The following is a 52556-nucleotide window of genomic DNA, read 5'->3' on the forward strand; positions in this document are numbered from 1 at the left end:
TTCGACGCCTGCCAACACGCGCAGCGGCACCGTCACATTCCTGTGATCGATGGCAGGCATCGAATAACCCTTAACGAAATCTGCCACTTTTCGGGCAGACCGCAAATTGAACATGACCCACTCTGGAGAGCGAATGAAATCGCACGCAGCAGTCTTCGCCGTCGACGTCGGCTACGGTAATACGAAGGTCGCGTTCCGAAACGGCTCGGAGGTCGCAAGCCTCATCTTCCCGTCGCTTACCCCGACTTATCAGGAACAAACGATCGCTATCGAGAGCCAGGGGCTGCTGAACGTCCCGAAGACCGTGGCGATCGAATGGAATGGCAAGACCTACGAGGTCGGACCCGGTGTGCCGTTGAGTTCGCGCAACGGCGACGCAGGCGGCACGCTGGCCGATAACTACTGCACCACCGATAGCTACGCAGCGCTGCTGGGCGGAGCCTTCCACTTTGCGAATATCGACTCCGTTGACCGCCTGGTGCTGGGCCTGCCTGTCAAGAACTTCCACAAATACGCGGAACACCTGCGCCAAACCTTCACTGGCAAATTGGATTTCGGCAACACTCAAGTCACCGTCGGCCGGGTGATGGTTCTGCCGCAGCCAATCGGCGCGCTCGTGAACTTCACGAAATATCACGAGTTCGACCAAGAGAACCCTCATCTGATCATCGACGTCGGATATTTCACGACCGACTGGGTCGTTGCGACCGGCCTCACGATGGACGAGCGCCGCAGCGGTGGGCATCAGAGCGGCGCCTCGCATTATTTCCAGAAAATCGCAGAGCGCATCAAGGCGAAGCTCAAGGCGTCGCCCGATGGAATAGAACGCATCGACAAGGCAGTACGCGAGGGCAAGAAATACCTGCTCGCCGGACAGGATATCGACCTCGCGCCCTATCGCGCCGAGTCGCAGCCTGTCATCGACGGCACCGTGAAGATCATTCACAACCACATCGGACACACCGAAGATCTCCGCTCGATCGTTCTGACTGGGGGCGGTGCCGCCCTCTACGCATCGACCATTCGCGCGGAATTTCCTAGTACCCGGATCGACATGATGTCGAATCCAAGCTTCTCGAACGTCAAGGGCTTTTTCGCGGCCGGAGAAGTGGCGATGATGCGCGAGAAACAGCGTAAGGAGGGCGTTGCTGCATGATGGGATCATTGGAGATCAAGATCACGATCAGCGAGGCCGTCACGCCCACGTTGTTTAAGGCACTGACCGCCGTCTCCAACCCGAGGCAGCGCGCCGCTCTGCTCAAGCGCCTTGCCGAGGACGCTTTGCGCGCAAGCGTCGCGCCGGCCCATGCCTCACCTTCGGCGGGTTCCGTCAACAATGACGGCGGCAACACGGAACGAGACACTCCGGCATCTAGCGCGGCTGACTCAATCGCGGTCTCCGATCATCCAAGCGCCCGAGCCGATCACGCCCCCCTGAAACCGGCGACTCCCAACGAAGAGGAAAGACAGTTCGACTACGCGTTCCTCGCAGACAAGCTCGGGGATTTCTGAAGCTTGATCACGGCGACACGTGTCTCGCATATCTTGCTTATCGAGCGCGGTCGCCGTTCCAATTCGCAGAGCGGCTTGACTTTAGAGCGTGCGTGGCACGATGAATTCATGGGTCGAACGACACGACCTACAACGCTACGGAGATCTGTACATGACCCTTCTCGACACTATCGTGCAACTGGACTGGAACCGCGCTGCTCGCATGTGGGTGTTCATTGCTGGCGCACTTGCCGCGTGTGAGGCAGCCTACCTGTTCCACCGCGCATTCATTGCCTACAGGAAAGGAGCTGACGATGTACGCTAAGTTCATGGCCCTGCCCTTCGTCACGCGTCGCGTGCTGATCGCGATCGCTCTCTTCTTTCTCACCTTCATTTCGGTGCACCTGCCGAAGAACGGTTTCAGCGAGACGCTGTGCATCGGATCGTTGTTCGCCTTGCTCTGGGCCGTCGGCATTCTCGTCCCGGTTCTCAAGATCACGTTTTTTGTGCTGCGGTGGGTGTTGAGATACCACGTCTTGTTCAAGTACTGACAAATGCGAGCGACCAAAAAAAAACCCGGCCAAGCCGGGTTTTGTCGAAATGATGTGCTCAGTGCAGCAGAGACACACCTTGTGCGCTCGCCTGTCGGCGAATGCAATAGAACCATGCAGTCTCGAGCGTGACGCCCTGCTTCTCGAGTCGTGCGCTGCCGCCTTGTCCTCGATCGATCACGTCGTACGCCTCTGCTTCCGATTTTCCGACTCTGACCGAGCCGTTCCCCACTCCGGACGTTGCGACGATCTGATAGCGGCCGACAATCATGCTGAAGCTCATTTCCTCTTCTCCATTGGAATAGCTCGGGCGGATTGCGGCCCCAGCGGGGACGAATCCCCACCGGGCGAAAGTTACAGTTAGCGGCGTAAGCGCCGGGGAAAATTAAACGTGCGCGGCTTCCCGCTCCGCTCGGCGCATGGGTACCGCGGGCGCGGCATGCTGATTTCCGTGAGCTGCGAACCACTCGTCCGCGAAGTCGGTCTCCCGTTTCTTCGGACGATGAATCAACACTGTGTACCCTTCGGCACGCAGGCGTTTTGCGAGCTTCAACGCGGCGTCAACCCCAGGCGACTTGCCTGTGCGAGGATCGACAGCGTCGAAGTCGGCGAAGATATGAACGACGCGGATGCCGAGGCCCTCCGGTACAACGAAGTCGGCAAGAAGGATTCGATTCAGGCAATACCAGACCGGCACACCAAACAGCATGTGCGCGGCGTAAGCCGTTTCAAGACCCTCCGCGACGCCGATTTCCCCGTCGACCGGATCCATCAGCCGGACTGCGCCGCCGTTGAGCTTGTGAAGCGTCACGTCGTTCAATTTAGCCGGCAGGATCTCGCCATCGTTAGTGACGATCGTCGCCTTCGCCACCGTCGAGCGTTCGAGGAACGTCCGGTGCAGTGTGCCAAGGCGGCCGTCCGGCAGCGTAAAGCGAGCGATGATGCCCGGCCACTGGCCGATCACCTTCTTCTCGTGCCGATAGTCGAGCATCGCCTGGCGCAGAGCCTGCGACGGCGGCGCCGTCAAACCCGGAACCCGCGCGCGCAAATAGCGCGGCACCAATCCGTCGGATCCGATGAGCGTCGCGCGATCCCACATCGAATCGAGCCGCTTGCGCGCCCATTCGGGGTCGACTTTTCGGCCGGGAGCCGGGCCCGCCGCCTGCTGCGCTCGACACTGTCGAGCCTCAGCAAGCGATCCACCTTCGAGCTCGAGCATCAATTCACGGAAGCTCATGCCCGCTACCTTGCAAATGAGCTCAAACCCGTCGCCGGCTTTGGGGTCACCGTTGTTGCATTTGCGGCATACCCAATCGCCGCGGCCGCGTTTGTTGTCGTAAGTGAAGCGGTCGTTACCGCCGCAGACGGGACACGATCCGCTCTTCCCGGTCAGTGAGCTTTCCGGCACTCCATACTTATGGAGTAACGTAACCCACTGTTCCGGGGACAGCTTGAGTCTCTTTACATTCATTGTCACTCCGTAGTGGCGTGGTTGAGGGTCGATGCCTGAACAGGCGGTGAAACAGTGCTCAAAAAGGCTGTCTGCTCGCGCGCACAACGTTCGCGGCGAACAGCTTTTTTCAGCACAGGTGTTGCGCAAAAATGATTGATACGCGGGCCGCGCGAGGAGAAACGGACGCTTCGCGGTTCCGCCGGCCCAAGGGGGCCGGACAGAACAACTAAGGTGAGGTGTTACGGGAAAGAAGGTGAGGAACTACGGGATCAGATCGCAGCCCATTCACGACCCTTTAAATATGGGCGAAAAGGAATGTCATCCATGTCTGCGAAGCCACCGCCCCCGCCAAACGAGCCAGACGATTGGGACGCACGCGAGGTCGAAGCAGCAGGAGCCGGACCACCAGAAGCCGGTCGACCATTCTCCTGGCGACCCTGACGCTGCGATCGCGGCGACTCAAAGTCGTCTGCGCTCGATGAGCCACGCTCGCCAGTTGCTCGACCACCGAGCATCTGCATCTGGTCCGCGACGATCTCGGTCGAATACCGCTCCTGTCCAGCTTGGTCCGTCCACTTTCGTGTGCGGATCCTGCCTTCGACGTACACCGATGAGCCTTTCTTCAGATACTCGTTGACGATCTCGGCCAGCCGGCCGAAGAACGACACGCGATGCCACTCGGTCAACTCCTTCATCTCGCCGGATGACTTGTCCTTGTAACGGTCGGTCGTTGCCAGTCTGATATTGGCCACCGCGTCGCCGCTGGGCAGGTAGCGCGTTTCGGGATCAGCCCCGAGGTTGCCCACGAGAATGACTTTGTTAACTGATGCCATGAGAGGCTCCTTAAGATTTTTTGATGGACCATAGCCACTTATCCCACAGCACTTGCGCGCCGCGGGCATCGAGCTTCGGTCTTCCACGTTTATCAACAGCGGGCACCTTGGTTTTGCCAACGCGCCTGACTTCTACACGATCACCGACTCTGCAATTTGCTTCCGCGATCGCGTCGCGAAGGCCCTCGCCTTGCACGACGTCTGTTCCGCCGCGGTGCTGAAGCGTGATGCAGAACGACTCGTAGGTTTTCCCAGGGCGCTTGCCATCGGGAAACTCCTTTTCGCCCCACTCTTTCAACACGCCGTATCGGGGGCGCTCGGTCCGCTCGGGCCGCTCGGGCCGTTTAGGTGCTTCGCTCGGCGCTTCGCTCGCCTGAGGTGCCGGAACCGATACGACAGCGTCCACGATCGCATCGTCACGCTCGCGGAACTTTCGCGGCTCCAGCTCGGACCGCTTGCGCGATGGCGCGGGGGAACCCCCATCGGACTCGGCTGGCTGAGCTTCCCTGATCGCTGTGGCGATCGCATCCGTCAGCGTGCCGGTGTGCTCACGCAGCACTTCCCAGTGCGGCGCAAGTGATGGCATCAACTTCATGCCGACGGCGGTTTGCTTGAGTTCGAAGTCGAATGCCGGGAGGAACTGGACAACCACGCCTCCCTCATCGCGAAAGAGCATCGCTTGGCCGGCAACGTTGACGTGACGCTCATTGCGCGCACCTTGCCCAACGACAACGGGAGCCGGTCGCGCACTCGAGCGTGCATCCGGTCGTGGTTGCGCCGGGGACGCGGTGCCGAAGAGACTGCCGAGCATCCGCCCGAAGGTAAATGTGCTCATGCTGGCCTTCTACAACAGGGTGCCGAAACTGTCGCGACGCACCTCTTCCATGTCGCGCTTGAGTAGCGGGTTGCTCAGTATGACGTCTTGCAGGATTTCAGGATCGGCGCCGTTGATCTGGCAGACGAACCGGTACGGCAATGCGCCGTTCCAGAACTCCATGACCCACCCGAGCGTCGCCCGGTAGTCGTCGAGATCGAGTTTCTTCCTATTTTTGAGTCGCTCGCTGAACAATGCGGCGCAGTCCATCAGCGACTCGGGCATGTTGTCGCCGCGCCGGCTCTCTGTTGCTAGACTGATCAGCGCGTCGACCATCTTGTTTGTCACCGCCTCGCTCCAGAACTGCGGATCGGGCAAGGGATCTGGCTTGGCTTGAACACGGGTGACCGGCGCCGGGGGCGCGTCGAACATGTCCAGTTGCCATGCTGCGACTTCCGTAAGCATGGGAATCTCCGGATGAACGGGAAACCCATGCCCGCAACGGGAGGATTTCCCGTTGGGGGTGACGATCAAGACCGCCCATGAGGGGCGGTCTTGACGTTCAGGCGTAGCGACTAGTCGTCGGTGCCTGTCTTGAGCGGGATGACCACTGCGGATTTCGCGTACTGACGCTTGATCGGCGTGACCTTCGCTTCTGCCGGGGCCGGCGAAGCAACAGCAGCCGTCGGCGCTTTCGTTTCTTCCATTTTGTCCTCCTTCAACGAGGCCTTGATGGATCGCTTGATCCAGGTGGCAACGGCGAAGGAAACGAACAGAAACGCGAAGAAGGAGTGCGCCGCGAACCACAACGCAAAACACACTGCGACCAACCAAGCGGGCGATTTGATCGCCTTGAAGACCAACTGCTTCGGCATTTTTCTCTCCAGAAAAACTGACGCACAAGGGGGATGTCCAGCCGGTACAGCGCTGGATGGTTTTCGATGCTCGATTGAGCAGGGAAAAACGGCGCGCGGAGAGACGCTTTCGTCACGGCTCGACAAGGCGTGGCGAAAGCATCAGTGCGGAGGAAGGAAGATCGAGCAGTCGCGATACCTATCGCGATGCTTTTCGTCGATGCGTCCAGGACGCGGGGATGAAATCGAATTTACGCGAACTGGGCAAGCCCGTGCAGGCGAAAGCTCGCAAAAACAGACCGCCTTTCGAAGACGGCATTCTGTTTTATCGCCATTTTGCGCGCCTTGACAATGCGACGCGGGTGTCATGCTGGTCACAGATTAACTCACCCGAACAACCATGCTTGTCGAAATCATCCTCGCCGTCGGCGCCTACTGTATCTACCGAGGCCGCAAGAAACGCCGTAAGCAAGACGCTGGCTCGCCCCTCCCCCTCCCAAATCGACGTTCCGACGCAATCGGTGCAGCCGGTGAGGCTGCGGCGCAGGCTGAGCTTCGAAAAACGCTGTACTGGCTTTGCGGCAACGATTTCTATCTTCATGACGGGCCGCTCGTGATCGAGCATGCGCCAGGCACGGACTTTCCGACCGCCGAGATCGACCACCTCGCCGTGACGCCCTTTGGCATCTTCATCTTCGAGACGAAACACTGGTCGGGCCACATCGCCCCGTCCACTCGCGCGGGAAAGCTGACGCGTTCAGCGCCGAGCGGGCAGAAGGACGAGCGGCGCTCGCCCATCGATCAAAACCGAACCAAGCTGCGATTTCTCCGCGACCAATTGCCCCCGATCTGGCCGGTGCGCGGCGCTGGGCTATTGACATCGCCCGAGGCCGTGCTCGATCCCGATCTATCAACCGACCTGCTGGCTCCGGCCGACTTGCGACAGTGGCTCCGCATGCAACGAGACGCCTTCGCAGGTGCCAAGCCCATCTGCGTCGAAGTGGCGAAAAAAGCAGTGCTCCTGCTGGCGGACGACTCTCAGATGGCACTGCAAAAGCACAAAGCGATCGTAATTAGGGCCGGCTTGGGGATGTTGTATTAGTCATACGATTTCATTAGACGCAAGCTTCAAATTACATTTCTTGTGTCTAAATGTTACTAAAGTGTTTCATGAATAGACCGTTAAACGTTTGCGAACATGCAGCAGCGACGCCCCTCTTCCATATCTGGATTGAAAGAGGGGGTGAAAAGAGCGTCTTTCGGCGAAAAACGCCAGAAGGCGGTCGTTACGATTGGTTACTTGCACGGAATAAGAGGTTGAGATGCATGAATCGGAAAGCAAAAAGTTCTCAGATGTGGCGCAAGAGGTGATGTGTGAAGCGCACACCCCCGAGACAATCAAGGCACTGGCTAAGCACGCTGCTGAATTGGTTGCGCTCAGGCGTTCGTCCGCAGGTTCGCCTGACGTGGTCTCGATCGGGACGCGCGTTTCAGAATGCCTCTACCTGATTAAAGACGCGGTGGTGGCGACCGCTGGCGACACGCTGGAATCACGCAAGGAAGCGGCCGCCAAGTGCTTCACTTTCATTGCGAAAGCAGCTGATATGCCTCGTTCCGTCGCGCGGCAGTACATGCGCATCGCAGAACGATTCAAGGACACCGACCTCGACCTGAGCGCCATGACCGTCCGTGACCTGTTGTCCCGCCCCTAACTAAATAGCTTAACTGCGAGCGCGTCGAAAGAGCCCTTGCGGTGTGATGAGCAGCGCCGGCTGGTGCTGCTGCAAAATCTGGAGAGAAGAAATGCCGAACGGCGAGACGTCCAAGAACACCCAACTGAGCAAAGTCCAGCACCCGCTCGTCAATCCCCCGGGGGAATTCAATGATGCGCTGGACGACATCTTCACGAAGCACGATCCCAAGTGGTCCTATCGGGACACCATCGTACATGCCGTCAAGAAGGCATTAGGGGACGATCCAGCAACCGAAGAATTGGCGGTTCAGATTATTGAAAGCCTGATGGCCGTTGCGGAAGCGCGGGCTCGCATCAAGGCCGATCTGGAAGTGATCGGTGCCCAGCTCCTCAACGTGATGTACACGTTGAAGAACGTGATGATTGCGAAGGCCGGCGATACTATTGCGATTAAACGCAAGACGGCAACGCTAGGATATGTGATTTTCGACAACGCACTTGGGCTTAAGCGCTCCGTGGCGCGTCAATACATGCGTTGTTACGAAGCGTTCGCAGATAACGCCGAGGCCATCCGCACGTTCAATGTCGGCGAATTGGACATCCTTGCAGCAGAGCACGTCACGGACGAGCAGGTTGCGGAGATTCTCGCTAAGAAGAAAGAGGATCCAGACATGACCCGCATGGACGTGAAGCGAATGCTCGCCGAACTGCAGAAGAAGGACGCTTCGCTCGAGGACGGACGCATCCAACTCTTGAACGTTCACTCGCAACTTCAGGACGCGAAAACGGCGCTCTCAGTGTCCGAAAGTGAGGCCAAGCACCTACGCACTGAACTGGCTACGAGCGCTCGCAAGATCGCCGACCGCGAGGCAGACCTTGCGCGAATGGACGATCACTACAAGCGCAAGCAGGCGGGCCTGAGCAACATGGAAAAGGACCTTGCCGACAAGGACAAGGAAATCGGGCGGCTCACACGCGAAGCTAGCGAGCTGCGCAATCGTAAGCCCGAGGTGCAGTACGTCGACAAGCCGACAGCCCCTGCTGGTTACATAAGCATCGCCGAATCCATTCAGAAGAGCAACGACGAACTCGCTGAGATCGAGAAAAGGATCGCTGCGGAGCAAGCCGCCCTCGAGGCGCTCGAGACGGAGCGCAAAAAGCAAGCGACGGCCATCGAAGCGGCGAACAAGGTTCAGGCCTCCCTGCAGGACGTCTCGTCCTCCTTCGAAGTATTCGCCGCGAAGCTCATGGGCGCGCAACTCGCGGTGCAAGCATGTGAGACGCCCGCGCAGCACGAGCCGCTTCTGGAAGCACTGGCCGCGATGCTGCGCAAGACCGTATCTGAGCTGGACGCTGCGCTCGGCCGGTAAGGTAAGAATCAACGAGAAAAGCTACGGGGCGGGCGCGCTCTATCGCGTCCGACAAAGCTAAAAAGACCACAAACAAGAACTATGTCAACGAACACCCTAGATGCTGTCGAGACCACGATCTCGCTTCCGAAATTCATCGCCGAAAAGATTCAGCGAGCCAACTACGCACTGACGGATGTGATTCACAACGTGCTCGTCCGTTACCGGGAGGCTGAAAACTTTTTCGGCGTCTCTCGCGACAACATGGACACATTCAAAGCCCACGCGCTCCCGAAAGCGATGCTCATGAACATGCCGTTTCTCGCACTTGCTCCCGCTTTGCAAGATCCTCGCGACTGGGAAACGTTCGTCGATGATGTTCTCCTCTCCCCCACGGTCGAAGAGCTGATCAAAGCAATGCCCGCTGTCGACGCGCTGACCGCGCGCGATATCTTTCACTACAACTGTACCTACGTCTCCCTCCTCAAAGACGTACTCCACATGAGCGTCCTGGCCGCGCCCTTGCTTGGCATCTCGTTCAAGCTCGCCGAGTACCTCATGGAATTGCCGATTGGTCGACTCGAAGCAGCGATCGGCGCAATCACGTTCCCGCTTTTCAGATGGCGGTTCGACGAGCAACTTTTCTGGACCGAATACAGTGCCGGTTGGCTCACACACGAATCCGTCGCGCACTACCTGATGAGCACGTCGAACCTTAAGTCGACCGCTCTGCCCTACACGCACCTTTGGTCGGATCTTCGTTTGGACCGCGCTCAGCGAGACGTCTACGCTCGCATGCTGATGACACAAGGCGTCCGCGCATCGACCGCAACCAATCTGTTTGGCCTGAACCAGACGAGAGCGCGTAACACTTACAAACAGATCCACGGCGTGAGCTCGCCTTGCGGCTGCAACCCTAGTTCGCTCACGTGGTACGTCGATTATCCCGCTCATCGCTTGCAAGGCACGCTGTTGGTCTGGCTGTATCGATGCGCGCTCGAAAATAAGGCGAGCAATCCTGAGGCACTGATCGCAGCCAACGACATCGTCGCGAAAATGTTCGGTGAAAAGCTAGTCATCACGGCCGATCGTGCAAATCACCTGACGCGCTCGATGGCGATGGACTCGCGCTTGACGATGGCGCCGTGCCGAAGCTGCGGCACAGACTACATCCTCTCCAATGGTGAAGGAAAGATCGAGTTGGCCAAGGACTTCGTTTGTCCCGGCTGCAGCTACGCCTTTAAACCCCGCTTCGATCTGAGGAAGAAAAAGGGTCGAACGAAAGCCTAATCTAATGGATCTGGAGGTTCAATCGATGTCGTATGAATTTACCGTTGACGCCGGACTGGTCATCTTCTCGCGTGACGGACGCGCTCAGTTCGGTTGGCACAATCGGGAGACCGGTGCGTTCCATGCTGAAGCCGACGGTCGTTGCATTCCCGACGCGGTAGGTGCAGTCGAGTTTCATTCGGACGTGATGCACTAGATCATGCAGGACTTCGCCTACCTCTTTTCCGATAGCGTCTCCGCGTGGCTTCGCGGCCACGGCGACGGGCGGTTTAAACGATACGAACGGCACTATCGCAGCGATCGCGCGAGTGCCCCCTCTCCCGACGCCTTTGATCTCGAAAAGAGCAACGTGCTCTTCTCTCAACGGTCTCGTTGCGCCAGGGGGCGAATCGATTCGGTTCTGAACAGGAAGCCATTCGCCGCCCTTGTCACATTCCTGATTTTCCTGTGGGGCGGCTCGTTGCTGCTATCAACGATCGGCACATCACAGCCCGTGACCGCCGGCGTCGCGCTTTGCGTCGCGTTCGTTGTCTTGCGCGCGAGCAAGCTCAGGAAGCGCGCGCAGCGTTGATGGCAAACGGTTGCGAGGCCGCAACGTTGACTGATCCGCATTTCTTACGAAGTATTAAAATGCCTGCGCTGCCAACTGGCCAAAGGCATTTTCCAACGGGGATTGCAGTAACGGGGAGGATTCCGGAACGACTTGACGTCGAACACCGCTCGATAACATGAAAGTAAGCAGATCGCACGGGCGACTGCAAAAACTAGGTCGGATCAACAAATGACGATTAAAAACAACTTCAAACTCTCGATGGCCGCGATCGCTGCATCGCTGCTGGTGGCTGCTTGCGGCGGCGGTGGCGGCGGCAGCAGCGATGCATCGCCTGCAGCCCCGGCAAGCGGTGCAAGCACGCCCGCGACGACGACTCCCACCAATCTGACGACGCCTCAGTACGCTGCTGACAGCTTCCATCTCGCAGCGTTTAATCTGCTCAACCAACAGCGCCAACAATGCGCATTCCCGGCCCTGCAGGAAAATGCCGTCCTCGATCAGTCGGTGGCTGCCCATGCGCAGTATCAGGCCACGAATAACGTCGTGTCCGATACCGAAACGGCGGGTGCCTCTGGGTTCACAGGCGTCTCGTACGCTGATCGGGCGGCCCACTTCGGGTACCCGCAGCACGTACCCATCGGCGGTGTATCCGGCGGCTTATACACGAATGCGACGTGGACGGAAGCGCGATACGGACAGCAAGCCATCTATGGCCTGATCTCCGGCGTATATCACAGCATGATTGCCGTCGCACCGATGAACACGGTCGGCATCGGCAAGGTCGCCACGACCTACAACGGTTTCCCGCAGGAGTGGTATTCACTGGCACTGGCGAACTATCAGCCGATCGCGACCAACGCGCCGTTGACATTTCCATGCCAAGGCACTACTGGCGTTGCGAACGACTCTTTCGGAGAAATGCCGACGCCCCCTGCTACGTCCGGCCATTGGGGTACGCCGGTCGCGGTCGCCGGCAACCCGAATGACACCATCGTCATGCAGACCGGCACGATGACCGATTCGTCGTCGCACGTGATCGCGTTGCAAGTGCTGGACTCGGCCACGGACCCGAACAAGATTTTGCCGAAGTGGATGGGCGTCGCATACCCCTCTACGCCGCTGTCTCCGAACGCGCAATATACGGTCTCGCTGACGGGAACGATCAACGGCGTCGCGTTCTCGCGTACCTTCACGTTCACGACCGGAAACATCCTCGCCGGCTAACAAAGGTCGCGTCGCAGAAAGACCGAGCCGCCAGTCGAACTGGCGGCCCTTTTATTGATTGCGAAACTGAATAAAATTGCCCCGTAGCACCTCGCGGGCGTTTCGTTGCGAACAGTTGCCTCAGCCACCCGAGCCCGCAGTGTCGCCATAACCCTGCACATCGTAGCCGTTCACTTCTCCGGTACTATCGCTCGCCCTGCACATAGCGTATTGGTAAGTGTTCGGAGATGTGTTGTAGGTGTCGGTAATAAATTCAGTGTTTGTGCCGTCGTCAAAAACTGAGTTCTGCACGCCCCACCCGGGCCAAAATCCGAGTTGCTGAGTGACATAGACTCGGCAGGCTTCCTCGGGATTTCCTTTCGGTTGCGTGGGTGCATTCGGTTGGCATACCTGTCCAACCCATGCCGCGCCGTTCCACGAAGGCGCGACAAACTGTGTGGACCCGCTCGGGCAGCTTGGAGGTGGCGGTACATTACATGAGTAGTGCAAAGCTGTTCCCGTCCAAACGGGTCCGCTCGCGAAGCCGTATGCGCAATTAGGTTGTGGCGTGGCACATTGATACCGCACACCGAACTTCTGCCATGAATACCCTGGATCGCAACCGGGAGCGCGTGGAACGCCAATCGGATTCTGTACCCATTCCGCGTTGGAGGCGACTGGCGCCGTCAGCACACCGCTGAGCGTCGCCATCAACGCAAACGAGATTCCCGTCCTGATTCGCTTCATGTTTTTATTGGTTTGAGTAGTTACAGCCAACGTCGATTTGTGCTTGCAGGCCGAGCTGATCTTGCACAAGCGTGTTTGCGCCGTCAGCAAGCACGTCATATATCTGGAGCACCCATTGCGAGCCGTTCCAACCCATCGCGTAACGCGCGCCCGACATCGGCGGATTGTGATTGGAATAGTCGGTCGTCAGCGATTGCGGGATGATGCGATACCACGCCGTACCGCCGGGTCCGCAGGTGGGAGGATAGACGCCCCATCCGTTGTACCACCCGCTGTATTGAGCATCGGCGGACTGATTGCTGACCAAGGTGCTCGCGCCGATCCAGTTGCCCCACTTGTTGCAAACGAATAGTTGATTGTTTCGGATCGTGACACCATTCCATGAGCAGTTTGAGGCCGCCGAGTTGATGTTTGCTACGGTGGCGTTCACCGTGGTCCCGGATACCGTAACCGCACTCACCGTTCCGCTCGAGGACACATTGCCCACGCTGATTGGAGCCGGACCCGAGCCTGCGTAGTTCTGGATATAGAGCGTGCCTTTGGTGCGAACCGCGGCGTTTGTGTCGTCACCGTAGTAGATCGTGCCGTTCGCCATCTGTAGGCTATTTCCGGCTTGCAACTTGAGCGTCTTCCCGGACATGTTTCCGATGTTCTGAATGTCCTGGTTATTCGCGTTCATCGTCCCGGTGAGCGGCAGTGCGCCATCGCGGCGGTAATACGGCGAATTTCCGTCAGCCCCGAAACCATTGATCGCGAGGACCATTCCCGCCTTGTTGCCGGCGGGGTTCGGAAGCGTCCATTGCCCCTGATTGCCCGTGATGACTGTGGGCGTGCGATTGCTCGAAAACCCAAACTGACTCCCACCCGCCGCGATCAACGTCCCGGCGCCCGCGATGTCTGGCGTACCTTTCTTCAGCAACGGTTGCGACGGATAGACCTGGGATGCGATGTGGCAATTTCCTAGAGCGGTCGAACAGTTATCCGGCACGATAGCCAGACCTATCTGGTAGGCGCCCCCCCAGAACGGACCGCTTTTGAATGCGATCTTGTTATTGCTTTGCGCGCTCAGTTGCGCGAGAGTCGGCGCAGAGATCGGCGTCGCGGTGGTCTGCGAGTAGCCCGCGGGGACCAGCGTCCCGAAGTTGTTGGTGATATAGCTGCCCAACGCCGCGTTGATCGAAGCCATGTTTTGGCCCTCGAGCTGCAACAGGTTCTGGCGCTTGGCCGCAATGTCCTCCGTAATCCCTTGCGCCGTCAGCACGGCCGCGCCGACCAGGACGATCAACATCTCCAATATGCTTCCCATGTCGGCGTCCCCAGCTTTAAGTGCGCGTGGTCCACAACGCCAGCGACGCGGTCGCGCCCGTCGATGCGCATGCTGTCGCCGCCGACGACGCGCTGAACGGCGTGGTCGGTGCCGAAATCGTAGTGCCGTTCACGACGACCTGCGTGTAGACGGTCGACAGCGCCGCGATGCTCATCGCACACACCGACGCCGTTACGGGATAGGTCAGAACAAGCGAGTCGTTCGCCGTGACGAGCGTGCTCACCGTCGTCGTCAACGTGCCGTTGAACATGCCTTTTACCGACGAGTAGTCGGTCGCCACGCGTGCGCCTGCCGAGTCGAACGCGTGGTTTTGCGCGAGGATCTTCAGCGTCTCTGCGGAGAAGTCGGCGTCAGCCTGGGTGGCATTCAGAATGCCCGTGTGGAACATCTGCGCCTCGCTCTTGAACTGCGACGAGCGGATCAAGTCGAGCACGTATTTGCCGCCGGCATACACCGCCAGCGCGAGCAGCGCCGCACCGGCCATCACCGCCCCGGCTTCGATCATCGAAAGTTCGCCCGACTGACGCTTGGCGCGAGCGATTCTCAGAAGACGTGCACGACGCATCTTCACATCGTCCGCGTGCAGAGCCTGAGTTTGATCCTTGGTCATTTGAAGTCCTTTTAATAGGTGGAAACCGCGGGATTGCCCGAAGTCAGGTTGACGGCGCCGGTCACGATGTACGAACCAATTCCGAGAGTCAGAAAGAGCGCGGCAGCGATGCCGAGCAGCATGAAGTGCGTCAGCCGCGCGTTACGCTTGACGGCCTCAATCACGCGATCGAGCGATTCACGCCCGAGGCTCTTGATCGCCAGTTCGAATTGATCGCGCCCTGCCGCATCGGTGATCGTGTCGACGATCGTCGTGGAGAAGATTCCAGTGTCGAGCGCACGCATCGGCTCGTCCGCCCGCGCGGTAAGCCGCCGGTTCATCGTCATCAGGTGCCAGCGCATCCACGGGTCGGCGGTCTTCAACAGCCGCTCGAGCGCGGCGCGCAAGGTAAGGTTTGAATCGAACAGGCCTGCCAACGAGACGATCAGTAGCGCGGCACGCAAGTCGCGTCGATTGCGCCAGAGCAGCGGCATGCGATCGAATTTGTCCCGCAGCGGTCCCGCCCAGCGCTTCAGGCTTGAGAAGTAAGCGAAGACAAGGCCGATCACGACCGTTAGCGTGAGCCACCAGTACTCATAGCAGAACGTGTCGACGTGATAGAGGAAGCGCCCGAGGTCGGGCCACTGTTCCAATGGTCGAACGTCCTTGACCTGCGGAAAGATGACGCCGCCAAAGAGCATGCAATACGCGTACATATAGACGAGCAGCAGCGCCGGATAAGCCATCTGGACCGACGTCGTCGACGACAAGACGCGTTTCGCTTTCGCGGCCATCTCGGCGAGCTCGAAGCCGCGCACGACCGCATCCTCACGCGCCGACTCATCCGCGATGTCGAGCAACGCGTACTCATCGCCGGGAATGAATGGCTTGATCGCGTGCGCGAAGCTCTCGCCGCGCTGCATGGTCTCGCGAATACGGGCGAACACGTGCCACTCAATGCGGTCGCGTGCGCGATTGCGCTTCTCGTAGGTCTCTAGCCGGTCGAATAGCGTCTCGGTGTTCCGCAGGCCTTTGGCTGCGATATCGAGCCGTGTCTCGCGGTAGAAGTCCTCGCGCACTTTCTGAAAGCGCCAGCGCGCAGCAGCGACTTGCTGCCGCTTGGGGAGCATTTTTGCAAAGGTATTGAGCATGACCGACCCGGTTTAGAGCATCCGACCGTCGACGCCCGGCATCACGCGGTATTGCGCGAACGACTGCATCGACCGATTGATGAATTGTGGGTCAATCAAACCGCGCGAAGACTTGAAAAGAGCGTGTTCATAGAGCGTCTTTCCAGTCATGTCGGCATTATCGAATCCTGTACGCCGCTCGCCGCGCCAGATTCGACGCGCGCCGGCCCAGTCACGCTCTCCGACACGCTCGAGGAATTCGGGCGTCGGGCGGTAGAGTTCCGCCGCAACGGAAGGACGTTTGGTGCCGCCGGCGACCTTGCCATTGCGCGTGAACAGGCCGTCCAGACGACAGTGCTGGCAACCGTCGTAGTTGCGACAAGCCATCCGAGTAGTGTCGAGGCCGAATTTGTTCCGCAGGAGTTCCAGATCCATCGCAGGCATCACATCTTCAGCCGGAAGCTTGCACTGATCGCACAGCGTCGGGATGAGCTTCTGGTTACCGACCGCGTTGATGAAGCCCTCCGACGCGAGTTCGTCAATCGGCAACTGAAGGCGACCACCGGCCATACGCATCACCGCGGCAATCACGTCACTCGCGTGAAGCGAGAAGCGAACCGGGTGACCCGTCAGCGCGAGTTCGGCAACCAGCCCCATCACCACACGATCGCGCACTTCGCCGATCGTCAGATCGTCCGGGTCCTGACGCATGAGCGTGCGGATCACCTCTGCGTATTTTCGGTTTGCCTCGTCGTCGGTCTCGTCCGGCCGGCGGATGATCGAATAGTCCGAAAGCCAAGGCATCGGATATTCGGCGGGTTCATTCACCGCGAACTGCTTCTTCAGCTCGCGGTCCGGCAGCATGTACGAGAGGGCGCGCAGCGTCGTCGTCTTGCCCGAGCCCGTCTCGCCAGTCAGCGCGGTGATGCCGCCGCTCACATAGTTCAAAGTGTCGATCAAGTCGAGTTGGCTTTGCTCGAAGCCCATGTCCTTGGGCAGCAGAACGTTGAAGCTCTTGAAGTTGCCATCGAGCAAACGCAGCGTCACGTCGTAGCCGCCGACCAGCGGAGACGACTGCCACCGAAGGTTCACGGTATCGGTCTTCACCACCAACGGAATCATGGCGGACTGCGGTGCGGTGGGCTGAAAGCTGTTACCCGAATTTGTGTTGCGCTGAACAAGATCGCTATATGCCGCGAACAACGCGCGACGCACGATCGCCTTGGGCATGTGGCGGAAGGTGTACATATCGCCATTCACGCGAAACCGCACTTCGACGTCGTTGTGGAACTCGCGCGGTTCGAAGTGAATATCGCTCGCGCCATACGCATGGGCCGCTTCGACGATGTCACGGAAGTTGCCGATCGCTCGGCTGGCTTCGCGCACGCCCGCATTATTCGGCGAAATCGCCTTGCCGGTATAGATCGCCGCGATGACTGCCTCACTCGCGACCATCTCTTCGCGCACCAGGATGTCGTTGTTGCCGAGATCCTTAATGAACGACGCGTACTGTGCTTTCTCGCAGAAGCGGGCCGTTGCGATCGTGATTGCGATGCCAGGCTGCAGTTCGACCGCCACGAATTCCTTGCGTGCATTCGCCGGAATACGCAATGCGGCGTCGTCATCCGAAACGGTCAGGATGCGCTTGAACTCGGGCAGCGACTCGGGGGAGACAAGTTCGGGACGCCCGGACATCAATCCCACCGTGCCAGCGCTCTCCCCCTCTTCGTCCGCGTCTTCCGCGAAGAAGGCTTTCGATGCCTTCGGCGCTGACACCGGCTGCTCATCTGACACGCACGGATGTTCAATTGCTGCGCGCTTGAGCGTGGCTACAGATGGTGTCTGCATGGCAAGGTCTGTCGCGACGATGGAGATCGGAGCGTCCGGTGACTCGTCGGTCGAAACGCTGGTCGGTGCATTCGTCGCCATACCGGTCGGCGCGGCAGTGTCGGCCATAGGCGAATCAGGCGACGGCTCCGCTCGCTGCGCACTCGAACTGCGCTGTTCAGCCGATTTCATTGCAGCCGCCAGATGTTCAAACGTGGACCGCTCGAAGACGGGCGGCTCAAATGGATGAAAGGGCCGTTCTTCTTCCCTGCCCGAAGCATCCAGGTCGGGAACGCTCGGCGTCGACTCGGTGCCAATTACTGCCGCATCTTCGATCGTCGTGCTCTCGACGTCCTCGATATCGCCGCCTGAGAGCGCCCGTCCAAGAAACATGACTTGCGGGTTCGTCGCCCGCGATGTTGTCTCAGCCGACGGCGCTGGACGGCGCGACTCCGTGCTCGTCGACGCGGGCTCCTTCCGTTCGCGCTTGCGCTTGGGCTCGGCGCTGCTGGCCCCTTCCACGAAGCCGGCACGAGGCGCACGCAAGCGTTTGAAGAAGCCTCCGCGCAGCTCGGGCGCGTCCTGATCTTCTTGATTGAACAGACCCATGATTATTTTCCAAAGGGAACGAAGGTGGACGCGGTCGCCGTCGGCAGGCCGCCGGGAGGAAGGGGGGAGCCCAGGTCATTGATTGCCCTCACGGCCGGACCATCGGACGCAGCGAGCGGTAAGTCGGAGGGTGCCGAGATTGTCTCGGTCCATTTGCGCCTGCCATCGACGAGCGTGACAGTGAAACCCTCGACCGAGGCCACTGTCCATCCGTTAAGCAGGCGCGACCCTTGCCGCGCCGTGTAAGTTGCACCTTGAAAGTCATAGAGGACATACGCCCCAGACATATCGGAATAGGCGCCCACGAAGGTCGCGGGCACAACGCGCTTCGGCGGCAGCAGAGGCTTATGCTCGACGAACTTGGGTGCAGCCGGCGCACTTGCCGCCGCCGGCGCTACGGGCGCGGGCGCGCCGAGCGGCGAGCCAAGCCCGACGCCGCCCTGCACGCCATTGTTTGCGCCATCGCTCTTGCGCATCGAATCGACAATCTTCTGCCGCGCGAGCTTATCGATGTCGTCAAGCGTCAGATGACTCTCCTGCGCCATCGCGCCGCTCGCGGCGAGCACGAGCGCGCCGATCACCGCAGCTTGTAAGGCGAACTGAGGGGGGAATTTAGTTGAGAACATAATATTTGCCCTTCGCGGTGAAATGCACGCCGGTGCCGTCATCTTTCAACTGGATGTCGAGCGACTCCAGCGCCATGTTGTCCGGCAGCCGCGCGAGCAAAGCGCTCTGCCATTTGTAGCCATCGATCTGCCAGGCGCCCCGTTGCACGAGCGGACCTTGCACCTCGCCCGCCATCGGCTGACGAGATATCAATCGTTCGGCAGGCTTGATGTCCACCACGTAGCCGTGGCTGCTGAGGGTTTCCGGGGTCGTGGAAAGTTTCTGCGGTTCGGTCTGCAACGCCTTGATGAGCGCCTGCTGTGTCGGCCACGACTTGGCGTCGGCGAGCGCAACACGCTGCACGATGTCCGCTTCCGGCCCTTTCGTGGTCAGATGCCAGCCATCTGGATTGAAGACCACGGGACGAATAAATTCGGGCGCGCGGGCGTCGAACTCCTTGAACGTGCCGCCTTGCCGTTTGTAGGTGGTCACGCAAGGCCCGGTCGCATTGCAGGTCGCCTTCTCGAACTGCCAGCCGGCAAAGTTGCTCTCCTCGCTACCGAATTTCGCGAGCAGTTGAGGCGCGAGGAGCTTTGCGAGCGGCGCGGGTGCAGTGAGCGTGCGCAAAACGGCCGCCTGATATTCCTGCATGAAGGTAGGCGGAGGCGCGGGCGGAGGCGGAGGTGGATTGAGGATCTCCACCGCCTGCTTGCCGACGAAGAGAAGCGCCGCCAGGATCACGAGCAGCGGCACGACCGTCGGCACTGCGACGGGCATTTTCTTAATCAGACCAACCTTGCGGGCGACCAGCAACTCGCGCAGTTCGAACATCTCGTCGACGGCGTGAAGTTGCGCGCCGAAACCGAGCGTCGCGAGCGCGAGACCCGCTTTCTCGCACTGGTCCTCTATTTCCTCGCGTCGGTCCGCGAGTGCGTTGAGCGCCACCTCTTCATCGGCTGTGACCGCACCGCGCTGCACCAGCACCAGATGCACACGCTCTTCATTCTGGATCAGCACCAGCACGGCGGGCCGGCGCCGAACCCGGTCCAGCATAGCAATACGTGCGGCTGCGGAATACAGCTTGCCGCCCTTTCGTTGCTCGGCCTCGAGCGTGCAAAAGCCCGCGATTGTTTCGTCGTTTGCCTTGATTTCGGCGTAATGCGTCGCGGCAAGTTCCTGCGCGTAATGCCGACGCTCGGCGCGCGCGCCTTTGGGCGAGTACGCCCGCCATTCAAGCCCGAAGACCAGCTTCGCGCCCTTCTCCCTCGGAATCGATTCGAAGTGCATTCTTGTGCTCAACTCGTGCTCACATCGACGGCACGACAGTAGCCGTGAGCATGATCACCTGGAAGGTCCGGCCCTTGTTCCAGTTGCCGGACATACCGGCAATACCGTTGTTGCTCGAGCCGTCATAACGGTTCGTCACCGCGCCGTACAGGACCACGGTCTGACCGTCCGACAGCGCGATGGTCTGATCATCCTTGCTGCCGAGAATGTCGGGCAACTGGATCTGCTGGAGCGTGGCCCCGGAGCCCGTGCTGATCGTGGTGAACGGCCCATTGAGCTTCGAACTGTCACTCCAGTACGACAGGATGATCTGGTTGTGGTCGTTGACCGACGGCAGGATGTTCACGAAGTCACCGACCGTGACCGACCCAGGCTGCAGGCCCGGCACGCCCGCCGTGCCACCGGTGAGCGACCCGAGACTTGGGGTGGTCGCGGCGAGATAACCCTTGGTCTCGAACGAACCAATCGACACCGGCAAGCCATTGAGCGTTAGCTTCGTCTGCGTATTGTCCTGCACCGTCTTACCGAAGCTGTTCAAGCCGCTGATGATGGCGTTCGTGCCTTCGAACGGCGAGCCGGGCTTGAGTACCGAAAGGCCAACGCTGCCACCCGCGGCGGTCGCAAGCGAGATAGGCGACGTGAACGTGATTGCATATTTCTTCAGTCCATCGGAGATGCGGTTGAACACAATGTCGGTGCTCACGCCCGCTTGCGAGCCGTTGTTCATATCGATCTGCAGCGTGCGGACACGCAATGCGACCTGACGGGTCGAGATCGCATTTTCACGCGCCAGCAGCGCACCCATCCGATCCACCGCCTCCTTGGTGTCGCGCACCATTACCAGTCGGCTCTGCGGATTGACGACCACCTCGCCCAAAGGCGATTTCAATTTCTCGAGTTCCGACTGAATGATCGCGATCTGATCGAAGGTGCCATCGCGGCCGGTGGAAGTGACCGACGAGAACGAACCGGTATTGCCCACGGTGCCGCCGGTCGCCCCGCCCGCCTGACCGCCAGTCGAGGTGTCGGTGCCCTTGGACATGGTCGACTTGATCGATACCTTGCCCGGGATCACTGCGATCGTGAACGTCTTCGTCACCAGCCTGTTGATGGAAATAGTCGTTCCATCGAACGACCAGTCGAGGCCGAGGTTTTCAGTCACGCCGCGCAGGTACTGGCCGACTCTGCAGTTGCACGGCTGCGCATAGAACGGCTCAACGTTCGCCTTCGCAAGCGACGACGTCATTGGCCCCGGTTGCGACGAAGCGGCGACATTGGTCTTCGGGATGAACGCATCGCGCGGAATGAACACGTCAGGACTCAGGTGTACCGGGAAGCCGGTCGCACTGGACACGAGCGTCGCAATCTTCGAGAGCGGCAAATTGCCCGGGAACACCACCGTCTTCTCGCGGAAGATCGCGGGCAGCGTCGCTTCATAGGCAACCGGCACGAGGCGATCACCGAGAAACGCGGTCGGCACATCCTCAACGAGTGCCATCGACTCGGGGCCATTGCCCATCGCCTTTGCGCCCTCCGCGTTGAGCGCATCATAGGCGTGGTTCACGTCCAATTGCGACACCGCACAGCCGTTGAGTGAGATCGCTACAAGCATGGCGACGGCGGATTTGATTTTCGTAAGACGCATGGCGATTACTCTTGGCAGTTTGCCGCGCGCGCGACCACGCGGATGACGTTGTTGGTGTGCTTGCACACGCGCGTGGGCGTACGCATATGATTGGTGGCCTGCATGAGTTGCGTCAGCACCGATTTGAAATCGCCCGAGAAGGTCGCATTGAATTCGAGCGGCAGATCGTCATCGATCTTCCATGCGAGTTGCCAGCCTTGCTGCTGCAGCCAGCGATCGAGCGCGTTGCGTAAGTTGATGTCTTGCGGCGTGATGGTGAGCGACAGCACCCCGCCCGGTGTACTTGATGCGGTACCCGAGGGAACAACGACAGGCGCGACGTCGAGCGAGGCACTCCCGGGCGTCGGTGCGCCAGCATCGGGCAATGCAGTCGGAGCCGGAGTGCCGGGTACTGCCCGAGCCGCGGCGGGCGGTGCACCCGTCGAGGCGACCGGCGTTCCAGCCGGAGCCGCCATCGCGACCTGGACCGGCGCGGGTCGCGCCATAGGTGCCGCGAGCATCTGCCAGCCATCTCCCGGTGGCGGTGCGAGACGCGACTGGTCGGGATCTGCGGCCGCAAGCGTCGAGACGGTCGTCAGGGCCAGACAGGCAAACAACTGGGCGAACAGGCGCGCGGTGCGATGCGTTTGAAGAGAAGGAAAGGGCGTCATGTTGGTCAGTTCGCGCGCTGCAGGCGACGGTAAATGTTGTTGGCGTAGACGAGTTGCTTGCTCGACGAGACGGCGTTATAGGCACCGACGGCCCGCCACGTCGCGCCGAACTGCTTGATGTTCGATGCAAGAATCCACGTCCCGACGTAGGCGTTCACGCAGGCATCGAACAAGTGCTGACGCGAAATCCCGAACCGCGAAAGCTTTGGCAACCAGGTCGAATTTATCTGCATAAGACCAATGTCCTCGCTGCCATTGCTGTTGCGATTCGTAACGTAGGGACGCATGCCGGATTCTTGCTGCGCGATTGCGCGCACCAGTTGAACGCTCACGCGGTGATAGCTCGCGGCGTCATCGATGCAATCGGCATGTGCCAACATCGGTCCGGCGGCGGCAAGCAGCATCGAGATCTGGAGCACGCGGTTCATGACGCAGGCCGATCGAAGAACCGCACGTCATGCTTGCGAAGAACGTTCACGACGTTGCCGTCAGCATTGACAATGAATTGATCAGCAGTGCCATTGAATTTGTAGAAGCGTCCCTTCTGTTCACCTGAACCCATATGCGCGACGTCCGCGACCGTGACCTTGCCGACCGTGTCAGCGAACTTGAAGAAGGTCGAGCCGTTCTGATCGAACACGCTTTGCAGGGCCGCCTTGTTCGCCGGATCGAACTCGTACACTGTCCCTGCCACGCGCGCGACTTCCACCTTGTCGGCGGCGTTCGAGATGGAGAAGCGTTCGGAGCGGTTGAACGTGAGGATGTTTGTCGCGTCGTCCCATTTAGGACGCAGCGATTTGCCGTCGGCGTCGGCGACTTTGAGTTCGCGCGACGGCTTCGTGATGAACTTGATCTGAATGTGACTGTCGTCGCTATCGCGGATCGCGACGGCACCCAGTTTCGCCGCGAGCACGGAATCCGCCCGCGCTGCGACATCGGCGTCGCTTTTCTTGGCGATCTCGGCGATCGGATCTGCGGCAGACGGAGCAGGCTGTGCTGCTACCATCGAGGCCGTCGCCGGTGCGACGTAGTTCACGGCGACCGACTGAGGTGCCGTGCGGCGCAGACTCACGTGATGCGCGTTGAAATCAACATCGGCGTAGAGGTCGGAGGCCGCGACAAGCCGATCCAGCGACTGCATCCAGTTCTCACCGTCGCTTGTGGCGAAGCTCATCGACGACGTCAGGTCGATATCCTTCTGTGCTGAGCCAGTCCACCCTTGCGGAACGAGCGCCTTCACCAGCTGCGACAGCGGCAGTGTCGCGCTCAACGCGCGCGTGCTTTCCAGGCTGGTGCGCGAGCCAATCAACGCGAGACGGCCTGAGAAACCGGCAAACGCCGGGGGGGCGTCGGAACGCGCCTTGTCGCCAATAAAGCGATTGGCCTTTTTCCAGTAGGCCGTCGCGGTGGAGCCACCCACCGTGTAGTGAATCACCTCCGGCGTGCCCGCGACGACGACGTACGGACCCTGGCTGTGTCCGCCATCGACGCGCAGCGCCTGTCCCGCGCGCGGCTGAAAGTAGGTATCGCTTCCATCGTTGAAAACGAGCGCTGGTCGCTCGAGCACGTTGCCAGCAATCTCATAATCGAAATCGAGCGGGTCCGTACCGGCAGCCCTCGCATTGAGCGTGAGCGCGACAAGCGCCAGTGTGAGAAGTGAAAGCGTATGCTTCATAGACCGCGTTCGATTTGAGAGAGGTGCTTGACGAAGCGCGCAAGATACTCGCGCCCAGGTGCGGGATTCGCGCTGTGGTAGTACGCAACCGCCTTCGCCGCGGAGTGGGTCAACCGAAAGTTCTCGTTGAGAATGTCTTCGGCGACACGGATGTTCGTCGCCGGCGCGAGCGCGTCCCAGGGGCTAGCAAAACGCTTGGAGTGGTACCCCCAGTTCACCTGTAAGAGACCAACGTCGAAGTCCGATCTGCCATTGCCGATCAGATAGCGAATGACGCGATAGGCGTCTTCGCGCGTGCGGAAGAAGAAGCCGCGACCGGCCACGTTGAGCGTCCATGGCCAAGGTCGGCCGTTATAGGCGGACTCGTTGAGCGCAATCCCTACGAGAATTTTGGGATCGACCGACGTATGCATGGCGTCGAACGGCGCTTGCGCCGAAGCGCATGCCCAACCGCCTCGCCGCTCGGTCATGCTGGCCTGCGCGTCATCGGTCAACGCCGCCGGGCGCAGCCACCCTGCGCGCACGAACAACTTGGCGAGACTGACCGGCGCCCCGTCGATCGCGACAGCAATGGATCCATCGGCGGCCGACTCAATCGCCTGCCCTTCGAACCGGCTTGCCCACGTCAGGAACGGCTTCAATCCGCACGCGTACACGGGCTCTCCGGGCAACTCGACAATCGCGCGTTTCGTGCCGTCATCGAGCACCACGCGCGTCGGGCTGATGATCGAATCGATCGTCGCCGCGTGAGCGGTGAGCGTGCAAACCGCGGCGCAAGCTGTGACCAGTGCCTTAATCATGGTAGGGCTCCATCACGATGTCCTGCGTGACCTGAACCAGAAACTTCTGGCCAGGGTCGACCGTGATGGTCGGCGGTATGTTCTGATTGCGTTGCAGGACAGTCTGAGCGGTCGCGGCCGCGACCTGCCCCGCCGTGCTGCCGTAAGTTGTCACGCCGTTCGGGGTCGCGGTCGTTGCAGTCTGCGCGCCGTTGTCAAAGGCCTTCAGCAAGATCGCCGTGATGAATCCCGCGCCGAAGATCTTGAGGAAGTGGTTGTTCACGTCGCCGGAGAAGCCCGCAAAGCCGTTTTGATCAGCGCCTTGCATGCCGTTGAGCGGCACGTTTTTGCCGTTCGGCAGACGCAGACTGGTCGATGCGACCAACAGGCGTTCCTGTCCCACCTTGACGTCGGCGCTGTACATACCGTTGATGAACGACCCCTTTGGGATCATCAGACAGTCACCCCGCAAGCTGTCCCACACATCCTCATCGACCATGAGCGCGACCCGGCCCGGCTTGTCCGAGTTCAGCCCTTCGACAGTCTTGACGTGAATCGTGTGCGGCGGCGTCAGCGTGCAGCCCGTCGAACGTCCATTGAACGTCGTTCGCTCGATGCCACCGCGAGCGGCCGCATCATTCAGGAAAGCGCGATCGCGATCTTCAGGCGCCTGACCTTGCTTCGCGAGCGCTAGCGCAAGGGCATCCGCGCCTGCACTGCCCGCTGCCGCGCGAGCGGCGCGAACCTCTTCCAACGATGGAACACCGGCAGGCAAAACGCCGGCGGCTTGCGTCGCGTTGCGCGAGGAACCGGCTTGCTTGAAAACTGACGCGGTGTAGATCGCATCCTGAGCGGCGCGGCGCGACAGGTCTCGCGTATCGCCGCCCTTGTCGACCTCATCCTTAAAGTCTGCGCCGATGAGCATCGGCTTGACCGGTGCCTTCTGCGCAGCTGCTGCGTCGGATGCCGCGCGAGCGGCCGCCTCAGCGGCTGCGGCTTCGCGCTGCTGACGGATCATCTGATCGATGTCGTTGCTGTTCGCAGCAGGTGCCTCAGTGCTGCTCTTCAGCGCCGTCGCCTTTTTGACCCGGGCCTCTTCATCCGCCTTGCTGGTCGCCTGCAGCTCGTAGTAAAAGCCCAGACCACCAATCACGACTGCAGCAAGAATGCCGATGCTCATGATCGCATTGCGCGGCGTCTTGCCTTTGACGAGCTCCTCTTGCTCGGCACTGGGGGCGGCCGAATCGGGTTTCTTGGCCACGGTCAGAACACCCCTAAGATCCGGCGGCGGCCGCGCGTCACCGTGACTTCATCCTTGCCCGAACGCAACACGATCTCATCAGCCAAACGCTGAAGAACGAGGAAATCGCCACGACGAATAAAGTTCGCGACAACGCGATCACCGTGATCGAGGATGAACGGCACCGGCCACTCTTGTGCCTTCGCGGGCATACGCATCCAGACCGCGTGACCGTCGTCGAATACAGTCTCCGGCGTGAATTCGGCCCGGCCGTCGACGCTGTAGTCCCAGTTCAGCTTGTCTGGAGCCACACTGATGCTGCCGGAATCGACGCCGCCACGACCGCCATTACCGACCGTGCCGCTGGCATCGTCGCGCGCGCCAGCCCGGGCCATCAGGGCGCGCGGATATTGGAAACGCACGGTCTGGTAGAACATGCCGCCTGCCGGCGAGGCGATCAGCGTGAAGTCGTATTCGCGCAGGTTCGTCGTCAGATGCAGTGTGTTGACGAGATCAGCCTTGTGCGGCTTGATGAAAACATGGTTCATCTTGTCGTCGTCGATCTCCCACTGAACGCTGTCGCCCATCGCGGGATCGGCGATCAGCTTTTCGCCCTTCTCCAGTTCGATGGTTGTGAGTTTCAGGGGCGCGGTGAGCACACGATAGATCTGGTCGCGGCTATACGGAAACACGCCAATGCGAGCATCGCCCGGCATCGTCAGCGGATCAGCACCACCATTGAAAGGATTGATCGGGCTCATCGGGTCGCCCGCAATCATCGCGGCGTTCATCACGCCAGGTTCGCTCGACGCTTTCTTCGCCTGGGCTGCGGGTGCCGCGAGCGAGGCCCATGCAGCGAGGAGGCACAAGCCGATGGCCGGCCCTGTATTGAACTTGGTAGCCGTCATGCTTATGCGGTCCGCTCGAGGCGGAAGAACGGAATGTAAATGCCGAAGGGGTTCGACGTGAGCGCTTGATCAGCTGTAGGCACGACGATCTGATAGCGCAAGGTCAACGCGAACTGCTTGACCTCGGGTTTGCCAACGGAGCCAGCCTGTGAAGTTGTCGTAGTGAACTCCACGAGCACCGTCGAATCCTCCAGCAACGCGATGTTGCGCACGTCCACTTCGCGGATCAGCTTCGGATTCGTCGTAATCGCCTGAAACGGCGCGTCCAGCTTGAGCCAGTCGCGGAACTGGCCCGTCGCCGCGCCGATCATCTGGGCCTTCACCGAATTAATGTTGGCGGTCATCCGTGAGGTCTCGAGCCGATCAGTCAGTACGGGCTCCATCGTGAACCATCGCACGGCCATGTCTTTGACGGTCGTGCGGACCGCCTGCGAGTCAGGCTTGTAGGCCACGAGCTCGGTGACAATGGGATGGCCGCCGACGTCGGCCGAGACTCCAACGACGCGGGTCACCGACGGCGGCGGCTGGCGCGTCCAAACTGCCCCCGCCGCTACGAACGCGAGACCGAACGCGATGAGCATCCAGCGGTTTGCTTCGAGCTTGAGTCGAGTACTGGTCTCGAAGATGACCTTGCTCGGATCTTCCTCCGCGTACATGCCCGGAGCCGTAGAAAGCGCGGCGCGACGTTTGTTTTTGAAGAGAGGCATGGCAACCCTTGTTGAATGGCTACCATTGAAACAGCGCGAACGTCCTTTTTTTCCCCGAAAGGCGATGTGTTTTGTGCGCCTTTGCAGAACATGACGCGACGTTGCGCGCACTGCGTCCTCGCGACTACGCGAGAGCTACCTGGGTAGCTCTGTCACGGGACAAAGACGCAGTTTTTTGCGAGCTTTTCCAGACCAAGGCAAGTTTCGGCTGTGCTCTAACCATGACCTCTTCCGGAAGCCCACCGTAGCCGGAAAAGAGCGGTCCCGTGTGCCAATCTGGCGTTTTGCGCTAAATGTCACGTTTTCCGCGCGCGAATTTGCTTATACAGATCATATAGTTAGTGGACTTTACATTTTGGCATCCGAGCTACCCAGATAGCTCTATGGTGGTTTGATGCTCATCGGCGCAAGCCGCGCTAGCGTTTTCTTCAAGGAGCCGAGGACGGACTATGCGTGGTCAACATACGATTGCGGAGTAACGTCGGGCGAAGTTGTACGGCGCGTCGTCGCCCGCCCGCGAGTGATTACCTTACGCAGTTGGCCGCAAAGATCCGTGAACGACCGCTGCAATGGTCTATGGCGAGCTTGATCGACCGTCCGGCGCCAATTCCACCAGTCCGGGTTCTTCAACTGGTCCGAACGTCGCCTCAGTCGGATTGGAAGCTTCTTCCTACAACGCTAGAACTTTCTCCACTAACGCGTATTCCTCTGCGGCTCCATGCACGCGCTCAGTAGCAGCTAAGCTTCCGTCTCACGTTCGCTTTTCAAGAACGCGAAAATCGACGGTCCCATGCAACAGCGCACGCAAATAAGCGAACTGGTTGAGCGTCTTTCCCGAGTCAATTGAGGCGATACATGCGCCACACCGTCGGAGAGTTTGTGCCTTTTCCCCGGGTCAACCTCAAACAAATGTCGAGTGGAGTGAACAACTCAGCGGTTGCAAGCCAAGCTAATTCGCGCGGAAGCGCGCCTCCTTTGAGCTTTTCGAAGAGCCGCAGCGGTTGTCTCTTTGACTTTCACTGTTTACCTATCGCACGGATGCAACGCCCTTCCGCTTTACAGGAGGACTGACCACTCCGCCGCAGTTGTGAATCAGAGGTCAGTGCCAGCGCATCTAGACCCTGGCGCGTGAAAGTGGACATTGAAATTGTCTTGGCTCGCTCGGGCTCGCTCGCGAGGACGTCATCCCACAACTTGTTGGTCCCTTCGGCGGGTAATTAGCTCCATAGGAACGGCAACGGCCGAAGACTGCCGCTTGAGAGCAGTGATGAAGTCGGAGGCGTTGTCGGATTAGCCATTCGTCGCTCTCAACCGCTCGAGCAGCGCGCCTGCAACGGCTGTGAGTTCCACTTGAAGAGCTTTCGGAAAGTCCTCGCTTCGGCGAATTGTTTCCGCTAGTCGCGAAAAAGCCTAACAAACAGGGAGCGTATGACAGAACCACAACGTCTCGGCGAGTATCACCTCCCGTTTTGCACGGTACCGACGGTCGAAAAGCTGAGGAAAAAGGCGCTCTTTCGGCGGATTGCAACGCGCCGCGATCTGTGACAATGAAAACGAACAAAACATGGAGCGTAAGTCTTGCAGACCGTAGAAGGACGTCCGATCGCGCGAAATCCGCTGCTGCTCGCTGAACTCTATTTCTCAGGTCTTGCGAGGGAGAAGTGGACTTCTCAGAAAGAAGCTCTCGCCGCACTAGGCCATCTGACGCCGAGTGTGAGCCGTGAAGAGTTAAGCCGGGCCATTGGCGTGTCGAAACTGCCGCCTCCTGTGCTCTCACTCTTCCAAGTCGCGGGAATATGGAGTAGCACGGCGCGAGAACTCGTGAGCCTTGCGAGAAAATACGGACCCCATGCGCTTGAGGACCGCGCCCGGCTCATTGATGCTCGCGGCCTGACGTGGCATCAAATCGTCAAGCTGCTAGATGGCCAGGAGCCCGTTGCGCTGAAACGTCGGTCGAAAACCAGCTCCCCTCTTGTGCTGGCGGCTATGTACGAAAACGGAGTGTCCGAAGGCCGGTGGGATTCGATAACCGAAGCGGCCGAAGCGCTGGGCTGGCGTAAATCGCACCTCAAGCGGGCAGTGGCGGTGTCGCAGCTCCCTGCACAAGTGTTGCAGCTTTTCGACGGAAAAATACTCATTAACGCAATTGGCGATGTTCTTCTCCACGTCCACGAGGTCATCGGCACGGCCGAGATGGTCCGTCGCGCGGAAGAATTGCTGCAAAAGCCAAAAAGACGCACCGCGGAGAAGATCGTCGCACATCTCCTAGGGACCAAAGAGGAATCGCAGGTAAGCCTAAAGGTGCGCAAAAGCCGCAGCCAGTGCGGCAGTCGCTTTGTTTTCGAGTTCTCAGTTGAAGCTGCTTACGCCGACGAAATTATTACAGCCGGACAGGACTTTTCGCCGGTCGTCCAACTCGTGCTATCAATGCTCCGCGTGCGAAACGCACAAGCTTCAAAATAAAAATTTCGTGTAAGCCTTGCGCGAGGTCGGCAGCGCCACTGCAATAGTTTGCGCCGACGAGAGCCCCACGATGCCGGTAAGTTACTTGGCGCATCTCGCTGCGATATCCCAAAACGATTTCGGCCGCGTGATTAAGCAGCTTCGAGGCCCACGACCAGATCTGCCTTTTGGATGTCGATCGCGGCATCCATGTTCGACAGGCGAACACTCAGCGTCCCTATCTGCCTCGGGTCAAGGATTGTTTCACGTCGACGCTTTTGTTCCACACTTAACGTTTTTTCGCGAAAGCCTTCCTGGCCACCCGCCGTACAAGGCGCTCCGCGATTCGAGCGGCGCAAAGTTAACTTGCGTTTACCGCACTAGACGTCTAAAGTCCCTCTTGATTCTATCGGTCAGACCGAAATCTCTCTTGCCGATAGAATAATTCCAAACGATGAAAAGTGGACCATGGACTTAGACCTCGCCAACCCGGGTAAGACTACGCCAGAAGATCTTATCAAGCTCGCTGGATTGTCCGACTTCATGTTGCAGAAGATCCGCGACGAGCTACTCGAACCTTTTCCAAGGAAGGTTCCCCCAATGCTCAGCTCGGCGCGGGTCCAGGAGATGTGCGGGATCGACGTCCAACGGATGGCCTATATGCTCAAAAAAGGTGAGCTGCCTCAAGGTAAACAAACGCGTCGAGGCTCGCCGCGTCAGTTCGCTGTGGAAGAGGCTGTTCAATGGGTTAGGGCCGAGCTTGCTCCAACACCTCGATCGGGGCCCGGCAAAATTATTGCGGTCGCCAACTTCAAAGGTGGTGTGACCAAAACCACGATGTCGACAGTCCTTGCACAGGGGCTGGCGATGCGTCGTGGTCGGCGTGTTTGCCACATAGATCTTGACCCGCAAGGAAGTGCGACCACGCTGTACGGGATCAACCCGCACGCAGAAGTCGACGCTTCGCAGACGATCATGCCTTTGATCGAGGCGTACTTGAAGGGTGACGAGTTTGATATGCGTACCCTTCCTCAAGAGACCTACTGGCCCAACTTGGACCTGATCCCTTCGTCCACTGAGCTCTTTAATGCTGAGTTCATGCTGCCCGCGCGCGCATCGGCGGGCGCGCGCGGCGAGCGGTTCGAAAATGTACTTCACGCGGGAATTGAAGCTCTGCGCGACAAGTACGACTACATCATTTTGGATACGGCACCGACGCTAAGTTATTTGACCATCAATGCAATCTTTGCAGCGGACGGGGTAATTGTGCCCGTAGTGCCTGACGTTTTATCGTTCGCGTCGATGGTGCAGTTTTGGCACCTGTTTTCGGATCTAGTGACAGGCATGGCAGCACGCGGAGAACAGTCGCGCAAAGAATTCGACTTCCTCGACATTCTTATCACACGCATGACACCGAAGCCAGCGGCCAAGGCCGTCCAATCGTGGATTAGCCAACTCTACGGTAACCGTGTCATCCCTGTCGAAATTCCAGAAACCGATGTGGCGCGCAATACGAATATGCGGTTCGCGACCGTCTATGACATTAGCACGTATGAAGGCGGCGCCGAGACACTGCGGCGGATCCGGACGCCCTGTGACCAGTTTGTCGATCGCGTTGATGATCGCGTCTCGGCTCTATGGCAGAAAGGGAGTAACGCATCATGAGCATGAAGAATTTTGCCTCCAAGGCCGCGAATATACGCCTCACAGATGAGGAGGCAGACGAGGCACAGAATCGAGCGGCGACGACACCTCGTACCGCCCCCGGTCAATTGATGCACCTCCAGGCGAAGTCGGAACAACAGCAGGACGAAATTGACCGCCTAAAAAAGGAGTTGCACGAAGCAAAGCAGATGGGGGGCGCCGTAGATGTGCCTCTTACCGAACTAAATGAGGTACCGGGCCGGCGCAGATACATGGCTCCAGAGAAGTATGCCGAATTGCGCGACAACCTGCGGCACAACAAGCTCATCCATCCAGTAGTTGTCCTGCCTCGCGCAGAAGGCGGATTCGAAATTATCTCGGGACACCATCGAAGCGATGCGTATCGTGAGCTAGGCCGCGAAACCATTCGTTGTGTGCTGGGAGAGGCAACAGCTGAAGAGGCCGATGAAGGAGCCTTCTTCGCGAATTTGATGCAGTCTGACCTTACCGACTATGAAAAATACGTTGGGTTGAAGCGATTTCAGATGGAACATCCGGAACTTAGCAAAGCTTCGGTCGCCGAGCATGTGGGGATTAGTCCGTCGCATATTAGTGCTCTGCTGTCCTTCGAACGCCTTCCGCAGGAAGCTCGGGAAATTCTTGAAGTGAATATGGCGCTGCTGGGAGCGAACGCTGCAGCCGAGTTGGCGATTCTTGCTGAGACCGGAAAGAGCGACCGTGTGCTTGAGGCGGTCCGACGCCTTGCGGATAGGAAATTCGACCAATCACAGGCCGTTAAGTATGCGCGAGCCTCCGCCGAAACCAAGAAAGCGGCGCCAGCAGCGACGAACTTCAAGATCCGCTCTGGCAAGACGACGTGGTGCGACGTCCGCAGTGCAAAAAACATCATGCGGATCGAATTTCAATCGGAGGAAATCGCAAACTCCGTTCGTGACGCGATCCGCAAACATCTTGAGCAGCTGGCACAAACTCAGAAGTCGTAACCCATTGATTTTCAATAACTTCGTACTACGCAGGCGTCGACGGAGAGCAGAATGAAAAGAATTTAAAGCTACAAAGACAAAGGCCCGCAGCTGGAAACTGAGGGCCTTTGCGAATGTGGGCTTGGCTGGAAACCTTGCCGCACTACTCCCCAGCTGGAAACTGGAAAGGGACTACAGACATCCCGGAGTGTAGCGCAACAAGATCGACAGTCAAGCGAAACCCATCCATTCACTGAAATGGACCGCTCGACATGTCTATCGCGCAACGCTTCGTTGCTGGCGAGGGTGAAGCACACCCCGAAGATTCGGCCGCCCTCACCGCTTTTCGCTGTGACTCCACTAACTTGCCCTGGATCATCTTCCGGGCGGCGTTTCGCGCCGCGCACATTGAACAGATTCCACCGCGCGCCCGCGCCGTCCTCTCCGCCCTCGCGCGGACCGTCGACGTTGCCAAACCATTCGGGGCAATCTTCGCGCGCCGTGAGCTGTTGACTGGCCGCGCGCTGCAATCCATGCGGACGTTCTATCGCAGTCTCGACGATCTCGAGATCGCCGGACTCATCGAGCGCCGCCCGCAGGGCCGCTATGTCGAAGCCGGGTTATTTGGTCGCGCCTACCTTCATCTCACCGAACATGCCGCGAGTCTCCTCGGCCTCATTGAGCCTTCACACGCGCATATGAACGAACCCGCCCAGCCGCCCTTATCAACCACAACCGCATCGGCCAAGTCTTCTTTGTCTGTACCGTCTGCCAATGTGGCAGACGGTGGAATATATAAGGATCTAAGCCCTTCTGTTTTTCAAAAGAGACAACCGGGCAAACTGCCTGCGGACCTTCAGCGCCTGCGCACCCTGGGTCTTTTTGATTTCTTGATCTTCAAGCTCATGCGCGAGGCGCGTGAGCACGGCAAGCGCTTGTCGGACGTCGTCGACGCCACCTGGGACTACCTGAAGCTCGCCAAGGCGCCGATCAATTACCTGCGCGCACTGCTCCGCAATCCCGTCGATTTCGCGCTCATCGTGCGTCGCCGTCACGCCGAGCTTCATGGCGAGCAAGCACGCACTCAGGCGCACACGGATGCCCAAACTATCGCCCAACAAAACGCCGGTCGAGCGTTCATCGACGTCGACAACGCGCGCCAGTTCGTGATCGGCGCCGGTGGCGATGCGTTGACGATCTTCAGCGTTACGGAGCGCGTCGGACGACAGGCCGCCGGCTGGATGCCGTCGTTCGCCGCCGCGCTCAAGGCCGGAAAACTCCGTCCGGCGACCGCCCTCGACCTCGAACGTTTTGCCTACGCGCAGCAGCAGGCGCTGGGCGAGAAGCAGTCCGGCAACGTCCCGGTGACCGCTCCCAAGCAGCTGGTCACCGGTGCGGTGCGCGACCACATTGCGGGTCTGCGTCAGTTGCTCAAGGTACGCGGAGCGGGCGCATAACACAGTGCCGACGACCGTGAATTGGCAGTTTGAGCATCGCGAGCGGGAGCTCCTCGCACACGAGTGGCCGAGGATCGCTGCCAATGTTGGGCGCCGCCGGACGACTCGCTTCGATGAAAATTCACCTACCGACTTAATCCATAGGATTCAGCAAGTGGCTTGGGAACGTGAGCGCGACTGGCATTCCAAAACTCCCTTGCAGGAGGGCGGTCGACGCGTCCGAAGCGACCTATCGCAGCGAAGCGAGTGCGCGAGCGGCGTGAATCGATAACGGGCTGTCTGTCGGGCACAGGGCCCCGAGGGCTGAGGGAAAATGTTTGGTTGCGGGACCTTCAACGGAGGACGCTGACGTTCGAGATCTCGGTCTGCTAGCGCGCAATGCCGGACACGCGATGGCCGCGCTCGGTTTCCGCTGGAAAGCAAAACACGCAACGCCGATCTCGCTTTCGATAAGGTAGGCCGTCACGACAGCAGCGCAGGTGTAGCAGCCAAGGGTGCGGGCGAACTGGTTTCCCGATCGATTCGCACGGAGGGTCGATGGCAGGATGGCACAAATGGACGACGCATCGTTCACTTCAGCAGCCGCGGCGAACGTCGAACGGACGCGTTTAGAGGCCCGCAAAACCGTTGCGGTCCGGAAGAGGGCACTCAAACTTTGTCGAGATGCGGCGCGGCCTCTATCAGCGATAGTCTTCATTCCTGTGGATAAGCAAGAGCGCAATCTCGAAGTTCACCACTTGATCGACCACCGCGCGGGCGGCCGCAACAATGGCTTGCGTGCGTGCAACAAACGTCTTCCAGGCGACCTCGGGCACCGTAGGCGTCCGGCAAGGGAGGCATAAGCGATTTCGCTCAAGCCTGATAAGCCCCATTAGAGGGATAGGGCCGCGCACTCACCTGTGGACAGCCTGCCTGCAATGCACCGTCACCTTTCCACCTACGCCACCGAGACACAGGAGCCGAGGGCTTTTTGCTCAGTTGCATTACTGACAATGGCCGATCAAGATAGCGTCCGGCGTCCGCGAGGAGCGACGCTATTCTCTCTTCTCGGAAATCCGCGCTGAGGGCTTCAAGACGCTCAAGGAAGGACGGAAGGTAACGTTCGACGAGAAGATGGGGCCGAAGGGCAAACAGGCGGCGAACATCAAGCCAGCCTAAATCGTCGCGCCCCGGCGATGGCGCGGTTGTCGGGGCGTTGGCACGGCAGACGCAGGAAAGGCGTTCGACCGAAGCCAAAAAGCAGTGAAGGGGAAGGGGCGAAAAAGTGAGAAACCCTCACTTCTTGTTGAGCCGTGAAACATATGTCATCGTTTCAGAGTTCGCGCTATCTTATTGATTATTAGGTGTATCCGTACAGAACGGTCCTGTGAACGGTGAGTTGTTTCACGACGTTGGGGCACGAACGCGCTTCGAACCTGCCTCCGACCTCGATCCTGATCATCAAACGGCGGAAAACTCGCGAATCGTATTAAACGACATATGTTCTGTAGCGTTTGATACCTCAACTGGACGTCGCCTTCTCGGCCAGCAATCATCGGTGCTCGCCTCATTCGCAAGCCCAGCAATAGCGAAGTGCGGACCCTCAACGCGTGGCGTACTGGGCACTTCTCGCAAAACTTGACGGCGCGGCTACGATGAGTCCGCTGTGATCAGTGCGGACCGTCTCCTTCGCTCGTGCGCTGATCGCCTCGCGTGTGAACGCGTTTGTCTCGCTTGAGACGTTGCCGGCTCGTGGCGGCAAAGCGCTCGGGCACACCGACCCCGTCCGCCGCAATCTGACGTTTCTACGCCTGCCGGCGGATTCCCGACGTGATGCGGTGGTCCAGTCCAGACCGAAGTTCGCGGATTAACGCATGTGCCGTTGCACCGACGACGTCCGCATTTCAGATTCAAAGCGAAGGACGACGGCCGACCTGCTTTAAGTCGTCGACGAACCGAGACAGGGAGACGAAAGATGCAGAACGGCAGACCCCCGCGACGGCGCGTGACTTACGAGAAGAATCAGACCGGCGGCTCAGAATGGTTCGCCCGAGTACTCGCCATGTTTCTGAGCGCGATCGTGCTCGTGGCGGCCGCGATGCTGTCGATGGTGCCGCTCGCCGTACTGTTTGGCGTGGGCACGATCGTCTTCGGCTATTTCTGGTGGAAGACACGCGCGCTGCGTCGGCAGGGGCGAGAGTTCGGCGACGACGGCCGGACCGTCGACGTTGAGGTCGTCCACCCGGACACGCGCCGATGATGATTCCGCGAAACGCTGACGATCGCTTACCCGCGCGCGCCTGAAGTCATCCCCCTGTTCCATCTGCGATTGATTGCCCTTCGACCGTGGTCGAAGCGATGAGGCCCTGAAGCAACCTCATGCCGAACCTGTCATCGACCGTCACGGACGGCTGCCGGGTCTCGTGGCGCGCAGCGGGGAGGCCCGCCCGCTCGTGGCGAAGCGTTCGAGTCTTTCGCGTGCGCCAATATGAACATGCCGCGGCGCGTGCGCGAGTTGACGATCAGACTCACGCAGCAACGCCTCGAAAAGCGGGAGGTCCACGGCATCGAGCATCCAGGCGCGCCCGCTTTCGGCGCGCTTCAGACTGCGCTCAATTGCGGCCTCGACCCGTGCGTAAATCATCAAGTCCGTGTCGCCAAATCCAGCGTCCTGAACGTAGAAGCTGAGGTAGACGAGCCGAATCAGTTCGTTGAAAAGGTACGCGGAGCCAGCGCCGCTTCTACAGGCGACGAAGCCCAGATGGTTCGCCAGCGAGATTTCCCGCGCCGCGCATTCGGGCATCGGAAGCAACATGGCTTTCGTGAGTGGCTTTCGCGATGGCGCGGGAGAACCGGAAGAGGGGCGGCGGCGAGACGGCATGCGGCAAAGGACATCGAGAGGAATTCCGCGTCATGCGGAGGTCAAAGCATCCTAGCGGTTGCTCGAGCGCGGGTCTGTGGCCCTTGCCGCGCTGGTGCAGGAGGATAGGTCGGATAGCATGAATTGCTGCGTTGCAACAATTTATGCTATAATTTTAGGCAGCGCTCCAATTGCACTGTCTCTTGATTGAGCCATTTCATCCGGCCTGCTGAGTAAGCGGGCCGCGTCCCCGCTCGTTGCGATACTACAAATCGCGTCGGCCTTCTGCCCTTGAATGTCTGTGACGCGCCGGCCCCGAGGCACTCAGCCGCCGGTCTCGCCATCGCCGAGCACCTCTGCCAAGGAGAATGCATGACAAGTTTTGATCGTGAGGTTCCTGAGTCTGCTACGACCACATTCGCGCCGAAGACTCCGGGCCGACGTGGGCCGAAGGGAAATGCTGCTGCACTGCTGCCGCCGATGGACGCGGTGTCCTCAGCGTCGCAGGATGAAGAGCGGCAGCGCCAGATGCGCGCGCTGATTCAGTTGGGCAAGACGCGCGGTTACCTGACTCATGCAGAAATCAACGATCACTTGCCGGACAACTTCGCGCAGACCGCTGCGATCGAAACCCTTGTCAGCACCTTCAACGACATGGGCGTGGCGGTCTATGAGCAGACGCCGGATGCCGAGACGCTGCTCCTGAACGACGCCACGCCAACTGCCATGTCGGACGATCAGACTGACGAGGAAGCAGAAGTCACCCTCGCCACGGTGGACTCTGAGTTCGGCCGCACCACCGATCCCGTGCGTATGTACATGCGCGAAATGAGCGGGACGGAGTTGCTGACGCGCGCGGGTGAAGTGGAGATTGCGAAACGCATTGAAGGTGGCCTTCACGAAATGATCCAGGCTATTGCGGCCTGTCCGGCAACGGTCTCCACGATCCTTTCGAGTGCGGATCAAATTGAGGCGGGTGAACTGCGCATCGACGAATTGGTTGACGGTCTCAATGAAGACGCTGCCGCAGCCGATGCACGGGTCCCGGACTCAACTGATTCGGCTGAGCTCACCGCGGACGCCGCCGATAGCAATGACCGCAATGAGGAGAAAGGCGACGAAGAGGGCGATGAGGCGGACGACGAAGCAGTCGATGAATGCGGCGCGGCCGAGCAAGAGGATCCGGCAAAGGCAAATGAAGCCCGCCTGAAACAGCTCACCGCCGACAGCCTTGCCATTTTTGCGCGTGTGCGCGAGTTGTTCGCTCAACTTCCGCGCGGCGACGCGATGCGAGGCGAGGACGTCGTGGTCTTCGCACAGGTATGTGAGGCAATGCAGCGCGAGCTGGCACCCATTCGCTTTACGGCGCGAACCATCGATCGGCTCTGCGCGGACGTGCAAGAGCAGGTCGCGCAGGTGCGCGCGATCGAGCGCCGTGTCTTGCAAATTGCCGTCGACCGATGCGGGATGCCGCGCGAGAAGTTTGTCGAGTCGTTTCCCAAGCATGAAACCGATCTTGGCTGGACCGAACGCGTGGCAATGGCGTCGAACAAGTATGGCGCCGCGCTCGAGCGCAGTCTGCCGGCGATTCAGGCGGAGCAGGAAAAACTGATCGAGATCGAAGCTAACGCCGCTTTGCCGCTGCAACAACTGAAGAAAATCAATCGGCAAATGATGGCGGCCGAGTCGAAAATGCGGCAGGCAAAGGGCGAGATGATCGAGGCGAACCTGCGCCTCGTGATCTCGATCGCGAAGAAGTACGTGAACCGCGGGATGCACTTTCTGGATCTGATTCAGGAAGGCAATATCGGCCTGATGAAAGCGGTCGATAAATTCGAATATCGACGCGGCTGGAAGTTTTCCACCTACGCAACATGGTGGGTTCGGCAAGCGGTGACGCGTTCGCTTGCGGACCAGGCGCGCACGATTCGCGTGCCGGTGCATATGATCGAATCGATCAACAAGCTCAATCGGATTTCACGCGAGATTCTGCAACAGACCGGGCAAGAGGCGCATCCAGCATTATTGGCGGAGCGCATGGAGTCGACCGAAGAGAAGATTCGCGCCATGTTGAAGGTCGCCAAGCAACCGGTGTCTCTCGAGATGCCGGTGGGCGAGGACGCGGATGCGACGCTTGGCGACATGATCGAGGATCCGATGGCGGCGTCACCCGCGGACGCGGCCGTGCACGCGAACCTGCGCGATGCGATCGACGAAGCGCTCGATGCGCTGTCGCCGCGTGAAGCAAAGGTACTGCGGATGCGTTTCGGCATCGATACTCCGTCCGACTTCACGCTCGAAGAGCTTGGCAAGCAATTCGACGTGACGCGCGAACGGATCAGGCAGATCGAAAGCAAGGCGATGCGAAAACTGATGCACCCGAGTCGCGCAGACAAGCTCCGGCAGTTTCTTGACCACTGAGTCACAGTCCCGTGTCGACACCAGATCGATACGACAACTCGACCATCTACTCAGCGCCGTGGCGGCAAGCGGCGCGGGCTTGATGGGGCAAGCATTCAGGCTTGCTGAATCGTCGGTCAAAAGAGAGCGGACTCGTCGCTCGCGCCGTGCGCCGTGCGCCGCGCGCCGCGCGCCAGACGCGACGTCGCATTGCGATAACTGTCGGCCCCCGGCCTCGGAGTCACAGCGAGATCGCTTGCTGCAAAAGCTCCAGCGCTTTCAACTCGTCCAATCGACCCGTACGTGCTTTGCCTGCTAGCGTCTTGATCAAGGCTTCAGCGATCGGCTCGATACCGAGAAGATTGTCCAGGCTGGTCACGGAAGGGGAGGGGAGCGATACAGCTTTTCGCTGGGGTAGGGCGGGGGTGGGCGGTGGCTCAATCGCAGACGTTGAGGCGGACGGGACATACCGCTCGCTTTCGTCAAACGAGTGACCAGCCAGCTCGCTGGGAGAATCACCAGCTTGATCTTGCGGGACGACCGCGATCGTCTCTTCCTCTCTCAGCATATCTGCCGACACGGTTGAGCTGTGCGTATCGGCGCGGTCGGTAAGATGAGTGCTCCCAGAGCGCGCCTTCGCTGCGGCACGCTTCCTTGGCACACTATTCTGAGTTGCGAGCGCAGGCGGTTCGACGTGTTGAACGGATGCGCGACCCCGCGCAGCAGGAGTCAGCAAACGTGACACCGACTCCGGAATCTCGGCTTCAGAGCGCGGTGTATCGAGCCAGCCGACTGGCAAGCCGAGGCGCTCGGTGAACCGGCTCGCTTCGGCATCGTCCATGCGCTTCTTGCCGTGTAGGCGATGGGCCATGTTGGACCCGCTCAACGCCATGACCACACCCAGTCTTACTTTCGATCCGTTGCGGGTCGTCAGCACGTGAAGGTTAGCGCGTCGAATGCTTTCGACATCGGCGCCGTCGTTCAAGGGCAGTGCGTGTTGCTGAGTCGATTTTTGAGATGCTCTGGATTTCGAAGGTGCACCTTTGAGGGGAGCACCCCGGCTTGGCTGTTTGGCCATCTCGCGCTCACTATTCCTGCTTGCTATGGGCGAGCCGCCGGCTGGTTTCTTTGGCATTTCCACGTCCTCAGACGAACGAACTTCAAGAGAGGGTTGTTGGCCGACGTTGAGGGCCGAGGCAGGCTCACGTACTTCAGACTTTGCGTCTGCCACCTCGTCCATCTCTTCGTCGGCTTGTACGCAGTCGAGCGGTGACTTCAGGCGAGCGATGGTCTCGGGAGCGAGCGCGGGATGAGCCTGATGTCTTGCGCTCCCGTACCCAGCGCGCGGCCGCTTCGGCACCGACGCACAACCGGCGCCGGAAACTCCGGCGCGCCGTGACGGTCGGAGACGTCAAATACTGGGAGACGCCATGCTCGAGCCATCCGGAACGCTTCAACTGTTGGTCGTCGAAACCGCGACTGGCGAGGACGAAGAGCTCGTCCTCACAGGTAAGGACTTTCACCCAGAACGCCGTTCGATGCTCGACGACGACGTAATGCGGGAGGACGACGAGGGCGACTACGTCGCGCACGCCAGCGCATTGGGCTTTGACTTCAGGGTTGTTGTCGCACCGCCCAACCAAATTGACTTCGAAGATGACACTGAAGAAATCCGCATCGAGATTGTCGAGAACGACCTGGAATTCGTCGAGCGGGACGACGACGAAGACGAAACGGACGATTGAGGCTTCGCCTCGCGGCATCAGTCCGTGAGCAAGGTTAAGCCTGTTGTCCGGGCCCGCGGCTCAACTGATTGATGGAGTTGCGGACAGTTACCATGACGCGCACCGACGAGCTAGCGAGACTTGCACGATTGAACCAGCACATTCGCACTTGCCGACGAAACATCGCGCTCGTAGATTCCGCGTTGCCAACTCACGCTGGGACGGAAGAATACGGGATTTCAGTCAGGGTGTTGAGCAACCTTCGTGATTGTCTTGAATCGTTCCTGAAGCTGCGGGCGTTGATGCGGTTCTACGTGAGAAAGGCGGCAACAAGTTGTGGCACGTCTCTGCCTCGACAACCGGCAGTGGCCGCGCAGGGCGGGTTGGAACTTTATATACAAGACTGTAAGCGGATGATTCAGGAGCAGTGTCAGCGCCTTGCTCGACAAGTCGATTGCGGAGGTCGTCCGGCCGAGTCGAATATCGTCTTGTACTGCTTGCAGCAGAGCCTGTTCGCCCTAGAGCAAGCTCGCAAGGTGGACGAACACACGCGTCGGTGTTCTCATTCTCCCTCCGAGGTGGTCCGATATGCCGTCGGCGCGACGCCATTATTGGTACCGCCGGAGGCCACATTTCATCCACGGACCTGATGAAGTGATTGGGCGATAACGACACGCGATTTCAGCTCGTTGGCAGAATCGCCGGGCGCTGGGCAGACCGGGACTGGTTGCCGGCGCCGCGCCGGGAACACTGCGGCACGAGGTCGGAGGCCGCCGCCGATTTCGAAGGTTGCATGAATCGCGGGTTAGCGCGTGCGCCGTCGTTCTTGCCATCGGTCACGATAAGTGGAGCTCCAGATGGCGCTCAGAAAGAGGTATAGCGATTGCTAGTTTCGAGCAGCTCTTCCAAAAAGCGCGGGGTCTAGCATGGCAACGTTTTCACGGCGACGGCCGAAGCATGTGTTGTTTCCCGCTCAGCGCTTCGTGGCTGCGAAGGCTGGGATGTCGGAAGCTGACTACGCCGTTTATGCTTCTTACCGCCCGCTAAGTGGAAGATTTATCGGCACGCTGAAGGTTGTTCGCTTGACCGACGCGCGGTTGCTCTATCCCTTCGCGGGTGCAGAGGAGCTCGGGCCGTTCAACACCAAGGACGCGGCGAAGGAAGCTGCCGTTCGACGCGGAAATGAAATCATTAACGCAGACCTGTCGAATCCTGAGCTTTGACGGGACTCACAAGGCGAGCAGTCGCGCGAACTTCGCGCACCAATGCAGGAGCGAACCGAACGGCTCAGGGAGCAGACCGCTCCGGAAGAGCGTTCGCTAATTGGGGCGAGAGCAAAAAGGCGGCCAATGAATACTAGGCTCCGCGGCACACATCACAGCCATTTCGGTTCTCGCAAACAGATAAACCGCCGCCAGGAGAACGTTGACTATCCACTGAACACGCGCAGACGGGAGTGCTGCGAGGTTCGCGCGACCAATTTACCTCCATCGATTCTAGCGGTCCGACTGTTTTAAGTAGCTGTTACTGCGAGTTTCTCTTACACGCGCCGTGACTTTTCCGCCGGACCTGCGAAAATATAAATGTGTTTAACATTCCGCAGATGAAGGGGTTTGGACAAGATGTTGACGAATGAAGGCGCCGACGACGCCGAGATTATCGTCCGTCCGGCAGAGGGAGGTGGCTGGCAGGTTGAGATTCCCGGTATCTCCGGTCCCGCTTCCGTGACGCTGGTCAGCGACCAGAGCGCGGCACTTGAACTGGCGCGGAAGTTGAGGCCGGATGCCGACATCCGGCTTCTTCCGGCGGACGAGAACCGTGAAACCTTGCATGGCGACCTATCACAATCCCGCAGCAACTTTATCATTTCGTGAAACGCAGGCGATGGTTTGAACGCCGACGCATTGCAGGGCGTAGTTTCACCAGGTAGTCGGGTCCGCGCGATGCTGGAGTGTACCAAAGTGCACGCCCGCCCATCATGAGAGTCACTATCACCGCGCACAATGCGGCAGAAACCGGGGACCAGCAATCACACCTTTTTTACTTCCTCGTTTGATGTATGCCGCGAGCAAGTGTCAACGCTGGACGTCGCGAGATGTCTTTATAGGACGGCGAAAGCCACGAGTACTGGTCGTTGACGATTACAAAGATGCGGCAAACGCTATCGCGGCTTATTTACAACTCGAGGGGGCTTCGGTGAGGACGGCGAACGGATGCTTTAGCGCGCTGCAAGTCGTCGAGAGCTGGGCGCCCGACATTATCCTGCTCGACATCATGATGCCTGAGCACGACGGGTTCTTTACGGCCCGCGCGCTTCGGCGCCTTTCACGAGATGACTTTGCCATCATCGCCTACACCGCGAATGACCAGGACTTCGTTCGGTCGAGCGGTGACGTCACGCTGTTCGACGCCTACTGTCAAAAAGCCATTTCGCCAACGTACCTGCTTGGCCTCATGGAAGGACTCTACTCACGTGAGGCCATGTAAGCGGTCTGGTTTCTAGCGTGGTCGTGATTGCCTTGGATGCGAAGCATGCGCCTTGTTTCTCCTCGCAATGCGGTGGGCGTTTGTTTTGCCGCCGGCCCGGATGCGTTGAACGCGCAGCCTCGTCAACGGTGCAGACGCAAGACCTTCTGCTGCCCTTCGGTATTCGCGAAGGCGTACGAAGACCGACCGGCTCTCTTTGCCTCGTACATTGCGGCGTCGGCCGCATCGAGCAGTCCGTCGATTGATTCCACGGTGTCTGGATACGTCGCAATGCCGATGCTGACGCCGAGTGGAAAACGACCGCTAAACTCGTGCTTGCCGACCATGCGTACGCTCTCGCCGAGGCGCGCGGCCAATTCGCGCAATTGGGCGTCGTCGATGTAGTCCACGGAAAGGAGAACAAATTCGTCGCCGCCGATTCTGGTGAGCACATCCTGAGGCCGCGTCGCTTCTCGGAGCGCACGCGCAAGGGCCCTGAGGATGGCGTCGCCGGCTTTGTGACCAAGCGTGTGGTTCACCGCCTTGAATCCATCGATGTCCAGGTACAGCATTGCAACTCGGCGCGTATCCGTGTCAGCGTCCACGGTGAGCGCCTCGAGTGCAGCGAGCAGATGCCGCCGATTCGGTAGCCCAGTTAAGACGTCCTTCGATGCTTGCCGGTTTAACAGGGCGGTGTAGGCATGCACACGGGCAAACGCGCGTCGCTGAATGAAGAGTGTGTAGATGAGTAAGCAGCAAACCAGGACTGCTATGAACGCAAGAGCCCCGGCTCCCAAGATGACGCGTCGGTCGACATCTTGAACAGCAGCACGCCGCACCTGACGCCAGTTGCCGAGTAGAACGCCGAGGTCTTCACGCAGCGCATCCATGTACCGCTTGCCTTCACCAGTGCGCATAAGCTCAAGCGAACCCTCGCGGTCGCCGCTGCGGGCGAGTTCCAGCGTGCGCGAGACCTCCATCACTTTCAGATTCTTTGCGTGTTCGATGCGCCTAACTAACAGCGCGGACTGAGGGTCGTTTGCAACAAGCTGATGGAGTCGTAGCACCATGTCGTCGAGGTCACGCGTGGCAAGTTTATACGGCTGCAGATATTGGTCGTCGGCCATAAGCAAGTAGCCACGCTGGCCCGTCTCGAGATTTTATAAATCGTGCAGCACGCGATTCCCGACCTCTAGTACCGCGACGGAAGTGTCATCGCGGGCCTGTTCCGCGCGGATAATCGTGGCTTCATAGATAAAGAAGCCAGCCGCGCATAGTAGTGCGGCGGCAATACCGATATACAACAGAACGAACCGATTTTTGTCTGCTGTCGCAGAGCGAAAAAGACGCCGCGGCATACTGTCCTCACTCCCACTGATTGCCACAAGCGACCCGCTGTCCGAGCCGTAGCGGCAACATGCTGCCAGGCCACCCCTGCGTCCGCGGGCCATGCTCGGCGAAGGTCACGCCGTCGCTTTGAAGCTTGCGATGAGTGCCTCAAGCTCAGAAAAGTTCACCGGCTTCCGGAGAAACAAATCGCAAATGCCCTCGACCGTGGGAGGCGTTTTACCGGAGGTCAATACGAGCGGGACACGCGCGAATCGGCGAAGTTTTCTCAGACGTCGGCAGAGGCTGATGCCATCGAGTTTTGGCATTTCCCAATCGGTGACGACGAGGTTGGGTAGGGTTTTGAGCGCCTTCACGAACGCATCCAAACCGTCTTCTGATGAGAGGACCTCAAAGCCGTGAACTTCGAATACAGCGCCGAGCGCATGTAAAGGGCGAATATCGTCGTCAACAAGTAGTACGCGAGTCATGATGAGCGGGTGGTCGTTTATCCACATGGGCGCAACCGTCATGCCATGCTCTGCACTGGCGTTCTACTGCCGTTGCGCGATGCTCGCTGTGAAGATGGTTCCCTCGGCCTCGGTTAACGTGACGGCGAGACTACCACCATGGGCGTCCACAATCTGCTTGCAGATGTAAAGGCCGAGCCCGAGCCCCCGCCGGGCACACTGCTCGCCGGGTGATAATAGGGCTCAAATATTCTTGTCAAGATGTCGCCTGGAATTGGCTTGCCGCTGTTACGCACTGAGAGCACAAGTCGGCCGTCTGCAAGCCTCGCGGTGACGGCGACGGGAGCACCCTTAGAGCCGTGGCTCAGCGCATTAGCGAGGAGATTTGATAGCAACTGCTGCATACGCGCGCGGTCGCAGTCTACTGCCTCCATTACTTCGATGTCGCGCTCAACTATGCACGACGGATTGGCGTCGCAGAGTTCGTCAATCACTGCGTGTAAAGACGGCCCTAAATCCGCCACGGTTTCGACGTTTACGGCAAGGCCGCCGCCCAGGCGACCTCGGGCGAAGTCCATGACGTCGTCAATGAGTCCGGCCATTCGGCTAACTGTCCGTCCAAGACGCTGTCCGACACGGACTAGCTCATCTTCTTTCCGCAGCAATGTTCCGGTATTTTACGCTGCGCACCTGGTCCCGAGAACCGCCATGGCCCACCTCCCGTTTCTAGCTCGGTTGCCTTTCCCCGGAGACGGCGTGGCGAAATGACAAGAAGCGGCGGAACCCATGCATAAATTTCGACTTTGAGTCGTCGAGGAATTGTTCCAGGTTTCGGCCTTTTCAATCGACTCGAGCTGTCGCAGTCAGGGCGTATGCGGCGTCAGTGCTGCGCGCGAGGCTGGCAGATTACGTCGGCTGACCAGAAGGTCGACCGAATAGCGGATTCGCTGGCGACTCGGCGAGGTAAGAGCTTGAGTAGGCGGGACCTCCGACCCTGGAAGATTCGCTCGCGCATTGCTGGGCGCCCCGCAAGGCCGGTGGTAATGAGGCTCGTCTCCACAAGCCGTAGAGCAGTGCGTAGGTGAACTCCATCTCTGCGAGCGTCTGCAGATGTACAGGGTCGCATCTCCCCACAGCGGTTAACTGCTCCACCCGCGTGCGCTGCCGGCACACGGCCTTGTCGCACTTCGTTAATGACGCGAGGAGGCTCTGCGCTAGCCTCGCGTCAACGTCATAGCATTCTGGTCGCATGGCATCTCTCTCTGCCGTTGGCAACGGCTATTCATAACGCGAGCAGGAGTAGACATATTAAGACGCTTTTTCACTGTCTTTCAACGCAGGTCGGAATTCGTCTCGAACTTGCCCGCCAATGCCGCTCTCGGCGCTTGAGGCGGTAGCAACCGCACCGCTGTGGCACGTCCGTTGCGCGCCCAACGGGTGAGCCTTGTCGCTGCCTGCCTGCGCGCGGCAAGGCGCCGGGAGGTCGTCCAAGACAGGCCCGGCATCGAGATAGCTCGCAGGCGGAAAGGAGGGCATCATGGCGACGAGTGACTTAACTGGTTCAAGTAGTCCGCAAAGCGGCGCGAACATCGTGGGTAGCGGCGTAGGCGAAGGTCCGGGGCCTGACGTTATGGCAGCATCGACATTGGAAGACACCACAGTAATCACCTCGGATGGCGAAGACGTCGGCAAGATTAAACATGTGATGCTCGACGTGCGAAGTGGACGTATTGCGTATGCGGTGCTCGCAAGCGGTGGCTTCCTCGGCATCGGCGATACGCTTCGTGCCATTCCTTGGAATGCGCTTACCTTGGATACGGACCAGAAGGTGTTCAGACTCGACTCGACGGCGGAGCGCATCAAGAGTGAGCCGGGCTTCGACAAAGACCACTGGCCGGCAATGGCGGATTCTAACTGGGGAACGTCGCTGCACCAGTTTTACAATCGCGACCCGTATTGGTCGTCCTCGCCTGACCGTATAACGGGACGTCAAGACCCACTTGACGTCTGAACATACAGGGTCGGAGCACGCGGGCATTAGGCGACCCTCACATATGACGGTCGCCTGTTCAATCCCAGCCAAACAGAGGCAACAACCGAAATCATCTGCGAAAAGGCCGCAAACCCCGTTGGCTTGACGAGAAATGCGTTGATGCCGGACTCGTAGCACCGACTGAGGTCTTTCGGCTCCCTCGAGGAGGTCAGGGCGACCACCGGTACGGAAGCGATGGAAGGCGTATGACGAATTTCCCGCAAGACATCAAGCCCGGTGAGTTCGGGCAATCTCAGGTCCATAAGGACGAGGGACGTGTCGCCGACTCGGCCTGTCCACTTTCCTCGTCGATTCAAGAAATCCAGAGCTTCCTCGCCGTCGCGAGCAGTCGCGACAGCTATGGACGCCGCGTACGACTCAAACGCAAGGAGCGCCAGGTCCAGGCCGCGCGGATTATCTTCGACGAGAAGGAGAGATTGCATTCAATTAGCTAGTCATGGTGTCCTCAGTTCGCAGCAAAGCACATTCCGCCTGGCGGCGTTACGTGTGCTATATCAATGCGAGCGTTTAGAAGTACGGGTGGCCTGCTCGGCTTCCTTGATGTGCGGGCCGTGACGCATTCGCGCGATTGGGCCGGCAGCTGCTCCAAGTCGCCGACGGTCAAGTGTTGTGAGGCAGTGTCGAGCATTGCGGTCTTTTCCTCGAGCAGTTCGGCATGACCGGTACGCACGGTATGCGGACGCCCACGCCTTCGTTCGGAAACTGCAACATACATCGCACCCGTCGGCAACGGGCAACGTCGACTAGAGAACAGTCACAGTCCCTAATGCAGTGTCCGCTGCAAGCGGCGACTGGGCGAACGAACGCGACGACTCGCGCTTGAACTGTATTAAACTCTCCGCAGCAAACGCGAACACGGCTGGCGCGCAGAGGCCTGAAACGGGTCGAGCGTCCCCAGACATGCACAATCCGGCTTGGCCAGCCGCTAACCGGTCATTCAATGCAACACTCCAGGGGAGATGTCACCGCGCCACTCGTTGACGAGGAGGTCGCCGGTACTTTGCCACCAGCGCGAGATTTCGCGACGACCCGACGAGTCTTGGTTGCCGTTCTATTGGCGTCTGTCGTGATACCGATGGTCTGCATCGGGCTCTATGCATACTTCGACTATCAACGCCGCCAAGCGGATTCGCTGGACGCGGTTAACCGGCTCGCAAGGGTCGCCGAAGAAAATGCCGTCAAGGTGTTAGACCTCAACCGCGAGATGACTTCACGGATTGCTGAGATTCTGGGCGACCTTGATGAGGCCCAGACTCGCGAGCAGCAGGCTATCTTGCACGCTCGTCTGGATGCGATGGCCGGGAGACTACCTCAAATCGCAGCTATATCGGTGTTTTCCGCGGACGGCGACTTGGTTGCAAGTAGCCGATGGTACCCAGTCCCCGACATATCAATTCGGCAGCGTGCTGATTTCCAGGCCGCCCGAGACCACCCGCAGGCGACGTATTTCTCTCTGCCAATGCTCGGCGCGGTGGCGCAAACAGACGTGTTCAATACGGCGACGAGTAGGACAGGCAGTAACGGTAAATTCCTCGGCGTGGTCGCCGTTGCCCTCCGACGTGCATACTTCCGCGACTTCTATCGCCAACTGGTCGGCAATAACCCGGACCTTACCGTGGGACTGTACCGTTCGGACGCCAATCTCCTCGTTCGGTACCCGACCGCGGGCGACGGCATCGTTATCCCGGAGGACAATCCCTTCGTTTCCATTTTCCGTGAGAACCTGCAACAGGGTCATGTGAGAACGACGTCGGCCATTGACGGAAGGGATAAGACCGTAGCATTTCGGAGGCTTACAGACTATCCGCTCTACGTGACAGTCAGCTTCGATGTCTCGTCCGTGCTTGCTGATTGGTGGAAGCATGACCTGCTGGTCGCGCTGCTTGCGCTCGTGCCGTGCGTCGGGATTTGGTTGCTTATCGGCTTTTCGATTTACCGGCTGAAGCTGGAGCAGAGTGTATGGGAAAGTTGGAAGAGCGAGGCGGCTCTGCGCGTCGACGCAGAGGCGACGAGTCGGCAATTGCGTCGCGTGGGCGCATTGGGAAACCTGGTGGCCAGCGTCGCCCATGATTTCAATAATCTTTTGATGGTCGTCTTTTCCAACATGGAGTTGGCGCGCCGGAAAGGATATTCAGGGGTCCAAGCAGAAGTGCAGGCGGTGGAGCATGCGGCAGGCACAGCTTCGGAACTGTCGCGCAAGCTGTTGAGCGTCGCGCGCAAGAACCCACTGAAGAAAGAGCGAGTTGAATTGCGCCAATGGCTTCCGGGAGCTATGACTTTAGTCAAGGCAGCAGCTGGGCCGGTCGTGTCGACCTCCCTCGAAGTTCCCGACGACCTGAGGCCTATTGTAGTAGACCGAGCAGAGCTCCAGGCATCGCTCATCAACATCGCGGTGAATGCAAGAGATGCAATGCCGGAAGGTGGAAGCTTTGTCGTGCGTTGCCGCAATGTGTCCGTGACTGATGACCGGACGGTGGATAGGGGCGAATACGTAGTTGTCACCTGCTCGGACAATGGCGTTGGTATGAGCGATTCGGTTGCTCAGCGGGCATTCGACACGCTGTTTTCGACCAAAGAGGCTGGTTCCGGGACGGGCCTCGGATTGGCTCAAGTTCTCTCGATGTGCGAGCAGGCTGGCGGTACTGCTCGCATAAGGAGCGAGCTTGGCTCGGGGACTGATGTCTTGCTGTATCTTCCTGTAGCTGAAGCGCCCGAGATTGCGCTCGGGTCTACGGACGAGCCAAGGCTCGGCTTCCACGACTCGAACTCGTGGCAAAGCGTGCTCTTGGTTGAAGACAACGAAGAGGTCGCCGCGGGCCTAGCTGCGGTTTTACAGCTTCTTGGATTCGAGGTGCATCGCGCAAACAATGGCGACGATGCGCTCGCACAGCTTCGTCAAGGCCACGAGTACGACATGATTCTGTCTGACGTACAAATGCCGGGCAGGCACAGTGGACTCGACCTCGCTGAACTCGTGAAGCAACAGTGGCCGTCTCAGCCGCTTGCATTGATGACCGGCTACGCTGGTGAACTGGAAAGAGGGAAGCACCTTGGTGTGCCCATTCTCTTGAAGCCCTTCTCTCCGGCGGACCTTCAAAACTTGATGGGTAGTTCGGCGCGTTAGACCGCGCGCATATTGCGACCAGCCGACGCAATCCGGTCGTCTCATGCTGGTCGCGCCGTCTCAGCGCTTGACGCATCGACCGTCGTTTGCTGCTGGCAACTCCAACTGGGGCCGATTAGTCGGGTTTCGCGTCGTTCGGCTTGCGGATAAGGCTTACTTGGCCGTTCCGCTCAAGAATCGCGGCGTAGATGTCGTTGAGGTCGGTAGTGTGTAGTTGTTGTCTTGCTGTCTCGAATACATCTGTCTTCGTGATAAGCGCGGCCGACATTTGCTTATCGTCGAACACGCCGTCTTTGAAGACCTGCCTCTCTGCACCGACAATGAGTTTCTCAAGCTTCGGAGCACGAACGCATGCCCAAGCAAGAACGCGATGTATCAGAACGATAGCAAGAGAAGCGACGACCGTCGGTATCGCGGGCGAAGCGCCAACGATGACGCGGCTTAGGGTAGCACAAGCAGTATCGCGACGACATAGTCGAACGGCGAGCGCTGTCCGAATGAGCGGCGGCCCGCGATGCGAATGAGCACAAGCGCACCGAAAAAGACTGCGACGGCTCGAGCGGTCATTTGAAGGGAGTTGAGGTCTCGGCCCTCGCCGAATATGGTGAGCATCAGACTCATGCCGTTCCTCCAGTCCAAAGCGCCGGGTCAAGAATTGGCGGATAGATGCAATCTTGAAGGCCGTCCGCTCAGTCAGTCGGCCCGAGATAGCCTGGAAGGCCCAACGCGGCTTTGCTCTTTGCGAGCTGCAGGGCCCTTTCGATGAGCGCATCGAAATCAGCATCGCTATGCGGTAGTGGCAGGGAGCGCCGAAAGAAGTCTGCCCACCTGAACTCCTCTAGGGGGACGGCTGTCTTCTCGTATCCTCCAGCGTCGCGAACGGATGCGGACAAGCTCCTGAATTCGTCGTCTTCAAGGTCCCAAATGTGTTCTCTCATGTCGGAGAACGGCGCCCGCTGGCCCCGGGCGTCGTAAGGGTAAGCCCAGCGGCTGTTCTCCAGCGTGAGCCAGAACTCGGCCGCCGAGAGCGTCGAGAGGTCTTTGACAAGAACGACGGGGACACGCTTTATGTTCGTGCGCCAAAGGGCCGTAGCGACATGATGGTGGTCGATGGCATACGGCAGCTCCCCCGGGCCGTACACAATCGGGACTGGCTTTTCCGCAATGGCCATCTCCAGGGCGTGACCCTTGAGTTTCTGGTAGCCCGTTATCTTTTGGCGGATTTCGCGCAGGCCGTGAGTGAGTTGAGTAGGACGCAGTTGGTCGATGCTTATCGTTTCCATAAAGTAGCCCTCGATAGCAAGACCGGGACGGACGACACTCTGCGAAGCTACTGGACCACGAAGTTTCGTCGCTCTATTCCGCTAAGAAGCAAAGTTCGCGCCGAACCGACGAGGACGTTTCTTGGAGGAATCGGGAAACGTGGCACTGAACGAGTCGAGTGCATCAATCTCGTGTAGGAAAATACCCGGCATTCGCTTGATGGCCAATTACGTGAATGCTGCTAGAGCCGGCGGCGAATGCGAAGCCAGCCTCTAAATTGGAATAGGCCGCTGAATCGTCGGGTGCCGTCGGCCAGCCGCAACCGAGTGATTCGGACATGTGGCGACCAGCCTCAGCTTCGCGACGCGGTTATGGTAACGAACGAACGCTTGAGCGATGATAGGGTCCGCGAAGGCCGCGGGGGCATGTTCGGCAGGCGACACGGAAATGGTTGTGTTGGGCGTGCCACGCGACCAGCGAGCCTGTCATAAATTTCGTGTTCAAGGCATAACATGTGCGAAAAGGAGCATGTATGCCACGCAAACCGAAAGCTGC

Annotated in this window: 50 protein-coding genes and 4 pseudogenes; 24 read left to right on the forward strand and 30 right to left on the reverse strand. The window is 59.3% G+C overall.

All coding sequences use genetic code 11. The annotated features are described in order from the left end of the window. Positions 1-133 precede the first annotated feature (133 nt). From AWB74_RS35005 to AWB74_RS35020, 4 genes are all read left to right on the forward strand, one after another. Positions 134-1156 carry a PRTRC system protein D gene (locus AWB74_RS35005; RefSeq protein ID WP_061151207.1) on the forward strand — a complete coding sequence of 341 codons (1023 nt, stop codon included), beginning with the start codon at positions 134-136 and terminating at the stop codon, positions 1154-1156. Next, positions 1153-1512, forward strand: a complete 360-nt coding sequence (locus tag AWB74_RS35010) for a hypothetical protein (RefSeq protein ID WP_061151208.1) — start codon at positions 1153-1155, stop codon at positions 1510-1512. Before AWB74_RS35005 ends, AWB74_RS35010 begins: the two co-directional genes overlap by 4 nt. A gap of 151 nt (positions 1513-1663) precedes the next feature. Next, positions 1664-1816: a hypothetical protein gene (locus tag AWB74_RS46575; RefSeq protein ID WP_160110346.1), complete on the forward strand. Its 153-nt coding sequence runs from the start codon at positions 1664-1666 to the stop codon at positions 1814-1816. Then, the gene (locus AWB74_RS35020; protein ID WP_061151210.1) at positions 1806-2042 is read left to right on the forward strand and encodes a hypothetical protein; all 237 of its coding nucleotides are present in this window, start codon (positions 1806-1808) and stop codon (positions 2040-2042) included. Before AWB74_RS46575 ends, AWB74_RS35020 begins: the two co-directional genes overlap by 11 nt. 58 nt (positions 2043-2100) lie before the next feature. On the opposite strand, the gene AWB74_RS35025 is transcribed toward AWB74_RS35020, so the two are convergent. The 6 genes from AWB74_RS35025 to AWB74_RS35050 all read right to left on the reverse strand — a co-directional run bounded on the left by AWB74_RS35025 (position 2101) and on the right by AWB74_RS35050 (position 6017). Beyond that, positions 2101-2325 (reverse strand): hypothetical protein, encoded by a 225-nt coding sequence (locus AWB74_RS35025; protein WP_061151211.1) that lies wholly within the window; start codon positions 2323-2325, stop codon positions 2101-2103. 102 nt (positions 2326-2427) lie between these two features. After that, a complete protein-coding gene (locus AWB74_RS35030; RefSeq protein WP_061151212.1) occupies positions 2428-3513 on the reverse strand; it encodes a primase-helicase zinc-binding domain-containing protein in 1086 nt (361 codons plus the stop codon). Between the two features lie 251 nt (positions 3514-3764). Next, on the reverse strand, positions 3765-4328 hold the full coding sequence (gene ssb, locus AWB74_RS35035) for a single-stranded DNA-binding protein (protein WP_061151213.1): 564 nt from the start codon (positions 4326-4328) through the stop codon (positions 3765-3767). A gap of 10 nt (positions 4329-4338) precedes the next feature. After that, positions 4339-5163 (reverse strand): hypothetical protein, encoded by an 825-nt coding sequence (locus AWB74_RS35040; RefSeq protein ID WP_061151214.1) that lies wholly within the window; start codon positions 5161-5163, stop codon positions 4339-4341. A 9-nt stretch (positions 5164-5172) separates the two neighbouring features. Then, positions 5173-5607, reverse strand: a complete 435-nt coding sequence (locus AWB74_RS35045) for a hypothetical protein (RefSeq protein ID WP_061151215.1) — start codon at positions 5605-5607, stop codon at positions 5173-5175. Between the two features lie 110 nt (positions 5608-5717). Then, positions 5718-6017, reverse strand: coding sequence for a hypothetical protein (locus AWB74_RS35050; RefSeq protein WP_061151216.1), 300 nt, complete (start codon positions 6015-6017; stop codon positions 5718-5720). 379 nt (positions 6018-6396) lie between these two features. Between AWB74_RS35050 and AWB74_RS35055 the strand changes: the two genes are divergently transcribed. From AWB74_RS35055 to AWB74_RS35085, 7 genes are all read left to right on the forward strand, one after another. Further along, positions 6397-7098 carry a nuclease-related domain-containing protein gene (locus tag AWB74_RS35055; RefSeq protein ID WP_061151217.1) on the forward strand — a complete coding sequence of 234 codons (702 nt, stop codon included), beginning with the start codon at positions 6397-6399 and terminating at the stop codon, positions 7096-7098. Between the two features lie 220 nt (positions 7099-7318). After that, positions 7319-7708 (forward strand): hypothetical protein, encoded by a 390-nt coding sequence (locus AWB74_RS35060; protein WP_061151218.1) that lies wholly within the window; start codon positions 7319-7321, stop codon positions 7706-7708. 91 nt (positions 7709-7799) lie between these two features. Then, positions 7800-9059, forward strand: a complete 1260-nt coding sequence (locus tag AWB74_RS35065) for a coiled-coil domain-containing protein (RefSeq protein ID WP_061151219.1) — start codon at positions 7800-7802, stop codon at positions 9057-9059. A gap of 81 nt (positions 9060-9140) precedes the next feature. Next, positions 9141-10328: a FlhC family transcriptional regulator gene (locus AWB74_RS35070; protein WP_061151220.1), complete on the forward strand. Its 1188-nt coding sequence runs from the start codon at positions 9141-9143 to the stop codon at positions 10326-10328. Between the two features lie 4 nt (positions 10329-10332). Next, on the forward strand, positions 10333-10524 hold the full coding sequence (locus tag AWB74_RS35075) for a hypothetical protein (RefSeq protein ID WP_061151221.1): 192 nt from the start codon (positions 10333-10335) through the stop codon (positions 10522-10524). Between the two features lie 3 nt (positions 10525-10527). Next, on the forward strand, positions 10528-10899 hold the full coding sequence (locus AWB74_RS35080) for a hypothetical protein (RefSeq protein WP_061151222.1): 372 nt from the start codon (positions 10528-10530) through the stop codon (positions 10897-10899). A gap of 210 nt (positions 10900-11109) precedes the next feature. After that, positions 11110-12105 carry a CAP domain-containing protein gene (locus AWB74_RS35085; protein WP_061151223.1) on the forward strand — a complete coding sequence of 332 codons (996 nt, stop codon included), beginning with the start codon at positions 11110-11112 and terminating at the stop codon, positions 12103-12105. Between the two features lie 730 nt (positions 12106-12835). Here the strand turns inward: AWB74_RS35085 and AWB74_RS35090 are convergent. The 14 genes from AWB74_RS35090 to AWB74_RS35155 all read right to left on the reverse strand — a co-directional run bounded on the left by AWB74_RS35090 (position 12836) and on the right by AWB74_RS35155 (position 27810). Beyond that, positions 12836-14119 carry a hypothetical protein gene (locus AWB74_RS35090; protein WP_061151224.1) on the reverse strand — a complete coding sequence of 428 codons (1284 nt, stop codon included), beginning with the start codon at positions 14117-14119 and terminating at the stop codon, positions 12836-12838. A gap of 34 nt (positions 14120-14153) precedes the next feature. Further along, positions 14154-14768, reverse strand: coding sequence for a hypothetical protein (locus tag AWB74_RS35095; protein ID WP_061151225.1), 615 nt, complete (start codon positions 14766-14768; stop codon positions 14154-14156). An 11-nt stretch (positions 14769-14779) separates the two neighbouring features. Continuing rightward, positions 14780-15898, reverse strand: a complete 1119-nt coding sequence (locus AWB74_RS35100; protein WP_061151226.1) for a type II secretion system F family protein — start codon at positions 15896-15898, stop codon at positions 14780-14782. A gap of 12 nt (positions 15899-15910) precedes the next feature. Further along, positions 15911-18313, reverse strand: a complete 2403-nt coding sequence (locus AWB74_RS35105) for an ATPase, T2SS/T4P/T4SS family (protein WP_061151227.1) — start codon at positions 18311-18313, stop codon at positions 15911-15913. A 2-nt stretch (positions 18314-18315) separates the two neighbouring features. Continuing rightward, complete coding sequence (locus tag AWB74_RS35110; RefSeq protein WP_143749374.1) at positions 18316-18939, reverse strand: hypothetical protein; 624 nt, start codon at positions 18937-18939, stop codon at positions 18316-18318. Further along, positions 18926-19942, reverse strand: coding sequence for a hypothetical protein (locus tag AWB74_RS35115; protein WP_235024793.1), 1017 nt, complete (start codon positions 19940-19942; stop codon positions 18926-18928). The genes AWB74_RS35110 and AWB74_RS35115 overlap by 14 nt, the downstream gene beginning before the upstream one ends. A 283-nt stretch (positions 19943-20225) precedes the next feature. Continuing rightward, positions 20226-21851: a hypothetical protein gene (locus tag AWB74_RS35120; protein WP_061151230.1), complete on the reverse strand. Its 1626-nt coding sequence runs from the start codon at positions 21849-21851 to the stop codon at positions 20226-20228. Positions 21852-21856: 5 nt separating this feature from the next. Beyond that, positions 21857-22501: a toxin co-regulated pilus biosynthesis Q family protein gene (locus tag AWB74_RS35125; protein WP_061151231.1), complete on the reverse strand. Its 645-nt coding sequence runs from the start codon at positions 22499-22501 to the stop codon at positions 21857-21859. 5 nt (positions 22502-22506) lie between these two features. Further along, positions 22507-22929, reverse strand: a complete 423-nt coding sequence (locus AWB74_RS35130) for a lytic transglycosylase domain-containing protein (protein ID WP_235024794.1) — start codon at positions 22927-22929, stop codon at positions 22507-22509. Then, positions 22926-24176: a hypothetical protein gene (locus AWB74_RS35135; RefSeq protein WP_061151232.1), complete on the reverse strand. Its 1251-nt coding sequence runs from the start codon at positions 24174-24176 to the stop codon at positions 22926-22928. Before AWB74_RS35135 ends, AWB74_RS35130 begins: the two co-directional genes overlap by 4 nt. After that, complete coding sequence (locus tag AWB74_RS35140; RefSeq protein ID WP_061151233.1) at positions 24173-24976, reverse strand: lytic transglycosylase; 804 nt, start codon at positions 24974-24976, stop codon at positions 24173-24175. Before AWB74_RS35140 ends, AWB74_RS35135 begins: the two co-directional genes overlap by 4 nt. Further along, positions 24969-26216, reverse strand: a complete 1248-nt coding sequence (locus AWB74_RS35145) for a TrbI/VirB10 family protein (RefSeq protein WP_061151234.1) — start codon at positions 26214-26216, stop codon at positions 24969-24971. The genes AWB74_RS35140 and AWB74_RS35145 overlap by 8 nt, the downstream gene beginning before the upstream one ends. A 2-nt stretch (positions 26217-26218) precedes the next feature. Next, the gene (locus AWB74_RS35150) at positions 26219-27103 is read right to left on the reverse strand and encodes a TrbG/VirB9 family P-type conjugative transfer protein (RefSeq protein WP_061151235.1); all 885 of its coding nucleotides are present in this window, start codon (positions 27101-27103) and stop codon (positions 26219-26221) included. A 2-nt stretch (positions 27104-27105) separates the two neighbouring features. Then, complete coding sequence (locus AWB74_RS35155) at positions 27106-27810, reverse strand: type IV secretion system protein (RefSeq protein ID WP_061151236.1); 705 nt, start codon at positions 27808-27810, stop codon at positions 27106-27108. A gap of 1578 nt (positions 27811-29388) precedes the next feature. Here AWB74_RS35155 and AWB74_RS35160 point away from each other — a divergent pair. From AWB74_RS35160 to AWB74_RS35175, 4 genes are all read left to right on the forward strand, one after another. Then, positions 29389-30273: a hypothetical protein gene (locus tag AWB74_RS35160; protein ID WP_143749375.1), complete on the forward strand. Its 885-nt coding sequence runs from the start codon at positions 29389-29391 to the stop codon at positions 30271-30273. A 447-nt stretch (positions 30274-30720) separates the two neighbouring features. Next, positions 30721-31917: a ParA family protein gene (locus AWB74_RS35165; protein ID WP_061151238.1), complete on the forward strand. Its 1197-nt coding sequence runs from the start codon at positions 30721-30723 to the stop codon at positions 31915-31917. After that, positions 31914-32900, forward strand: a complete 987-nt coding sequence (locus tag AWB74_RS35170; RefSeq protein WP_061151239.1) for a ParB/RepB/Spo0J family partition protein — start codon at positions 31914-31916, stop codon at positions 32898-32900. Before AWB74_RS35165 ends, AWB74_RS35170 begins: the two co-directional genes overlap by 4 nt. Before the next feature lie 251 nt (positions 32901-33151). Beyond that, on the forward strand, positions 33152-34336 hold the full coding sequence (locus AWB74_RS35175) for a hypothetical protein (RefSeq protein ID WP_061151240.1): 1185 nt from the start codon (positions 33152-33154) through the stop codon (positions 34334-34336). A 680-nt stretch (positions 34337-35016) separates the two neighbouring features. Here AWB74_RS35175 and AWB74_RS48270 read toward each other — a convergent pair. After that, complete coding sequence (locus tag AWB74_RS48270; protein ID WP_268811227.1) at positions 35017-35151, reverse strand: hypothetical protein; 135 nt, start codon at positions 35149-35151, stop codon at positions 35017-35019. 226 nt (positions 35152-35377) lie between these two features. On the opposite strand from AWB74_RS48270, the pseudogene AWB74_RS35180 reads away from it, so the two are divergent. Together AWB74_RS35180 and AWB74_RS35185 are read left to right on the forward strand one after the other, a co-directional pair. Continuing rightward, positions 35378-35494, forward strand: a pseudogene (locus tag AWB74_RS35180) (cold-shock protein); the annotation flags it as partial. A 796-nt stretch (positions 35495-36290) separates the two neighbouring features. Further along, a complete protein-coding gene (locus tag AWB74_RS35185; protein ID WP_235024795.1) occupies positions 36291-36575 on the forward strand; it encodes a hypothetical protein in 285 nt (94 codons plus the stop codon). Between the two features lie 141 nt (positions 36576-36716). Here the strand turns inward: AWB74_RS35185 and AWB74_RS35190 are convergent, their stop codons facing one another. Next, entirely contained in the window at positions 36717-37118 is a 402-nt protein-coding gene (locus AWB74_RS35190) for a hypothetical protein (RefSeq protein WP_087039377.1), read from the reverse strand. A 429-nt stretch (positions 37119-37547) separates the two neighbouring features. Here AWB74_RS35190 and rpoD point away from each other — a divergent pair, with 429 nt between their 5' ends. Continuing rightward, positions 37548-39596, forward strand: a complete 2049-nt coding sequence (gene rpoD, locus AWB74_RS35195; protein ID WP_061151242.1) for an RNA polymerase sigma factor RpoD — start codon at positions 37548-37550, stop codon at positions 39594-39596. A gap of 220 nt (positions 39597-39816) precedes the next feature. On the opposite strand, the gene AWB74_RS35200 is transcribed toward rpoD, so the two are convergent. Beyond that, entirely contained in the window at positions 39817-40815 is a 999-nt protein-coding gene (locus AWB74_RS35200) for a hypothetical protein (RefSeq protein ID WP_235024796.1), read from the reverse strand. A 190-nt stretch (positions 40816-41005) separates the two neighbouring features. Between AWB74_RS35200 and AWB74_RS35205 the strand changes: the two genes are divergently transcribed. The 4 genes from AWB74_RS35205 (at position 41006) to AWB74_RS35220 (ending at position 43786) form a co-directional block, all read left to right on the forward strand. Continuing rightward, the gene (locus AWB74_RS35205; protein ID WP_061151244.1) at positions 41006-41320 is read left to right on the forward strand and encodes a hypothetical protein; all 315 of its coding nucleotides are present in this window, start codon (positions 41006-41008) and stop codon (positions 41318-41320) included. A gap of 905 nt (positions 41321-42225) precedes the next feature. Continuing rightward, positions 42226-42522 carry a DUF6723 family protein gene (locus AWB74_RS35210; protein ID WP_061151245.1) on the forward strand — a complete coding sequence of 99 codons (297 nt, stop codon included), beginning with the start codon at positions 42226-42228 and terminating at the stop codon, positions 42520-42522. A gap of 390 nt (positions 42523-42912) precedes the next feature. After that, positions 42913-43173, forward strand: coding sequence for a DUF2188 domain-containing protein (locus tag AWB74_RS35215; protein WP_061151246.1), 261 nt, complete (start codon positions 42913-42915; stop codon positions 43171-43173). Positions 43174-43354: 181 nt separating this feature from the next. Beyond that, on the forward strand, positions 43355-43786 hold the full coding sequence (locus tag AWB74_RS35220; protein WP_087039371.1) for a response regulator: 432 nt from the start codon (positions 43355-43357) through the stop codon (positions 43784-43786). A gap of 122 nt (positions 43787-43908) precedes the next feature. On the opposite strand, the gene AWB74_RS35225 is transcribed toward AWB74_RS35220, so the two are convergent. The 4 genes and pseudogenes from AWB74_RS35225 to AWB74_RS35240 form a co-directional block, all read right to left on the reverse strand. Beyond that, complete coding sequence (locus AWB74_RS35225) at positions 43909-44655, reverse strand: GGDEF domain-containing protein (protein ID WP_268811228.1); 747 nt, start codon at positions 44653-44655, stop codon at positions 43909-43911. Continuing rightward, positions 44635-44910, reverse strand: a pseudogene (locus tag AWB74_RS48275) (CHASE3 domain-containing protein); the annotation flags it as partial. The pseudogene AWB74_RS48275 and the gene AWB74_RS35225, both read right to left, overlap by 21 nt. 318 nt (positions 44911-45228) lie before the next feature. Further along, positions 45229-45624, reverse strand: coding sequence for a response regulator (locus AWB74_RS35230; protein ID WP_087039372.1), 396 nt, complete (start codon positions 45622-45624; stop codon positions 45229-45231). Between the two features lie 21 nt (positions 45625-45645). Then, a pseudogene (locus AWB74_RS35240) lies at positions 45646-46163 on the reverse strand (sensor histidine kinase). Positions 46164-47098: 935 nt separating this feature from the next. Here AWB74_RS35240 and AWB74_RS35245 point away from each other — a divergent pair. Continuing rightward, the gene (locus tag AWB74_RS35245) at positions 47099-47572 is read left to right on the forward strand and encodes a PRC-barrel domain-containing protein (protein ID WP_061151248.1); all 474 of its coding nucleotides are present in this window, start codon (positions 47099-47101) and stop codon (positions 47570-47572) included. A gap of 26 nt (positions 47573-47598) precedes the next feature. On the opposite strand, the gene AWB74_RS48710 is transcribed toward AWB74_RS35245, so the two are convergent. Beyond that, positions 47599-48036, reverse strand: a complete 438-nt coding sequence (locus tag AWB74_RS48710) for a response regulator (protein ID WP_061151249.1) — start codon at positions 48034-48036, stop codon at positions 47599-47601. Between the two features lie 653 nt (positions 48037-48689). Between AWB74_RS48710 and AWB74_RS35255 the strand changes: the two genes are divergently transcribed. Then, complete coding sequence (locus AWB74_RS35255) at positions 48690-50738, forward strand: hybrid sensor histidine kinase/response regulator (RefSeq protein ID WP_235024800.1); 2049 nt, start codon at positions 48690-48692, stop codon at positions 50736-50738. A gap of 115 nt (positions 50739-50853) precedes the next feature. Here AWB74_RS35255 and AWB74_RS35260 read toward each other — a convergent pair. Further along, a pseudogene (locus tag AWB74_RS35260) lies at positions 50854-51359 on the reverse strand (DUF421 domain-containing protein). A 68-nt stretch (positions 51360-51427) separates the two neighbouring features. Continuing rightward, on the reverse strand, positions 51428-52021 hold the full coding sequence (locus AWB74_RS35265; RefSeq protein ID WP_061151251.1) for a ParB-like protein: 594 nt from the start codon (positions 52019-52021) through the stop codon (positions 51428-51430). Positions 52022-52556: the final 535 nt, after the last annotated feature.

The sequence above is a fragment of the Caballeronia arvi genome (assembly GCF_001544695.2).
In the GTDB taxonomy this organism is placed as follows: Bacteria; Pseudomonadota; Gammaproteobacteria; order Burkholderiales; family Burkholderiaceae; genus Caballeronia; species Caballeronia arvi.

What these genes read in the sequence shown, in the direction of transcription:
- AWB74_RS35135 (WP_061151232.1), bottom strand. Translation starts at nt 24,176, where the DNA reads ATGAAGCATACGCTTTCACTTCTCACACTGGCGCTTGTCGCGCTCACG.
- AWB74_RS35245 (WP_061151248.1), top strand. Translation starts at nt 47,099, where the DNA reads ATGGCGACGAGTGACTTAACTGGTTCAAGTAGTCCGCAAAGCGGCGCG.
- AWB74_RS35220 (WP_087039371.1), top strand. Translation starts at nt 43,355, where the DNA reads ATGTATGCCGCGAGCAAGTGTCAACGCTGGACGTCGCGAGATGTCTTT.
- AWB74_RS35125 (WP_061151231.1), bottom strand. Translation starts at nt 22,501, where the DNA reads ATGACGCCCTTTCCTTCTCTTCAAACGCATCGCACCGCGCGCCTGTTC.
- AWB74_RS35130 (WP_235024794.1), bottom strand. Translation starts at nt 22,929, where the DNA reads ATGAACCGCGTGCTCCAGATCTCGATGCTGCTTGCCGCCGCCGGACCG.
- AWB74_RS35230 (WP_087039372.1), bottom strand. Translation starts at nt 45,624, where the DNA reads ATGACGGTTGCGCCCATGTGGATAAACGACCACCCGCTCATCATGACT.
- AWB74_RS35175 (WP_061151240.1), top strand. Translation starts at nt 33,152, where the DNA reads ATGTCTATCGCGCAACGCTTCGTTGCTGGCGAGGGTGAAGCACACCCC.
- AWB74_RS35060 (WP_061151218.1), top strand. Translation starts at nt 7,319, where the DNA reads ATGCATGAATCGGAAAGCAAAAAGTTCTCAGATGTGGCGCAAGAGGTG.
- AWB74_RS35100 (WP_061151226.1), bottom strand. Translation starts at nt 15,898, where the DNA reads ATGCTCAATACCTTTGCAAAAATGCTCCCCAAGCGGCAGCAAGTCGCT.
- AWB74_RS35165 (WP_061151238.1), top strand. Translation starts at nt 30,721, where the DNA reads ATGGACTTAGACCTCGCCAACCCGGGTAAGACTACGCCAGAAGATCTT.
- AWB74_RS35265 (WP_061151251.1), bottom strand. Translation starts at nt 52,021, where the DNA reads ATGGAAACGATAAGCATCGACCAACTGCGTCCTACTCAACTCACTCAC.
- AWB74_RS35190 (WP_087039377.1), bottom strand. Translation starts at nt 37,118, where the DNA reads ATGCCCGAATGCGCGGCGCGGGAAATCTCGCTGGCGAACCATCTGGGC.
- AWB74_RS48710 (WP_061151249.1), bottom strand. Translation starts at nt 48,036, where the DNA reads ATGCAATCTCTCCTTCTCGTCGAAGATAATCCGCGCGGCCTGGACCTG.
- AWB74_RS35065 (WP_061151219.1), top strand. Translation starts at nt 7,800, where the DNA reads ATGCCGAACGGCGAGACGTCCAAGAACACCCAACTGAGCAAAGTCCAG.
- AWB74_RS35010 (WP_061151208.1), top strand. Translation starts at nt 1,153, where the DNA reads ATGATGGGATCATTGGAGATCAAGATCACGATCAGCGAGGCCGTCACG.
- AWB74_RS35105 (WP_061151227.1), bottom strand. Translation starts at nt 18,313, where the DNA reads ATGGGTCTGTTCAATCAAGAAGATCAGGACGCGCCCGAGCTGCGCGGA.
- AWB74_RS35070 (WP_061151220.1), top strand. Translation starts at nt 9,141, where the DNA reads ATGTCAACGAACACCCTAGATGCTGTCGAGACCACGATCTCGCTTCCG.
- AWB74_RS35185 (WP_235024795.1), top strand. Translation starts at nt 36,291, where the DNA reads ATGCAGAACGGCAGACCCCCGCGACGGCGCGTGACTTACGAGAAGAAT.
- AWB74_RS35205 (WP_061151244.1), top strand. Translation starts at nt 41,006, where the DNA reads ATGCTCGAGCCATCCGGAACGCTTCAACTGTTGGTCGTCGAAACCGCG.
- AWB74_RS35255 (WP_235024800.1), top strand. Translation starts at nt 48,690, where the DNA reads ATGGTCTGCATCGGGCTCTATGCATACTTCGACTATCAACGCCGCCAA.
- AWB74_RS35170 (WP_061151239.1), top strand. Translation starts at nt 31,914, where the DNA reads ATGAGCATGAAGAATTTTGCCTCCAAGGCCGCGAATATACGCCTCACA.
- AWB74_RS35140 (WP_061151233.1), bottom strand. Translation starts at nt 24,976, where the DNA reads ATGATTAAGGCACTGGTCACAGCTTGCGCCGCGGTTTGCACGCTCACC.
- AWB74_RS35050 (WP_061151216.1), bottom strand. Translation starts at nt 6,017, where the DNA reads ATGCCGAAGCAGTTGGTCTTCAAGGCGATCAAATCGCCCGCTTGGTTG.
- AWB74_RS35200 (WP_235024796.1), bottom strand. Translation starts at nt 40,815, where the DNA reads ATGGACGAGGTGGCAGACGCAAAGTCTGAAGTACGTGAGCCTGCCTCG.
- AWB74_RS35150 (WP_061151235.1), bottom strand. Translation starts at nt 27,103, where the DNA reads ATGACGGCTACCAAGTTCAATACAGGGCCGGCCATCGGCTTGTGCCTC.
- AWB74_RS35120 (WP_061151230.1), bottom strand. Translation starts at nt 21,851, where the DNA reads ATGCGTCTTACGAAAATCAAATCCGCCGTCGCCATGCTTGTAGCGATC.
- rpoD (WP_061151242.1), top strand. Translation starts at nt 37,548, where the DNA reads ATGACAAGTTTTGATCGTGAGGTTCCTGAGTCTGCTACGACCACATTC.
- AWB74_RS35040 (WP_061151214.1), bottom strand. Translation starts at nt 5,163, where the DNA reads ATGAGCACATTTACCTTCGGGCGGATGCTCGGCAGTCTCTTCGGCACC.
- AWB74_RS35210 (WP_061151245.1), top strand. Translation starts at nt 42,226, where the DNA reads ATGGCAACGTTTTCACGGCGACGGCCGAAGCATGTGTTGTTTCCCGCT.
- AWB74_RS46575 (WP_160110346.1), top strand. Translation starts at nt 1,664, where the DNA reads ATGACCCTTCTCGACACTATCGTGCAACTGGACTGGAACCGCGCTGCT.
- AWB74_RS35045 (WP_061151215.1), bottom strand. Translation starts at nt 5,607, where the DNA reads ATGCTTACGGAAGTCGCAGCATGGCAACTGGACATGTTCGACGCGCCC.
- AWB74_RS35005 (WP_061151207.1), top strand. Translation starts at nt 134, where the DNA reads ATGAAATCGCACGCAGCAGTCTTCGCCGTCGACGTCGGCTACGGTAAT.
- AWB74_RS35225 (WP_268811228.1), bottom strand. Translation starts at nt 44,655, where the DNA reads ATGGATGCGCTGCGTGAAGACCTCGGCGTTCTACTCGGCAACTGGCGT.
- AWB74_RS35075 (WP_061151221.1), top strand. Translation starts at nt 10,333, where the DNA reads ATGGATCTGGAGGTTCAATCGATGTCGTATGAATTTACCGTTGACGCC.
- AWB74_RS35030 (WP_061151212.1), bottom strand. Translation starts at nt 3,513, where the DNA reads ATGAATGTAAAGAGACTCAAGCTGTCCCCGGAACAGTGGGTTACGTTA.
- AWB74_RS35055 (WP_061151217.1), top strand. Translation starts at nt 6,397, where the DNA reads ATGCTTGTCGAAATCATCCTCGCCGTCGGCGCCTACTGTATCTACCGA.
- AWB74_RS35085 (WP_061151223.1), top strand. Translation starts at nt 11,110, where the DNA reads ATGACGATTAAAAACAACTTCAAACTCTCGATGGCCGCGATCGCTGCA.
- AWB74_RS35155 (WP_061151236.1), bottom strand. Translation starts at nt 27,810, where the DNA reads ATGCCTCTCTTCAAAAACAAACGTCGCGCCGCGCTTTCTACGGCTCCG.
- AWB74_RS35095 (WP_061151225.1), bottom strand. Translation starts at nt 14,768, where the DNA reads ATGACCAAGGATCAAACTCAGGCTCTGCACGCGGACGATGTGAAGATG.
- ssb (WP_061151213.1), bottom strand. Translation starts at nt 4,328, where the DNA reads ATGGCATCAGTTAACAAAGTCATTCTCGTGGGCAACCTCGGGGCTGAT.
- AWB74_RS35090 (WP_061151224.1), bottom strand. Translation starts at nt 14,119, where the DNA reads ATGTTGATCGTCCTGGTCGGCGCGGCCGTGCTGACGGCGCAAGGGATT.
- AWB74_RS35080 (WP_061151222.1), top strand. Translation starts at nt 10,528, where the DNA reads ATGCAGGACTTCGCCTACCTCTTTTCCGATAGCGTCTCCGCGTGGCTT.
- AWB74_RS35025 (WP_061151211.1), bottom strand. Translation starts at nt 2,325, where the DNA reads ATGAGCTTCAGCATGATTGTCGGCCGCTATCAGATCGTCGCAACGTCC.
- AWB74_RS35020 (WP_061151210.1), top strand. Translation starts at nt 1,806, where the DNA reads ATGTACGCTAAGTTCATGGCCCTGCCCTTCGTCACGCGTCGCGTGCTG.
- AWB74_RS35110 (WP_143749374.1), bottom strand. Translation starts at nt 18,939, where the DNA reads ATGTTCTCAACTAAATTCCCCCCTCAGTTCGCCTTACAAGCTGCGGTG.